Here is a 57,671-nt window from a genome sequence, read left to right on the forward strand (position 1 = left end):
ATCCCGAACAGAGTAGTTAAGCCCGCCTGCGCAGATGGTACTGCAGTTATGTGGGAGAGTATGTCGTCGCCTTTCTTTTGAAAACCCTGTTTCTAATGAAACAGGGTTTTTTATTCTTTATTTACATAATTATGTAAATATAAGGTACCTTAGCTCAGATGGTAGAGCAATGGACTGAAAATCCATGTGTCCCTGGTTCGATCCCTGGAGGTACCACATAATGCTCGGATGGTGAAATTGGTAGACACGCTGGACTTAAAATCCAGTGAACAGCAATGTTCGTGCGGGTTCAAGTCCCGCTCTGAGTACTAAAAACTTCAACTAGTTATGCTAGTTGAAGTTTTTTTTTAAACTATAAATAATTATAGTCGTATATTCTATTATTATAACAATTCGGGATCAGGTATATCGTATGTTTTTTGGTTATTGTTTTTCTTATCAAATATGTATAAGAAAAAACATTGTGTTATTTATAAAAATGAAATAAGGTAAGTAGCTTTAAATTACATATTGATTTCTTAGATTTGTAATGTGCACCATAAAATTTTTTATCATGCCTATAATTGAACGATCAGAATATAATTTCCCTTCTATTATTCATCGAAACAGGCATGTTTCTACTATTTATGCTGCTTTGTTTAAGAAATTTGATGCTCCAGGGTATACAAGGCAAAAACACGAGCTGAGTGATGGAGATTTTATTAATATCGATTTGATTATAAACGATCCTAAAAAAGCAGTGATTTTATGTCATGGTTTAGAAGGAGATTCGCGTAGGACTTATAATAATAGTTGTGCTACTTATTTTCAGCAAAAAGGATTTTCAGTTTTTGCATGGAATAATCGTACTTGCGGAGGAGAAATGAATCGCTTGCCAAGGCTTTATCATCACGGTGCTGTTGATGATCTTGATGAAGTAGTTCAGTTTGTTTTGAAAAAAGGATTTGAAGATGTTTATTTGATCGGATATTCGATGGGTGGCGTTCAGCTGCTTAATTACTTTGGGTGGACAAAAATCGATAAACGCATAAAAGCAGCTGTTTCAATTTCAGTTCCAACTCATATCGCTACAAGTGCAGAAGTTCTTAAACAAGGCTTTAACAAAGTTTATTTAAAGAACTTTACAATCGATATTAAAAGAAAACTAAAATACAAAGCAGCGCAGTTTCCTGATTTTATAAATCGTGATCAAATTGATAAAATTACTTCTTTTGATGAAGTTGATCAGTATTTTACAGCGCCGTTACATGGTTTTGCAAGCCGGGATGAGTATTACCAACGCGTCTCACCGGAATTTTCCCTTAAAAACATTACCACTCCGGTTTTGATTATTAATTCTCTTGATGATCCTTTTTTAAGTGAAAGGTGTTATCCCAGAGCCATAGCGCAAGACAGTGCCTATGTTTATTTGGAAACTCCAAAATATGGAGGACATTGCGCTTTTCCATTGCGTGATTCAGAGTATTCCTATGCGGAAAAAAGAGCTTATGAGTTTTTTAGATCCTTTACATTTGTGGAAAAAAGCATTTAATTGTGGGTACTATTTTAGAATAAAGTGTTTATAAGTTGCGAATTTTAGAACGTACTACTTTAATTGGTAGGTGAAAAATAGATGAATCACTAAATTTAGGTTAAAAAACTAATGATTTTATTATTTTTAAAAAGATCATTAAACTGTTGATAAATAATGATTTATGTTTTATTTTAATGCTTGATTCGTAGTAATTAATATTTATATTTGGAATTAATTAACGGCTTATTAATTTAAAATATTTATTATGGAAAAAGCTATACAATTAAAAGTACGCAAGGATTTAAATGGTCAGCAGCAATTGAACATAATTAGATTGAAGGGGAGCTTAATTTCCAAAGGTTATACAGAAATTATACATATTTTGGATCAGGATGATGAATTCCATATTAATTCATTTGAAACTCCGGTTGAAACTAAGAATGAAGTGCAGGAATATATTAAAGCATTTATAACTAGAGAAAATCTGATGGATACAATCTCACTATATAAATGATGCTAGAATAGTGGAGTACTAAATCTTTAATTCTAATACATCAAATATTATAAAAGCAAAAGCACCTTTAAGAGGTGCTTTTGCTTTTTTATGTCTTATATGTAAGTTTGCATTAAAATGTTTTGATGTAAGTAATTGCAAAACTTTCCCCATCATATGAAGGGGAAATAAAGGAGGTAGAATTAGCCTCTTTTTTGCCAAATAGTTTGCGGGTTAAATAAGGATTCATCCAATATGCTGCTTTAGTACATAAAATGCCAATACCAGCACCAGCGGCAACATCGGTTAGCCAATGTCGGTTATTGTACATTCTGAATATTCCTGTTCCGGTTGCAATGGCATAACCAGCTACACCGTACCATATTGATTTGTCTTTGTATTCCTGATATAAAAATTCGGCGCCTGCAAACGCAATTGCTGTATGTCCTGATGGAAAAGAATCATTTGAAGTTCGATCGGGTCTTTCAACATTCGTGATAGATTTTAATCCGAAAACTGCTCCAACTGTAAGCATAGTGGAAGTGGCTAAAATAACAGAACGATCTCTCATATTATTTTTTCCTTTTACATCAAAAGCGTTAAGAGCATATACAGAAACAGCAGGCATATATCTTGTGAAATCATCTATTGTTACCTTGGTATCTATGTTTTCGGTAATTTCATCACGAATTTGAAAGTTAAAACTTTTTATCTGTCCGCTTTCGATTCCCCAAAACCCATATCCGATTAAAATACCTGGTATTATAAGTTGTTTATAATTGAAACGTATATTTCTAACAGTATCCGTATGAATACTGTCTATTACCTTTGTGTTTTGTGCCAAAGCTTTATAAGATATCAGTAGTAAAAGTATAAGAAGGCTAATTTTTCTCATTTATAAATTAGTACGTTATAATGGAATTGGCTCTAAAATACTTTATAAATAACTGTTTTTGTGCAGAGTAATTTATTTTCTATTAGAATAAAGATAGTAATTTACTGGTAGTTTGTTAGTTGTCTTGGTTTTCGAGCTTCCTTATTTTCTCTTTAAGTTCTAGATTTTCTTTGGTTAAAAAAGCAATTTGATCCAGTAGGCCATTTGGAATTGTGGAAGATCTTTTTGTAAAATTAGTGGGTATAGAATCTTTTTTGAAATTTTCTTCAATGACTTCACTTCTGTCTACATCTAATACTTCCGTAATTCTATTCCATTCATCATTTGTGATTTTAGTTAAACCACGCTCTTTACGACTGTAAGTGGCTTGAGTCATATCGAGTAGATTAGCCATTACATCCTGCGTTATTTCAAGCTTTAAACGCATTTTTTGTAATTTGATCTTTTTCAATTTTTAAATTTAATTATAATTTAGATTTGTAATGTGATCCGTAATTATTGGAAGTTACCTTGCTTTTACGATAGGTATGAGGTTCTTATAAATACTAAAATATATAAAAAGTGTTTAGAAAATATTCTCCCTCTCATATCTTAAGCAAAAATTAATTTTAGTTTGAACCGGAATTAATTGTTTTTAAAAACTTTTTTTGGTAATAAATAAGGAATCTTGTTCGTGCAAGTTGTTTTTTAGGTTTTTAATAGTATCGATTATAGTTGTTTCTGTAATAGTAAATCTTACGTATAAATACGCAATCTTTCATACTAAGTTATCTAAATAAAATTCCTTGAGTCTTGATAAAAAGTACTTAAAATTAATTTCAAAAATGGGTAGAAAGGTGAATAAATTTGCTTGTTTTGCTTTAACAAGTGTTTAAGATTTCGAAATTTTGGAAAGTTTAAGTGTCTAGGTAAAGCTAGTTTGTTTTTTGTAAGAAAGAATTTCTTTATAATCTTGTAATGTACCGTTTTATGAGTAATTTATGTAATATATGAAATATATTTTTAGAAAATAACTTTAAATAAAAAAAAAATATGGCATTAAAATTTAACTAAAAATAGTTCCACAAATTTGATTATAATTGTTAATATTGTCACAAAGAAAAAGCTTGCTTAATGTTTAAGATTATTTTTTTGAGCCTAAATTTGATTTTAATATGTTTTCACAAATTCTCTATATGCCTATGAATTAACCTTAGAGTATTCAAGTTAGTTAAATTGCTAAAGCCCCTCAGATTATGGATTTATTTTTTCAACAAAGTTTGTAAATGTATTTCTATATCTGTTAATCTATTAACAAACCAAAACAATCAACCAAACTAATAATATATGGCAAAACGACTACCCAAACTACCTCCTTTACTACAAAGTAAAATCTACAAAACCGGACAAACCAGAAGTGCAAATGATGATGTGATTTTTCAAAACAGAGCCAATAGAAATGGTACTGTTTTGATACCATTTGAATCAATCCATTTATTCGATATCTCTGTTTTCACTTCTGAAAGATTCGAAAGTGGTTTCATTGTTGTCATCAGCCCTGAAGAGTATTACACAAATCCTGATACATTAGTTGTCATGAAAGCCAGGAAGTTAAAACTTGGTGTAAATGCTATCCTGCTTTACGAGACTAGAGCGCAATGGAATGAATTTAATCCTTATAAAAATAAGCTTGCTATAGCTGAAAAAAGAACATCTCCTATTGATGGTCATTTTGTAGCAAGGATACTATCGTCAACTTCAAAAGACGAAGAGAAAATTATTCTTGGTTTCAATACCAGTAGTTGCAAAGGTGCCGGAATCAGAGTAGCAGAATACGCTTCTCTTTTAACGATAAAATCCTCTCACTTACAATTAGAATATTTATTCTGGCTTTGTTATAATTCCAAAGAAGTAGCTCTTGGTGCCGGAATGACAGAAAGTGAGATAGAAAATCGAATGGAAGCTATAAGTACAGCTTGTAATAATCAAAAATTATCTAATACGGACCGACTTTACAAAACTCGAATTATTGATAATGCTAAAAACACGATTTGTCCACTTTGCTTGAAAAAATTGAGTGCGGAGGCTTTTCTACTTAATTTCTTTGAATCTGCAGAGAAGTTAGAAATCGATAGAGAGATTAGTCCCATAAATCTTTTTTACATTAATCAGCTGAAGACTGGCGAATTCAATCATGTCCCTTATAATCTGGCGTGGGGACATCAGAATTGTAATATGATTTGTAAAGAAACTGGCGTAATCGAAACTATTAAATGGATGAAAGAAGTCGTTGTAAATACTATTATTTTCAACAAGGATTCATCTAATTAATGATTAGGAACATTGGTTTGATATAGACTTCGATGCCTATTTTGAATAATGTACTGATAGAATAAATCCATAAAACAATAAATCAACTAATTAGAGAAAAGCTTTTTGTACTAAAAAGTAATTTTTTGTTATAGACGAAAATTAGTGAGTATGTGGTTTTTCCAGATTATAAGTCATCTTTCAAATCAATTATTCAGGATTATAAAATACATAATCTGAATAAAGATTTAATAAAAAGTTGTCTTTTTGATTTATTTAAAAGTGGAATCAAAAACTAAAAAAAAATCATCAAAAAAAAAAGAAAATGTTTAGCGACTTAAGAAAAAAATATATAGAAAATTATAGTGGTTTTCCAAAGGAAATTTGGATTCTGGCATTAATAACCTTTATAAACAGAACCGGGACAATGGTAATTCCGTTTCTCTCAAAATACATGAGAGAGAACCTGCATTTTGAATACAATCAGATTGGTTGGGTTATGGTTTGTTTTGGTGTTGGTTCTTTTATAGGTACCTGGTTAAGTGGGGTGCTCTCAGATAAAATTGGATTTTATAAAGTAATGATAGGAAGTCTTTTTGGAAGTGGACTAATATTCTTTGCACTACAGTATACAACATCATTTGAAGGATTTTGTATTGCAATTTTGTTTTTAACAACTGTTGCCGATATGTTCAGGCCGGCAATGTTAGTATCTTTAAATACATACACTCGAAAAGAAAACAAAACCAGAGCGCTGGCCTTAGTAAGAGCAGCAACAAGTTTGGGGTTTCTGTTTGGCCCACCTTTGGGTGGTCTTATCATTATACTAATCGGTTATAAGTATCTTTTTTATGTAGATGCGGCCACTTGTATTCTGGCAGTTTTAGTTTTTGTTCTTTTAGTTAAAGAAAGAAAACTACCTTTTAAACTCAAAACACACAATATTGGAGTAGATAAATACGCAATATTAAAAGATAGAACTTTTATAATGCATATGTTCATTTCTCTGATAACAGGAATTATGTATTTTCAGGTATTTACTACATTGACCCTGTATCACAAAGAGCAATTTAATTTGTCAGAAATAAACAGTGGTTTGCTTTTAAGTTTTAGCGGTATCTTAACGTTAGTGTTTGAATTACCCATTGTAAATTATGTAGAAAAGAACAAAATGAATAAGCTGAATGTTATAATGGTTGGTTTGTCATTTATGGTGCTTAGTTATGTCCTTCTTCTTTTGAATGATAAGTGGTATGGTATATTGTATGTCATGATGTTTTTTATGACATTGGGGGTAATGTTAACTTTTCCTTTTTCAAACTCATTTGCTATGACCAGATCACATAACAATCAAGAGGGTAGGTATATGTCAGTTTTTACCATGAGTTTCAGTCTTGCACATATACTAAGTGCTAAAACAGGTATGGAAATTGTCGCTTATGCAAGTTATAGGGCAGATTTCATATTTATGAGTTTAATTGGTCTATTGGCTATTACACTATGTTATTGGCTGGTGAAGACGGTTGAAAAAGAAACAATAGAAACTAAAATAAAAATAGTGCAATCCATTTTTGTCGATAAAAGCAAGAAAAGGTAATCTACTTTTAATGTTTGAATAAAAATGAGCTACTCCTATTATTAAAAACACCCATTTAAAATGAAAAAATATATTGTACTTAAAGTCATAATTATTTTTATTTTTTTAGTTTCTCCGAGTTTATTTTCACAAGAACATTATGCCGGAATTGAAGTTGGAAGTAAAGGAGTAAAAATGTCGGTAATAAATGTCCAAAACATTAAAAAAGGAAAATATGAAGTGGTTGATTTTTGGACCGAAAATGTAGCTATTGCAAAAGGGATATCCATTGATGGAAAATTAGCAGCAAATGATATTGACACTGCTTTTGATGTAGTGGTGAAAAATTATACGAAACTTGTTAAGGAATACAAAATTGATGAAAAAAACATCTTTATTGTGGTGTCTTCCGGAGTTGGAATGGCAGAAAATGTTGATGTTTTACTCCAAAGATTGTATGTTTTTACTAATATAAATGTAGGGATAATTACTTCTGAAACAGAAGCAAAGTTGTTGTTAAAAGGATGTATTCCGCCAAAAGAATATTCTGATTCGTTGATTCTTGATATTGGAGGAGGAAATACTAAAGGCGGATATGTGGAGAAATTTAATGAAGATGATATTTTAATATTTTACCCTGTAACATTAGATTTGGGGACAGTAACTTTTACAGAGAAAATAAACAAAAAAGGAAAAACGAATTCAATTGCTGAATTTAATGAAGTATTGTCTACAGCTTTACCTGAATTAAGAGAACAGACAGATCATTTGTATCAGCAAAATCCAAAAATTTTTAACAAAGATAACATCTACATGTCTGGAGGTGCAGTTTGGGCATTCTATACATTGTATAAAGGAAATAGTGCAGTAGAAAATTTTAGCCCATTTGAGGTGAAAGATGTTGAAGCTTACGATACAATGATAAAAACGGATTATGCAAAATTTGAAGCGTTAGCAACACAAAACAAGGATGTAGAGAAGGTATTAAAAACCTATTCTCAAAAATACTTAATTGCAGCAAATTCGCTATTACTGACTTTATTGCAGAAAATGCCTGATATCAAATCTAAAAAGATCTATTTCACAAAACAGGGACAAATGGCCTGGCTACTTTCTTATATTGCTGATTCTGCAAAAAGAGCAAAAAATATTCATTGAGATTAACTTATTTTTTGAATATACTTTGGTGACAAATAGGTTGAAATAAGTGATTTAAAGTGCTGTAATTGTTGATTTTGAAACTAGTAGGACATTAATGTATCTGGAAAATAAATGAATCTAATAATCAATAAAAAACCAGTAATCGATAAGATTACTGGTTTTTTATTGATTATTTGTAAAGAGCAATCTGGTCAACAACGCTCTCTACTCGCATCAAACGTATAATTCTAGATAGGTAGATAGTTTAGTTTTTAATTCTAAAATCAGGTTTTTTTCTCATAGATGTGCTGGCAAACAGCTGATCATTTTTAAGTTTTATAAAGTCTATTCCGAACTGCTTGTCCTGATACCAATTACTTATAATGGAATTGAAGTCTTTATTTTGAGTTATTCCAATAACCTTGGTATCATTAATGAGCAGATCTTTTAAAATTATCTGATCTAAATATTCATCGGAAATTGAAATTGCATCAGCAAATACAATGAGGTGACTGAATCCTGATATTACTGAATTGGTTAATGTTAAAAAGGTATTTTCCCTAATTAATATTGCTTCGTGTTTCAATCCTTGAATTTCAGCTCCAATATCCTGAGTATGCATCATCGTGAAATTCGTAGCATTTACTCTCGTCATTTCTTTTTTACTGTCTAAAACCTCTCCTTTTCTTGTATCGACAGTTTCCATTTCAAAACATCGGGATCCATAGCTGTCAGATAAGAACGGACTCCTAATTGCAATACTGTTAGAGATATTACACTGAACCCCCTGTGTAAAATCAAAGTCATCATCGGCTGATCGCAGAGACACTAAATGACTGGTATTTATATATCCTCCGTAGAACTGAAAGGAATCTTCATCAGATGAAGTAACCTGTATATACTCTAATTTTGTTTTTGCTCCAACTCCTGCTAATGATAATCCGTTTATAGGTTTATTATGACTGGTTTTTTTTCCTGAAAATTCAATTCGAACATATTTTAAAATACCAGAGTCACTGTCCTTATTATTTCCGCCATAAAGTGCTTTTTGTGGGTCAAGCTCAAAATCCAAAGTACCAATTCCTCCAGATTTGTTTATTGGGGCATCTCCTAAAATAATAATACCTCCCCAGTCCCCAGGATTTCTGTCCCCTGCGTGTTTGTTGGAGGTAAAAACGATCGGGTCAGTTTCAGTACCTTCCGCAATGATTTTCGCCCCTTTTGTAATTACTAATGTGGTCAGAGTATCTGCATCACATCTTACCAATGTACCTGGCTGAATAGTCAAAGTAACATTTGGAGCAACATAAACGGTACCTACTAAAACATAAACATTTTCCTTTTTTAATGTCATGTTTGAAGTTATTGTTCCCGTTATTATTATAGAGGCTTCGTTATAGCTGGTGGTTTTAGGATTGAAATTTGTCCACATGTTCAACCAATTGGTATCACCATTAATGCCTTTAGTATTCTGTGCTTTAATTAATAGCGTGAAAGTAAAAAATACAAGTAACAATTTCTTTTTCATAACTTCTTTTTTTTAAAATTTATTTTAAAAAAAAGGCCAGCCATTAAAAGCCAGCCATTTTACGATTTCAATTCCATTATAATTTAGAAGCAATTTCTTTTTTATACTTGTTAAGAATTGATTTTGTCATTCCCAAGTTAGCTTTAGTAGAGTCAACAGCAAGATAAATCATATACATGTTATTGTCAGAAATATCAATAATATGAATTTGAGATGTTAACGTAATCATGATATCTGACACAATCTGATTTTTTAGTCCTAAGGCACTGATAGCATTCATCTTTGCTTTTACAACTTCAAGGTTGAAAGCTGATGCTAATTCAGGATCAAAATCTGAAACATCAGAAAGTGAAAAGTATGACATTCCACTTTGGATTTCTGCAACTGAAACGGCAATGAATCCTGGTACATTTTTTTGAAGATCTTCTCCGAATTGATTTAAAAAGTCTGACATAGTTTTAGTATTTAATTGTTTTTTTTTATTTTTTTTCATTTTGTTTTCCACTGCAGTTTCGACTTTACAAATATATTTTGAAAAACATTTTGAATTCTTTTATGTTTGAATTGATTTCTTACTTTTTTCTTATTTTTTTTTGAATAATGCCTTTTTTTTATGACTAATTTTTGAAAAATGTTGAGAATGAGGTATTTGCGATTTATTATTTTATAACCATTAAGTGGTTGTTTTTGCGTTTTTTTGAATCAAACTCTTTTTTCGTTTAAATTATTGATAATAAATCACTTATGTTTTATTTTTTTTACCATGCAATGGTGTTATAATTTTGTCTGTTTATCAATTTAGATTTAAGTAAGTTCTTTAGATTATGGAAGTAGTGTTTTGTTGTGATGTTTTTTCACCCTTTAATGGTTTTGTTTTGTTTGAAAAAGAACTTTTTATTCTCACAAAATTTATGATGAAAATAAAAAGGTCATTTTCATAATGATTTTATATAAAAAAACGATTTAAACTTAGGTTTGACTTTGATAAATTAGATGCGCTTGCCGAGTGAAATTTTGATATGATGAGTATGTTGATCAAAAAAAATGAATGTTCTTGTCCTTAAAAAAGATTTTAATTACAAATAAACTTCTTGTATAATAATTTTATCGCGGTGACTTTGTAGTTTGTATAAATAATAAAAAGTGCTCTAAATGAAAAAACTTCGAACCTTTATATTTAAAAGGTTTAAGTGTTTTTTAGTTCTTTAGTGTCATCATTGTTTTTGATCATTGTAATATAAATTCTGCACATTTGTAGATATGTTACTACAAGCTTTTGAATTTAATTTTTACTTTATACGATTATATTTGTAATAGAGAGATTTATTACGGTTTATGGTAGAAACCCAACTTGTCGACGTGACGAGTTGGGTTTTTTTATTTTCTCCTTACAATAAAGATATTAGTTGGCAATTGAGCATAAAAAAAGTCCTAATGAAAATTAGGACTTTTTTTATGCAGAGATCAGGATTACACCGAGAATTTAATTAATTTTAACCAAATGTGCCTCGATAGCTGCTCTGTCTGACTCGTATTGTTCTGGAAGTTTTAAGTTTTTACCTAATTCTTCTAAACTTTCATCAACAGTAAATCCAGGGTTTTCTGTCGCAATTTCAAACAAAACTCCTCCTGGTTCTCTAAAATATAGAGAGTGGAAATAATTTCTATCGATCTGTGGTGTAATAGACAATCCATATTCCTCAATTTTTTCACGGAAGTGCATTAAAATTTCATCATTTTGCACACGGAAAGCTACGTGATGAACAGATCCGTTTGCTACGTGACCGCGTTTTTCTTCATCCAATTCTACTAAGTCAACAATTGCTGCGTTCTCTACTGCATCAGTTGCATAACGGTAACGGTTTACATCTTGTTCAATTAATTTGTAACCAAATATTTCAGTTAAGATGGCAGCAGTAGCTTTGATGCTGTTTAAGGTCAAAGTGATGTTATGAAAACCTCTTGTTGCAACATCGGCTTTTACTTCGTCGGTTTCCCAAGGTTTTCTGTTATCATCTGTTTTAGATTCGATTAATTCTAATTTTAATCCATCAGGATCTAAGAAAGTAAGATATCTTTCGCCGAATTTTTCAGAAGGTTTGTTGTAAATCACATTGTATTTCTCAAAACGTTTCTGCCAGAAATCCAAGCTTCCTTTTGGAACTGAATACCCAATTTCGGTTGCCATTCCAGAACCTTTTCTTCCTTGTTGAATTCCTTCTCCCCAAGGGAAAAAAGTTAAGATCGTTCCGGCGCTTCCAACTTCGTCACCAAAGTAAAAGTGATAGGTTCCCGGATCATCAAAATTCACTGTTTTTTTTATAAAACGTAATCCTAATATGTTAGAGTAAAAGTTGAAATTGCGTTTAGCGTCACCTGCAATTGCAGTAATATGGTGTAAGCCTAAAATTTTATTTTCCATGGTATTTTTATTTATTTAGTTGTTATTGATTTTCTTATACAAATTTACTTCTGTTATGCCTCTGCATCGATTAACCTAGATTAAGAAATAAAAAGCAGGTCAGTTTTGATTTGTCAATTAATAACCAAATAATATTCCAACTGAATTAAGTTATTGTAAATAAGGTGTTTGTGTATTTTTTTAGCTTTTTAATCCCACGATATATCGTAATTTTAAGAATTGCATTTCCTATATTTAGAAAACCTATAGTAATTTAAAAGACCCATCTCTGGTACTACCGTTTCTTTTTCCAATTTTATAATTTTATAAATATTGATTTTCGAAGTTTCGGTTCAATATTTTTCGTTTTGTGTCCTTTTCCTGTGGTATCTTCTACTAATAGAATGGACCCTGTTTCAAATGTCCTTTTTTCTCCAAGTGAAGTTTCGATTTCTACGCCACCTTCTAATAAAACTATATATTGGCGGTCTGGAGCATTATGAAAATCATAATCATAAGATGGACTGACTTCTCTGAAAACAATTGACTTTGCCGGTTCATCATCAGATAAAAAACCGATATCGCCATTGTTTTTCAACGGAACTTCGAAATCTTCAAAATGACTTTCGCCATTTGCATCGCTGTAAACCCGGGTTATCCGAATCATTATTTTTTATTAAAAATCAATGCATTTGCACAATCTACTTCGTCCTGACTTATAGTATGTCCCATATTCGGGTAGATTTTCTTGGTAACATCAGCGCCCATTTTTTGAAGAAGCGCTTCGGTTTCATTTACTCTTTCAACCGGAACATGAAAATCAGGATCACTTGTTCCGATGAAAATAGGAGTGTTTTCAAAATTTCCTGAGTAATGATCTTCATAAACTTTATCGCCGATAAGTCCGCCTGTAAAAGCGATAACTCCACCATATTTTGCAGCATTTCTGGCTGTAAATTCTAAGACAAGACAAGCTCCCTGTGAAAATCCAAGGAAATAGATATTCTCTTTTTCAATTCCGTTTTGCTGAACCGCTACAACAACCTGATGAATTGCTTCTAAGGATTTTGAAAAAGAAGGTTCATTTTCGTCAAGAGGCACTAAAAACGAATACGGATACCAGGTTCTGTTTTCTGCCTGCGGTGCAACCAATGCAAAATCATCAACCTTAAGATGTTTTGCAATAGAAAGAATATCATGCGCACCTGCACCACGTCCGTGAATCATAATCAAAGCCTTTTTAGCTTCATTTAAAGGCACACCGCCTGTTAGGGTTTCTATATTCATAATAGTATATTTTAAGATTATTTTTTCCAGATATCCTGATACTCATCCGGATGTCTTTTGAATTGTGCATGAACGTACGGACAAAGTGGTAAAACCATCATATTATTAGCACGTACATACGTTGTCATTTCTTCCAGAAGTTTCTTAGCATATCCTTTTCCTTCGCCTTCCGGTTCAACTCCAGTATGGTAAACAGTTAATAAATCATCTTTGATGCTGACCGTCATTTCGCCTATTTTTTTATCATCCACATAAAGATTAAAAGCGCCATGTTTTTTCTCGTCTAATTCCAGTTTTATAGTTTCCATATATGTTAAATTATATTTTTGTTTTTAGCAGATAAAAGAGAATCAATATTCTTTTCTTAAAGATACTATGATTATCAGAAATCTGCAATTTAAATCGGTGTCAGCTTAGTTTTGCGATGATGTAGAGATAGAATTATCTCCACAGTTGTTAAATTTCTTTTACAAACTTACTAAAGGTGCAAAAGCCCATTGGTTAATGTAGATTAAGAAAAAAAACAATCTGTTATTATTTTTTTATGAGTGTCGTTTTATGTTGTGCATCTTTTAAATTATAAAGGATGCCAATACAGTTGCCAAATAACATGCCTCAAATTAAAAGCTCAATTAAGTCAGCGGTTTATAGAGAAATGGCGGGGTTTTTATTAACGATATTTCGTGAATTTATTAACGGATTATTATTTAGGAAACAATCCTTGCTATTGAAGCTATGAGTTTAATTTTTTAGTGGTATTGTTTGTAGTATGTTTTTTGTAAAATATTTTTAACACTTCATTTTTTGAAAGTATTAATTTCTATATTAGAAGAACAATTATTATAGCCATAGAGCAAGTCTTGCTTATTTAATTTTTTTAATCTTGTTTACTATATGAAGCGCAGGAATTTTATTCGCCAATCAGGTTTATTTACGGCTGGACTTTTATTGCATCAGCAAATGCTGCAGGCATACTCTTTTACAGAAACAGCAAAAATCATTTCAATTGGAATAATCGGCTGTGGAGACAGGGGCAAAGGTCTGGGGAGTGTAATTAATAATATGCCTGAAGAGTTTCAATTGAAATCGGTTTGCGATGTATTGCCATTTCGTTTGGAACAGGCTAAGATATTGGATAAATATAATAATATCCGTTACGAAAAAGATTACCGCAAATTGCTGGATGATAAAACAATTGATGCCGTAATTATTGCGACGCCTCTTTATAATCATTACGAAATTGCAGTCGCTGCTATCAAAGCAGGAAAGCATGTATATTTAGAAAAAACAATGACGTACAATGCAAAACAAGCCCTTGAGCTTGTTTCGCTGAAAAAGGAAAATCCTAATCTGGTTTTACAGGTCGGCCATCAATATCGCTACACACCACTTTATTTTAAAGTAAAACAAATGATTGATAGCGGTTATCTGGGCAAGGTGACACAGATTGATTGTCGATGGGATCGTAACGCAAACTGGAGAAGAACTGTACCTGCGGGTTATACAGATCAACAAATTAACTGGCGAATGTATAAGGAATATTCAGGTGGTTTGCCGGCTGAATTACTATCGCATCAGGTTGATTTTATTAACTGGGCTTTTAACACCCACCCCGATGAAATATTGGGAACTGGCGGAGTTGATTTTTACAAAGATGGAAGAGAAACTTTTGATAACGTACAAACCATTCTTCGTTACAATAAAGAAGGAATGATCGGGAATTTTGGTGCTACTTGCGCTAATGAAAAAGACGGCTATCTTTTTAAGCTGAAAGGAACCAAAGGAACAATTGAATTGCTGATGGATGAAGGACTATTTTATCCTGAAAAGCAAACGAGGAAAGAACTAGAAACAGTTGATGGCGTTACCGGCGCTTCAAAAATTGAATGGAACAAGGATGGTGGTACTTCTATTCTAAAAGAAAAATCAAAAGATGGAAGCTGGTATGCCCTACAGGAATTTTATAAAAGTATCACAACAAATGCTACGCCTGTTTCTAATGTTATTACTGGTGCTAAAACAGCTTGCTGTGTGCATCTTATGAATAAAGCAATTTATAAGAATGGCCTTGAAAAATGGCAGCCTGAATTTAACCTTGTTTAAGAAGCTACAAAAAAGTGCGTATTTTTTTATTAAGTTTGTAGTACTACCATGCTTTTGAATTGATATTGAGTTTGTTTAATTTTTATATTAAAAAAAAAATCATTTTTATATGTCTGATAATAATTACTCAAGAAGAAAGTTTTTAACGCAAGCTATATTGGCATCAGCAGCAGTTGCAACACCTGGTTTTTTGTTTGCCAATGAGCTAAAATTTTCTGGTTTTGGAAGTGCTGAAAAAGTAAATCTTGCCTGTGTTGGAATTGGAAACAGAGGTGGAGAGATTATTCGTGAACTCTACAAAACAGGATTAGCCAATATTGTAGCACTTTGCGATGTAGATATGGAAGCGCCTCATACTTTAGAAATATTGAAAGAGTTTCCAAATGTACCCCGGTTTAAGGATTTTAGACAAATGTTTGATAAAATGGGTAATCAGATAGAAGCAGTTTCTATTGGAACACCTGATTTTTCTCATTTTCCTATTACTATGATGGCGATTGGGCTTGGTAAACATGTATATGTAGAAAAACCAATGGCCCGCACCTTCAATGAGGTAGAGCTTATGATTAAAGCGGCCAGAAAACACCCAAAAGTGGTTACCCAAATGGGAAATCAGGGACATTCTGAGGCTAATTACTTTCAATTTAAAGCATGGGTTGACGCTGGAATAATAAAAGACGTAACCGCCATAACGGCACACATGAATTCGCCCAGACGCTGGCACAGCTGGAACCCAAAGATTACTTCATTTCCACCAGCTGAACCTATACCAAGTACACTTGATTGGGATATGTGGCAAATGCAAACCCAAGGGCATCAATATAACAAAGACTTTGTAAATGGTCAGTGGCGTTGTTGGTATGACTTTGGAATGGGGGCGTTAGGCGATTGGGGAGCACATATTCTGGATACGGCTCATCAGTTTCTGGACCTTGGTCTTCCTTATGAAGTTGACCCGATTAAATTAGAAGGACATAACGACTTTTTTTATCCTATGTCTACGACCCTTTCATTCAAATTTCCTAAACGCGATAACATGCCGCCGGTCGAAATTAAATGGTATGACGGAGTAGATAATCTTCCGCCAATACCGGCAGGATATGGAGTACAAGGACTCGATCCTAATATTCCGCCACCCAGCAATGGAGCAATTGCCCCTGCAAAATTAAATCCGGGTAAAATTATTTACAGTAAGGATTTGACTTTTAAAGGTGGTTCACACGGGAGTACATTGTCGATTATTCCTGAAGAAAAAGCAAAAGAGATGGCTTCGCGTTTACCTGTTGTTCCGGAAAGTACATCCAATCACTTCGCTAATTTTCTAAAAGCTTGTAAAGGGCAGGAAAAAACACGTTCTCCTTTTGAGATTGCAGGGCCTTTAAGTCAGGTTTTTTGCCTTGGAGTATTAGCACAATGGACGGGTGAAAAAATTGTTTTTGACAGAAGTAAAAAAATAATTACCAGTAGTAAAAATGCAAATGAATTACTAGTAGGGCCGCCACCACGCAAAGGATGGGAGCAATATTATAAAGTATAGTTTTTTATATAATTTAATAAAAACGAAAGCCAACCTGTTTGTTTAGGGTTGGCTTTCGTTTTTTTTTTATTATTTAGTATCAGTCGAAGTATTATTTCAATTCTCTGATTTTAATACTTCTAAAGCTTACTTCGTTACCGTGATCCTGTATCAGAATATGTCCTTTTTCTGCTTCACCAAAATTTGGCCAGACTTTGTATTTACTTTGGGCTACTAAATCGCGGAATGCTTGTGAACCCCTGTCATATTCCAATACTTTTACACCATTTAAATAATGTTCAACATGGTTATTGGGATACACAATAACACGACCCGTGTTCCAGTTTCCAGGTTTACGGAAGAAACGTTCTGTTTTTTGAGCTTTGATTAAATCATAAAGTGAACCAAGCGTACGATTCCCATCCCTGCCTAGTTTTGCATCAGGATGAAGAACATCATCGAGCAATTGGTATTCTAATCCTATCGCAGACCCACTATTTTTTTCGCTCAATGTTACAAAATATTTGATACCGCTATTGGCTCCATCTGTCAATTTAAAATCAAATGACAAATCAAATGCAGCATACTCTTTTTGAGTGACAATATCACCGCCATTTGTCGATTCACTACCGTTTGAAGATAATACTTTTAAAAGCCCATCTTTCAATTGCCATCCTTTATCCGGAAAAGATTTTTTGTAAGCGCCAACCCAGCCAGTAGTAGTTTTTCCATCAAATAATAATTTCCAATCGCTCTTTTCTTCGTAAGGGGTAAGCTTATTTGGAATGAGGTTAGCTACATAAATACCTTCTGGAAAGGCAAGCGGTTTAATATTCTTTGTCTGAACTCTGATATTCTTCCAGAATATTTTAATACCTGCATCTTTAGCTTTGCCAATAGAATGTACTTGTAAGGCAAGGATACCTTCGTTGCTTGTTATAGAATCTGCGAGATAAGAAACCGGAGTTCCGTCTAACCATGTTTTTACCGTATTGCCAATACATTCTACACGAATTTTATGAAAGACATTGGGTGTAAAAAGTATCTGACCTTTTGGATTGTTTGATGCAGGATATAACCATTCTCTTCTTCCCTCATCATAAATTCCGCCGCTCCATTTACGGGCAGAGGGATCTAATTCGTACTGGTAACCGTGTACACGTCCTTTACCATCATTGGCTTTTGCATCAAAATTACTTTTAAATTGTATACCCGAATTGGTGTTTGCATCCGTCATCATGGTTTCCATCTCCAATACAAAATCTCCGGCTAAACGTTTGTCGCTTACAAGAAAAGAGTTAGGAGATTTATCTACCGTTGTGCCAACGATCATCCCGTTTTCTACCGAATAAGTGGCAGAACCTGTAAACTGTTTCCATCCATTAAGCGTTTTTCCATCAAATAAGGATTGCCAGTTATTTGATTGCGCTCCAGAACTAAGTGCGATCAATAAAAAAAAGATTGTTGTGATTTGTTTCATTCTTCTGTGGTTTAATTAATGTAAAAGGTTATGTAAAGCAGTGGTTTAATTTACTATAAATTTTCTGTTTTTTGCAAAAAAAACAAAACGAATAAAACGATTTAGTTTTACTAATATACATCTTTAGTGAATGTTTTTGTTATTCTTTTTTTGACAATAGCCTTCATAATTGTTAAAAAAGTAAAAGATGATATCTGTATTTAGTATTGTGGCTGGTTTTTTCAAGATAAAATGCATCAAAATTTATAGTACTATTTCCAGAAATAATTGAATGTGAAATTATTGATTATTAAATCGATTCTATTTTTTATAAAAAAAACAGAAAAAAAAGATAAAATATTTTTTTTGCTAAAACGTTTTAGTATATTTGCTTCGAAATTACATATTCCTACTATTATTTTGTAATTGATTTGGCGATTGTTATCTATACCGTTAAAATTTTAAATAATAATTTTTTATTAACACAAAAATATTTTAAATGTAATATTAGTGTGTGAATCGTAAACCTATATTTTAATTAACCTTTTTAGTTTTGTAATGAAAATCAAGAAATTCTTTTATTTAGCCTTTCTCCTTTCTTTATGCAGTATATCATACGGTCAGGATTGGCCAAATTTAAATCGGTATAAAGAAGAAAACGCAAAGGTGCAGGCTCTAAATTCTAAAGAGCATAGCCGGGTGGTTTTTATGGGAAATTCAATTACGGAAGGCTGGCTAAGTAAAAGACCTGACTTTTTTTCTGCCAATAAATACATTAACAGAGGTATAAGCGGACAGACAACCCCGCAAATGCTATTACGATTTAGACAAGATGTAATTGCGTTAAAGCCTTCAGTAGTTGTCATTTTAGCAGGAATAAATGATATAGCACAAAATACGGGGCCTTATTCTCTTGAGGCAACATCTGGAAATTTATTTTCTATGTGCGAGCTGGCAAAACAAAATGGTATAAAAGTTATTCTTTGTTCTGTTCTTCCTGCAGCAGATTTTCCGTGGAAACGTGGCTTAGAGCCTGCTCAAAAAGTCATTGAGCTAAACAAAGTTTTAAAAGGGTATGCCGAAAAAAACAAACTTTTTTATGTCGATTATTTTTCAGCTATGGTTAATGAAAAATTTGGTTTAAAAGAAGAATTAGGAACAGATGGTGTTCATCCTAATGAAGCCGGATATGCTATAATGGAGCCCATTTTGCAAAAGGTTATTTCAAAAGCGCTCAAAAAGTAATGTGATATTCCTTCAGGTAGCACATAATCAACTATTTATTTTTAAATAAAATGAGGACTTTATTTGAGAGTCTTGCTGGGAGTTTATAATATAATGGTAAGATTGCTTGGATCAATTAGGATAAAAGTATTGTCTTTTGACAATATAGTATTGGATGTCGAAAATCTTTCTTTTTAGGTTTGAAAATTATTTTAGACCCGAAAAAAGAAGGGCCCATAATCAGAAAAGAGTATAAGTAATAATGAATTTATGAATTGATTATTAAATAAAAAATAATTAAAAGGAATAAAAAATGGCGATAACAATAGGAGTAGATATAGGGGGGAGTCATATTAGTAGTGCTGCGGTAAGTGATGGTAATTTTAAGATCGTTCCGGGAACGTATTTTAGTGGTGCTGTTGACAGTAAAGCTTCTAAAGAAATAATTATTAAAAAGTGGGCTGAAATAATTAATCAAACTATTCAGGCAATAGAGGGAGGTCAGGAATTAAACGGAACAATTGGAATTGCCTTTTCCATGCCTGGACCTTTTCAATACCAAAACGGAATTGCAATGTTTGAAGGAAATGATAAATATGAAGCATTGTACAACGTTTCTGTAGCTGATGAGCTCTCAAAGTATTTAAGTGAAAAAGATGTTAGTTTTAGGTTCCTAAATGATGCCAGCTGCTTTGGTGTAGGCGGAGCGCTTAAACAAGGAGTAAAAGCAGGTACAAACAAAGTGATTGCAATTACTTTGGGAACTGGTTTTGGAGCGGCATTTTTAGATAATAAATTGCCTGTAACACAGGGAAGTAATGTACCTCATAATGGCTGTTTATGGGATAAACCATATAGGGATAATATTGCAGATAATTATTTTTCGACAAGATGGTTTTTAAATCAGTACGAAAAGAGTACAGGTCAAAAACTTACCGATGGCGTAAAAGAGATTGCGAGTATCGAAAATTATGCAACAGCAAAAATATTTGATGATTTTGCAGATAATTTAAGCGAATTTTTAACTCCGTATATTGTTGATTTTGATGCTGATTTGCTAGTAATAGGCGGAAATATTGCAAAATCTAATCGTTTGTTTTTAAATAAATTAGGAGAAAATTTTAAAAAGCAAAACATTAGTTTACCAATAAGTATTATAGAAAATACAGAAGAAACCAGTATTTTGGGGTCAAGCTATCTTTTTAACGAAGCTTTTTGGGAAAAAATAAAAGCAGAATTGCCTTATTTCTAGATTATTGATAATTTATTATTTAAAATATAAAAACAAATGAGTATACAAATATCCGACACAGATAACAAAGCCGTGGTTTTTGAAAAGGTTAGGAATGAAATAGAAAAATACAATTTTACTATTATAAATGAAGACCAAACCAGACCTTGGGGTGGTTTTTTTGTAATTGATGAAGATCAGGCAAATGAGTTTATAAAAACCTTTTTTTCGCATTTGAAACTGGACGAAGTACAGATCACAAATAAGTTAAGTCCAAAAATATTAGTGGTAGCCCCAGAACGTAGGCTTTCCTGGCAGTATCATTTTAGAAGATCTGAAATTTGGAAAGTTGTTAAAGGTCCGGTAGGAGTAAAAATTAGTGATACAGATGTTGAAGGAGAATTAAAAACCCTTCATGATCAGGATTTCATAAAAATGGAAATAGGAGAGCGTCATCGCTTAATTGGTTTAGATTCATGGGGTGTAATTGCTGAAATATGGCAGCATACAGATCAGAATAACCCTTCTGACGAAGATGATATTGTTCGTCTTCAGGATGATTTTGGTCGTTAAAATTGAAGTATATTGTTGTTGAAAATCATTTTATAAAGGTTTAAATCTAAAAAAGGCAACAAGAAGCGCACTTTTACTTTTATAAATCTGATTCAATGAATGTTAAATGTAGAAAACACACTAAAATTTCAAAAGATGAGTGTACTAATTTTAGGCTACAATAATAACTTTACTATATTTGACGAAAATTTGTGAGTGTAAATTAAATTGATTTTCAAATGAAAAAAAAACCTGTTTCGATTAGAAATATTGCTGATGAATTAAAGATATCTGTAACTACAGTATCTTTTGTATTAAATGGCAAAGCAAAAGAAAAACACATTTCTAAAGAGCTTACAAAAAAGGTTTTAGATTATGCAAAATTAATAAATTACAGGCCTAACCAAATTGCACAAAGTCTTCGAACCGGGAAATCAAAAATCCTGGTTTTTATGATGGAAGATATTTCAAATAATTTCTTTTCAAAACTGGCTCGTATCTTTGAAGATATTGCGTACGATAAAGGGTATAAAGTTATTTTTTGCAGTAATGAAAATGACGATGAGAAATCGAATGAACTTATCACCTTGTTTAACTTTCGACAGGTAGACGGTTTTATAATTGTACCTTCTCCTGGGATAAAAGATACTATTGAAAATTTAATAAAAGACAATATTCCAGTAATTTTACTAGATAGATTTTTTGAAGGATTAGATTGTAATAGTGTCGTTATTGATAATGAACAGGCTTCTTTTGATGCAACGCTGCATTTGATCCAAAATAAATTTAAAAACATTGGTTTTATAACTACAGCATCTGATCAAACACAGATGATGGGTCGTCTTTCCGGCTACGATAAGGCAGTTTCTCAAAATAATTTAAAAGCTATTACGCTTCAAATTCCTTATAGTGAAATCAATAAAGGAAAAAGCAAAGAATATATTAAGGAGTTCCTGGATCAGAATCCTGATTTAGACGCCGTCTTTTTTGCCACTAATTATCTTGCTCAGAGCGGACTAGAAGTTTTTAAAGTAAAAAATCCAAAATTAATTAACGAGATCGGTATTATTGCATTTGACGACAATGATATGTTCAAAATCTACGACCCGGCTATTACTTCTGTTCATCAGCCGTTAAATGAAATTAGTACTGCGTTAATGGACGTAATGTTACCTCTTTTAAAGAAAAAAGATGTTGCAGAAACTACGCATCAAATTATGCTAAAAACAGAATTAATAGTAAGGGAATCTTCACTTTCTAAATAATATTATTCTTATAATTTACAAGTAAATACTAAAACGTTTTATCATTTTATAACTAATCTGAATGTCAATACTTTTAATTGATATTCAGATTAGTTTTTTTTTAGACGATTCTTAAATTTATTACACCTATTTTTCTGACAATTTGTTTATTTGTCAATTTTTGATTTCTTTTTATTTAACATCGTTTTATAACGTTTTCGTGAAAATGTATTGAATTATCTTCAAAAAACTACCTCATTTAAATTCATTTCTTATAAAATTAACATTAAAATTATACATAGTAAAAAAAATTTTTTTATACTAAAACGTTTTAGTATGTTTGTTAGGAATTAAATAATATAGCACTGTTTAATTTTTATCAATTAAGATTATCCGGAACATTTTAAGTGATAAAAACTTATTTAATTCATTAACCATAAAAGTTTGAGAAATCTGATTTCAATGACTTTTAAATTTCCTTTTTTTATTTTATTAAGTAGTAACTAACCAAATTTTTTATGATGAAACAATCAAATTTCAGAAAGAAAAAAATGCTCTATACGCATTTCTTTTTCATAATTATTCTCATTTGTTCGGGGCATAATATATACGCCCAGAATCAAAAAATCCAGGTTACTGGAGTGATCATCGGTGTTTCCGATAACTTATCTCTTCCGGGAGCTACTGTAGTCGATGTGAGTAATCCTAAAAGTGCAGTTAGTGCCGATTTTGACGGTCATTATACTATTGCAGTAACAAACCCAAATGCAACTTTAAGATTCTCTATGGTTGGTTATAAGTCAGTCGAGGTTAAAGTAAACAATAGAAGTACTATTAATGTCTCTTTAGACCTGGATGTATCGGCTTTGGACGAAGTTGTCGTTGTGGGTTACGGTACACAAAAGAGAAAAAAAGTTGTTGCCGCTATAGATCAGGTAAGTGATGAGGCTTTTAAAGGAAGACCAAGCGTAAATACAACGCTCGCGCTACAGGGTAAAGCGCCAAGTTTAACGATTCAGCAGACCAACTCTGAGCCGGGCGCCGGTATCAACCTTAATATTAGAGGTATAAGCACTTTAGGAAATAACAGTCCGCTGATTGTTATTGACGGTATCGTTGGTGGTGATATTAATGCCTTGAATCCAGCTGATATAGAAAGTGTTTCTGTTTTAAAAGATGCTGGTAGTGCTGCTATTTATGGATCGAGAGCTAGTAATGGTGTTGTGCTTATTACTACCAAAAAAGGAAGTAAAAGCAAACCAATGTCTATAAATTATAGCAGCCTTACCGGATTTAACAATCCAAATTACTTTACACAACCTGTCCATGGGTATGAAAATGCAATGTTAAGAAATGAGGCTGCATTTAATTCGGGCGAATCTACTGCAGTTTTTACAGCAGAAAAAATTGCTGAACTGAAAGCTAAGGGTGATACAGAATGGTTTGCAGATGAAATTGTAAGACCTGCGCTTCAATTAAATCAAAGTCTTTCGGTTTCAGGAGGTGGTGATAATTCTACTTATTTGGTTTCGTTAGGTTATTTAGATCAGCAAAGTAATTTTGTTGGGCCTACTAAAGGTATGGAGCGTTACAATTTTAGAATTAACCTTACTAATGAATATGGTAAATTTAAATTAACTTCTTCTTTAGCTTATTCTAAACAAAAAATCACAGATCATTCATCTAGTACCGGAACTTTGATGGTTGATGCGTTCAGGGTTCCTTTATACTATACTCAAAAAGATAAAGATGGTAATTATTTGACCAATGATGTGCTGCAGCAATTTAACTCTTTGGGTATATTAGAGCAGGGTGGTTTTAGAAAATATGACAATGATGATATTTTTGGAGCTTTTAATGCCGAATATAAATTAACCGATTTCTTAAAAGTAAAAGGTGTTTTTGGTGGACGTGTTTGGAATGGAAGCATGTACAGCAGAGTAATGCAGGTTGATTTCCTTCCTCAGGGAGTTTATGGTGCTGACAGGGATACCAATGATGAAAGCAGAAAAAGTCTTGATTTGAACACGCAATTCATGGTAGAATTTACAAAGAGTTTTGGCGGAGTTCATAACGTAAGTGGTTTGATAGGGTACTCCAATGAAAATCATTCTGACAGAGGAATCGGAATTTACAAAAAATTCACAGATCCTGACTTAGGTACTCCAACTAGTGAAACTGTTATTGGAGAGAACTCTTATAATTCTAACGGCAGTTCATCTAAAAACAGTCTTAATTCTCTTTTCGGGCGTGCTTCTTACGATTATAATGATAAGTATTTTGCAGAATTTAGTTTTAGATATGACGGCTCATCAAAATTTAAAGAAGATAAAAGATGGGGTTTCTTTCCTTCTGCAACTGTGGGTTACGCATTGACAAAAGAGAATTTTATGGAAAACTATAGAGATAAGGTAGGAAACATTAAATTAAGATCTTCCTATGGAATTCTCGGTAATCAAAATGTTGGAAATTATCAATATCAAACTACATATTTTACTTTTCAAAATGCGTACGGATTTAACAATCAGGGTGTAAGCGGAACAGGATATAACTTCGCGAATGCTGATCTTCAATGGGAGAGAGCTGCGACTTTTAACGCAGGTCTTGATGCAGATTTCTTTAAAGGTGCTTTGAGTTTTTCATTTGATTACTTTGATAAAGTAACATCAGATATTCTTATTCCGCCGCAGGTACCAGGAGTTTATGGTACAGGTCTTCCTGATTTTAACTCAGGTAAAGTTGGAAATAGAGGATGGGAAATTAGTGCTACGTACAGACATAAAGGAAAAGTTTTTAACCAAAGCTTAATGGTAAACATTGGAGATTCAAAAAATAAAGTACTTGAATACAGCGGTGGATCTGAAAGATTAACAGGCGTTGAAGAACTACAAGTTTTGCTTCGTGAAGGATTACCTTTTAATTCCTATGTTGGTTTAAAAAGAGACGGATATTTTCAAAATTGGGAGCAGATACAAGGTGCAGCAGTTCCTGCAGGTTTGAATGTTCAGCCGGGTGATAACCGTTATGTTGATGTTAACAAAGACGGTAAGATTGACGATAATGACAAATTTGTATTTGGAAATCCTTTTCCAAGATATACTTTCGGAGCAACTTACAATTTAGAATATAAAAATTTCGATTTAAGTATTTTTATTCAAGGAGTAGGAAAAAGAACAATGATGATTAGGGGAGAACTTGTAGAGCCGTTCCATTACAATTATGGTATGACGATGTATACACATCAACTAGATTATTGGACACCTCAAAATCCGGATGCAAGATATCCTCGTTTGGCTAATAATGGTACACAATCTAATACAAATAACTTTAGAAACGGATCTGACATGTATTTGTATGATGGTGCATATGCAAGACTTAAAAATGTTCAGTTAGGTTACTCATTGCCAAGTGATGTAGTTAAAAACCTTGGGATAGGTTCGTTCCATATGTATGTTTCAGGACAAAATCTTTTGACATTATCTAAAGTGAAATTTGTTGATCCAGAGCTTTCTGAATTCAATAATAGTATGTCTCCTTCTGGAGCTAATAGTGGAAGAGCATATCCGACACTAGTTTATTATGGATTGGGTATTGATATTGGCTTTTAAAAAAAAATAAGATGAAAAATATACTTAAAAAAATAAAATTCTTGCCAGTAGTCTTCTTACTCTTTGCAAGTTGTGAAGACCTCGACCTGGCACCTGAAAATCAATTTACGGACTCTAACTATTGGACAAGTGTAGACAAGGCGCAGACTTTTTTAAACACCGCTTATTCGCAAATGCAAAATAGTCAGAACTTCTTTTATAATGAAGCATTATCTGATAATGCATACAATGGAAGAGGAGATAATGCAGGAGCAGCCTCTATTGGAGCGGGAATTTACGATCCATCCTCAGCAAGAGTAAAAAAAGAGTGGAACGATCGATATTCTGGAATCAAAACCTGTAATCTGATCCTGGAAAATATTGGACGTGTGCCAAATGCTAATCCGGCAATAATCGCCAGAATGACTGCCGAAGCACGTTTTTTAAGAGCGTTTCAGCATTTTCAGTTAACTACATGGTATGGAGACATTCCGCTTCTTAAAAAAGATCCTTCTCTTGAAGAAGCATCTACAGTAAGCAGAACTCCACATGCAGAAGTGATTCAGTTTGTACTGGACGAATTAAATGCTATAATTCCACAATTGCCAAAAAATACTCAATTAGCTGCTGCTGAAAGAGGTAAAATTACTGTTGGAGCTGCAGCTGCCTTAAAAGCAAGAGTTCTTTTGTATGAAAGCAGATGGGAAGAAGTGGCTCAGGTAACAGAGCAGTTTATTGCAGGTACTTATGGACAATACAGCTTATTTGGTTCATATGAGGGATTGTTTCAAACGCAAAATGAATACAGCAGCGAAGATATCCTGAGCTTGCAATATGTACCAATTGATAGAATGTGGGGAGAATTTTTTGATATGGCACCAATATCTGCGGGAGCAAGATTAAACGCGTTGGCTCCAACTCAGGAATTAGTGGACAGTTATATCATGACAAATGGAAAAAGAATTAATGAAGCAGGTTCTGGCTATGACGAAAACAATCCATATGTAAACAGAGATCCAAGACTTACAGGAACAGTAGTGTATGATCAATACAACTGGAAAGAGGCAGATGGAACTTCTCATATTATTTATATCAAACCAGGCACATCACCAGGAAATGCTACAGATGAATTTGTTCAGGGATCATCTGCAACACCTACTGGTTATTATACACGCAAGTATTATGATGTACAGCATATTACATCTTTAAATTCTGGTTTAAACCTAATGCTTTTCCGTTATGCTGATATTTTACTAATGCATGCAGAAGCTAAAAATGAATTGAATCAAATGAATAGCTCAGTTTGGGATCAAACGATTAAAGCTTTAAGAACCCGCGCAGGATTTACAGATGGTGCAGCATTAGCCTATAACGGTTCATTAGGGCAAACTGGACTTCGCGAAGTGATAAGAAACGAACGTCGTACAGAGTTTGGAATGGAAGGTCTGAGAATATTTGATATTAGAAGATGGAAAACAGCAGAAGTAGTATTAAACGGTTATGCACACGGTGCTAAATTTGGAGTGTCTTCTGTTGATAACGGGTATTTAAGAGTCAACTTAAGAACTTTTGATCCTGATAAACATTATTTATGGCCAATACCAAGAGACGAACGCTTGATTAATCCAAATTTAACCCAAAATCCAAACTGGTAAAATAAAATCAACCTAAAAAAATAATAATATGAAAAATATATATTCAAAACTATTAATAGTTATTTGCGCAGTATTTCTTGTAAGCTGTGACAACGACGAAACAATGAGCCACACAAATGTAAGTGCGGTTAATGCTCTTTATTCACCAGCTGACAATAAATTTTTTGATCTTGGCGCACAAAGTTCTGCTATTTTTGAGTGGGAAGCTGCAAAGGCAGAAGATAACGGAGCAGTACTTTACGATGTAGTTTTTGATCGTGAAAGCGGCGATTTCTCTAAACCGGTTTACACAATTCCATCAGATGGAAAAGGATTTCAAAACAAATTGAACATTTCTTTTACTGAGCTGAACAAAATTGCTGAAATGGCTGGAATTCAATCTGAAAGTATTGGAAAATTAAAATGGACAGTGTATTCTACTAAAGGATTAAATGTTCAAAAATCTACAGTATCAGGTATTATCGAAGTTCAAAGACCAGGCGGTTTCCCAACTCCGGACCAGTTGTTTATTACAGGTACTGCTTCTGAAAACGGAGAAACTGTTGCAGATGCGCAGGCTTTCAAAAAAACTGGCGCTACTTCATTTGAAATTTACACAAAACTAAAAGCAGGTAGCTACAAATTTATAACTAGAAAAAATGGAACACCTGAAGTATTTTATATCAGCGAAGATAAGTTAAAACAAGATGGAGCTACAACGTATGCCGGAGATAGTAAAGTCTATAAAATAAAAGTTGATTTCAGCGATGGTTCTACGACTATGACTGAAATTAAAAAGATTGAATTGTGGTTCCCGCCACTTAGTTCTTATTTATTTGAATATACGTATTCTGGTGGAGGTATTTGGAAAGCGGCTAACAAGCACATTGATTTCAAAGTAGAATCATGGGGTAAAGATGAGCGTTACAAATTTAAATTTACAGTTGTAAACGGTGAAACAACATCTGAAGAATGGTATGGCAGCATAAATGGAGACAACAACAGACCAGATGCAAGCACAGCAGCTTCTTATTGGTATATGGTTCCTGTAACAAACGATTTCTGGAACAACTGTTTCAAATTTGCTACTGCAATAGATAACAGCAATGTAAATGCAGAAATTAATTTTAGCGCAGCTGCAACGGCATATACACACAGTTTTACAATTTTATAAATAACTCCGACGTCTCTCAGGGATTGTCTTTGAGAGACGTTTTTAAATAATAATAGTATGAAAAGATTTTTTTCAAAAAGTTATAGTATCCTGTTTTTAGCGATTGCCGGATTGGGGTTGTTAACTGCATCTTGTGATGATGATCCAATTCCGTTACGTGATCCTAATGGGGTTGTTGCTCCTGAATTTGAATATACCTGGGCAAAAACAGCAGATTCCTTACAGCTTGCTACTACAAATACTTATTTAGGCTCTAACGGAACTTATATACAGAATAATACAGGAAACAGCACTTTCAATTATTGGCCTAATGCTCACGTACTGGATGTTCTTGTTGATGGATATTTAAGAACTGGTAATGAAAGCTATATTCCTAAAATGAAAGCTTTGCTACAAGGAATTAAAGTAAAAAACGGAAACACGTATAATAACGTTTTTAACGACGATATGCTTTGGCTTGCTAACTCAAGTCTTCGTGCCTATGATGCAACAAAAGATGCAGAATATAAAGAAGTTGCTGATTTTTTATGGGAAAGAATAAAATTAAGCTGGAGCGATGTTTTTGGCGGTGGTATCACCTGGAAACAAGATACTCCAATGCAAAAAAATGCAGTTTCTAATGGTCCTGCAGTAATTCTTGCCATGAGATTGTATGAAATTGATAAGGATCCTCAAGATTTAGAATGGGCTAAGAAAATTTATACATGGCAAAAAAATAATCTTGTAGATCCTGTAACAGGACTTGTTTGGGATAACATTTCAGAAACTAATGGTGTAATTACCACTAATAAAGACTGGGTATTTACCTATAATATGGGAACCTGGATTGGTGCTGGATTAAGATTGTATAAAGCAACAAATGATCAGACTTATCTTGATGATGCAGTTAAATCAGGAAGATCCGTTTTAACAAGCCCTAAATTAGTTTCAGAAGGTATTTTAAAAGATGAAGGCCAGGGAGATGGTGGTTTGTTTAAAGGCATCCTGGTAAGATATTTTACTGAGTTGACACAACATCCAACTATCAATGCGACTGATAAAGATAAATTTGCTGATTTTATGAAGTTTAACGCTGAAACGTTCTATAAAAAAGGAATTTTAAGACCAGCTATGCTTTCAGGAAATAATTGGAAAGTGGCTCCTGCCGCTGGTGCAAATGTAGATCTTACCACTCAATTAAGCGGCGTAATGCTTATCGAAGCTGCAGCTAAGCTTGATAAAGATGGATATTTTGATTAAGTAAGTTTGTTTGTTTAGTAATTTTTGTAACACCTGAAGGACGTAAAAATCCTTCAGGTTTTATATTATTTTTTCTGATAGCCCTAATATAACAACAGATTTTTAGGATACTTCTAAGAATTCAAAAAACAAAATTTCATAATGAAGAATAAATTAACCGTTATACTTTTTCTTTTTGTCGGATTTACATGTTTTGCACAATGGAAACCACAGGGAGATAAAATAAAAACCAAATGGGCAGAACAGGTAGACCCAAATCATACGTTACCTGAATATCCAAGACCTATAATGGAGAGGAATCAATGGAAAAATCTTAATGGTCTGTGGAATTATGCAATACAGCCAGTAGGCCAAACAGCACCAAAAGGATACGATGGAAAAATACTCGTTCCGTTTGCTGTTGAATCAAGCCTTTCCGGGGTAATGAAAACTGTCGGATCAGAAAAAGAACTCTGGTATGAAACCAATTTCACAATTGATAGTAATTGGAAAAATCATGATATTTTATTGCATTTTGGTGCAGTAGACTGGAAAACAGAAGTGTGGATCAATAATGTCAAAATTGGTACGCATACGGGTGGTTTTACTCCTTTTAGTTTTAATATAACACCATTTTTAAATGGTAAATCGCAAAAACTGGTTGTAAAAGTATGGGATCCAACAAGTGACGGAACACAGCCGCGAGGCAAACAAGTTAAAAATCCGGAATCGATTTGGTACACACCCGTTACAGGTATCTGGCAAACAGTTTGGTTAGAGCCCGTAAATAAAAAACACATCACCAATTTAAGAACAACACCGGATATTGATCGTAATACCATTAGTATTAATGCAGAATTAGAAGGAAATACAGACGGAGATATCGTTGAGGTTACCGTATTGGATGGAACAAATGTAGTTGCTTCTGAAAAAGCGGTTGCGGGCCAAACTTTGGATATTGTCCTGAACAATCCAAAATTATGGTCGCCGGATAGTCCATTTTTATATGATGTTAAAGTGAAATTTAGCAGCAAAGGAAAAATAGTGGACGAAGTGAAAAGCTATTTTGCTATGCGTAAGATATCTTCTAAACGTGATGCCAATGGAATTGTAAGAATGCAGCTCAACAACAAAGACTGTTTTCAGTTTGGACCTCTCGACCAGGGATGGTGGCCTGATGGCTTATACACTGCACCAACTGATGAAGCTTTAAAATACGACATAGTTCGAACGAAAGAACTAGGTTTTAATATGATTCGTAAACACGTAAAAGTAGAGCCAGCAAGATGGTATACACACTGTGATAAACTTGGAATTATGGTTTGGCAGGATATGCCAAGCGGTGATGAAGGCCCAATTTGGCAAATGCATAAATATTTTGAAGGTACTGAACTAAAAAGAACAGCCCAATCTGAAGAGACATACAAAAAAGAATGGCGCGAGATTATGGATAATTTATATTCTTATCCAAGTATTGTCGTTTGGGTTCCGTTTAATGAAGCCTGGGGACAATTCAAAACGGTTGAAATTACAGAATGGACAAAAAATCACGATCCGAGCAGATTAGTCAATTCTTCAAGTGGAGGAAATCACTTTCAAACCGGAGATATTTTAGACATTCATCATTATCCGGGACCGGAATTAAAATTATACGATGCCCGCAGAATTACTGTTTTAGGAGAATATGGCGGAATAGGTCTTCCGGTAACAGGTCATCTTTGGCAAACAGATAAAAATTGGGGATATACACAGTTTAAAAATACCGACGAAACTACAGCGAAATATAAAGAATATGCTGATCAGTTAATTAAATTGGCTAAAGTAGGATTTTCGGCAGCTGTATATACGCAGACAACTGATGTTGAAGGAGAAGTAAACGGTTTTATGACATACGATCGTAAAGTAGATAAAATGAATTTTTCTGAAGTAAATAAAATAAACCAAGAAGTAATTAATTCTATTAAATAATTAAGTTTTATAATAGTACACCATTGTTGAAAGATTTTGTGTTATTAACCTTTATTGCTCTCTATGTATTGAATATATAGGTAAACTAATCTTTTACAATTTTAAAATACACAAAATGGAAAGAAGAAAATTTATCCAAAACACCGTTTTATTTAGCAGCTTGGCGCTTATAGATCCTATGGAAATAGTTGCTGGTACAAAAGCGATTAAAGAGTTCCCGATTGTGAGGGTTGCTAAAGACAAAAGAAATTTTGAGAGCGATTTTATAGAAAAAACAATCGCTGAGTTTCAAAAAAATGTAAAAGACAAAGAATTAGGATGGTTATTCAACAACTGTTTTCCAAATACCCTTGATACTACCGTAACCTATTCACAAAAAAATGGGCGACCAGACACTTACGTTATAACGGGTGATATTGATGCCATGTGGTTAAGGGATAGTTCTGCTCAGGTTTGGCCTTATATGGCTTTCGCCGGAAAAGATTCAAAGTTAAAAAATCTTATTGCAGGTGTAATAAACAGGCAAACAGAATACATTTTGAAAGATCCGTATGCGAATGCATTTTATAACGATCCAAATAAAAAAGGGGAGTGGACAACAGATCACACCGATATGAAACCAGGTGTTCACGAAAGAAAATACGAAATCGATTCGCTTTGCTACCCAATCAGATTGGCATACAATTATTGGAAAAATACAGGAGATGTTGCTCCTTTTGATGAAAACTGGGTAAAAGCAATTAAAGCAACGCTTAAGGTTTTCAGAGATCAACAACAAAAGAGTGGTAAGAATCCTTATACCTTTCAAAGAACAACACAATTCGCTACAGATACACGACCATTAAAAGGTTATGGATATCCGGTTAAACCGGTTGGTCTTGTTTGTTCGGCTTTCAGGCCGAGTGATGACGCAACTGTTTTTTCTTTCCTGATTCCGTCGAACTTTTTTATTGTAGCCAGTATGAATCAGGCTGCAGAAATGTTGGAAACCATTAAAAAAGACAATGCAACTGCAAAAGAATTAAGAGATTTAGGAGCAGAGGTAGCAAAAGCTATTAAAGAACATGCCGTGGTTAAACACCCTAAATACGGAGATATTTTTGCATTTGAAGTGGATGGTTTTGGAGGTCATTTATTAATGGATGATTCTAATGTGCCGAGTTTGTTAAGTTTACCGTATTTAGATGCGATTGACGTTAATGATCCAACGTATCAAAATACCCGAAAATTTATTCTTTCAGAAGATAATCCGTTTTTCTTTAAAGGAAAAGCAGCCGAGGGAGTTGGCGGACCACACGTTGGTATGGATATGATTTGGCCTATGTCACTTGTCATGAGAGCGTATACCACTTCTGACCAAAATGAAATAAAAGAATGTATCAGAATGCTGAAAGGTTCACATGGCGATACCGGTTTTATGCATGAATCTTTTCACAAAGATGATCCTAAAAATTTCACCAGATCCTGGTTTGCATGGACAAATACCTTGTTTGGAGAATTGTTGTGGGATACCTATAAAAAGAATCCAAAATTACTTGAGTTATAGTTTTTAACCGATTTTAATTTTTTATAAAATGATAAAATTTAACAAGAATATAGTTCTTGCGGCCCTATCTATGTCCATTTTTGGCTTTAATGCGGCAGCTCAGAAATCTGGTGGAGGTCTCTCAAAAGGAAAGTATACGGCATTGGTAAATCCGTTTATTGGAACCGCACCTTTACTGGACACTAAAATAATTGGTTACACACCGCCGGCAAATATGCGTGTCTGGGCAGGTTTGGTTTTTCCGGGATCTTCTGTTCCAAACGCAATGGTACAGTTAAGTCCGATGACAAAATACAGATCCGGTGCGGGCTACGAATATGAAGATACAGAAATTTTAGGTTTTACACATACCAACAAAGGCCATTGGAATTTGTGTCATATTCCGCTTTTACCAGTTTCGGATGGCGCTTCTTTTCCGTACAAATCATCATTTAGCCACGATCAGGAAAAAGCAAGTCCGGCATATTATGAAGTATATTTAAAAGATTATGATGTTCAGGTAAAACTGACTTCAACGCTTCGTTGCGGTGTACACGAATATACTTTTAAAAACAATAAAGGCAGAAAAGTGCTTTTTGATCTTGGTAAAGCAAACAATCGTGTAGACGACTGGCAAATTAAGATGGAAGGCGCCAATGCAGTCAGTGGTTTTCAAAGAACGGGAGGCGAAAAAATATATTTTTATGCGACTTTGAGCAGTCCAATTGAAAAATTAGATACCAAGGATATCGCAAAAAGCGGCGGTTATACTTTAGTAAATATTAAAGACGGCGATACTAAACCCGTTACGGTTAAAATCGCACTGTCCTTTGTAAGCACAGAAAATGCAGCTGAAAATCTAAAAGCTGAGGTAGGAGACAAAACGCTGGCAAAAGTTTTTGATGAGGGAAGTACCAAGTGGGAAAACATGCTTTCTAAAATTCAGGTAAAAGGTGGAACAGAACAACAAAATGTTATGTTTTATAGCATGTTGTACAGATCATTTTTATGGCCTGCTTTACGAAGCGATGTAAACGGGCAATTTATTGATGAAGCCGGTAAAGTACGCAAAGAAAATTACCACTATTACACACTGCCTTCCTTGTGGGATGATTACAGAAATAAACTAGTTCTGCTAAGTATTTTTTCTCCGGATGTTACGGCTGATGTGATCAGTTCTATTATTAACGAAGGAGAAATAAAAGGTTTTATTCCGACATTCTTTCACGGAGATCACGCAGCCTCTTTTATTGCAGGATCTTATATGCGAGGAATCAGGAATTATGATGTTAAAAAAGCATATCAGTTATTATTGAACAACGCTTATAAAGAAGGCGGAACAAGACCTCATATTGCGGAATATATTGCTAAAGGTTATGTTCCGGAACAAGATATTAAAGATCCAAAAGTAGAAACAATAGCAAATGCCGCTGTTACTAAAACCTTAGAATATGCTTATGACGATCACGCACTTTCGTTATTAGCCAAAGAGTTAAATGATACAGAGCATTATAATGATTTGGTAAAACGGTCTAAAAATTATGCAAACGTTTTTGACAAATCAACCACTTTTATGAGAGGAAGATTGGCAGATGGTTCATGGATAACGCCTTTTAATCCTGAGTTTCCTTATTATGAATATATGTACAGAGAAGCAAATGCATGGCAGCTATCCTTTTTTGTTCCTCATGATATGCCGGGCTTAGTGCAGCTTTATGGCGGGGCAAAACCTTTTGAGGCAAAATTAGACGAGTTCTTTACAAAACCCTGGAATCCAAGTTATATCGCGTGGAATATCTCTGGTTTTATTGGACAATATTGCCACGGAAATCAGCCGGATCATGAAGCACCGTTTTCTTATTATTTTGTAAACAAGCCTGAAAAATCGCAAAAAAGAATAGACGAAATTTTAGATACAATGTACGGAATTGGGCCAGAAAAACTGGCTATGAGTGGTATGGATGATGCGGGTGAAATGTCCTCGTGGTATGTGTTTGGTGCATTAGGACTTTACCCGTTATCACCTGCCGATCCCGAGTATATTGTCACTGTTCCTATTTTTAAAGAAGTAGCCTGGACAACTCCGGCAGGAAAAAAAGTAACGATAAAAAATCCTAACGGAAAAAGAGATTTAGAAGCCATTAAAGTAAACAACACTAAAATTGATGGTTATTTCATTTCGCACGATTTGTTTAAAAATGGTGGCGAAATACAAGTCATAACGAAGTAATAGATATAGTAATAAAATAACGTCCCATTTTTCGTGGGACGTTATTTATATAAAAATGTTTTCATGAAAAATTTAAAATTAATTGCTTGTCTCTTATTGCTTTTGGGAATTTCTAATGCCTATTCTCAAAAAACAAATTTTGAAGTAGCATCGCCAAATGGTGAATTAAAAATAGCAATCACTTTAGGCGATAAAATCTATTATTCGATTTTAGCAGGAAATGAAGAATTAGCGGCAAAGAATCATTTGGGCTTGGTGCTTAAAAATGAAATTTTAGGACTAAATCCGAAAGTAACTGGAAGTAAAACCGGAAAAGTAAATGAAGTTATAAAACCGGCCATTCCGCTTAAATTTTCAACGGTAGCAAATATTTATAATTATTTGCTGCTGAATTTTAAAGGTGGATATTCAGTTGAATTCCGTGCTTTTGATGAAGGTGTGGCGTATCGATTTATAACAGCCAAAAAAGGAGAAATTGAAATACTAAACGAAGATTTCTCGGTTAATTTCCCAACGGATTATTTACTTCATTTGCAGCAGGCGGAAAGTTTTAAAACTTCTTATGAAGAAGAATATTCACATTTAAATGCCAGTGACTGGAAATCTTCTGATAAAATGTCAACACTTCCCGTTTTGGCAGATTCAAAAAAACAATACAAAATATTAATCAGTGAGTCGGATTTGTCTGATTATCCGGGAATGTTTTTAAAAGGAACTGGAAGCGGCGTTGTATCAACATTTCCAAAAGCACCTTTAGATTTTGGGCCAGACGGAGACAGAAGCCTTAAAATTTTAAAAGAAGCAGATTATATTGCAAAAACGACCGGAACGCGAAGTTTTCCGTGGCGTTATTTTGTCATTACTAAAAATGACAAACAGCTAATTGAAAACACGATGACTTTAAAATTGGCTCCAAAAAGTCAGGTTCAGGATCCATCCTGGATCAAACCGGGTCAGGCGAGTTGGGAATGGTGGAACGGTGCAACTCCATATGGCCCGGATGTGAATTTTGTGTCGGGTTATAACCTAAATACGTACAAATATTTTATTGATTTCGCTTCAAAATTCGGTATTGAATATATCATTATGGATGAAGGCTGGGCTAAAAGTACAGAAGATCCTTATTCGCCTAATCCAAATGTTGATGTTCAGGAATTGATTCGTTATGGGAAAGAGAAAAACGTTGGCATCGTATTATGGTTAACTTGGTTGACTGTAGAAAAAAACATGGAACTTTTTAAAACTTTTAAAGAATGGGGAGTAGCCGGAGTAAAAATTGACTTCATGGATCGCAGTGATCAGGTGATGGTTAATTATTACGAAAAGGTTGCAAAAGAAGCTGCAAAATATCAAATCTTGGTTGATTTTCATGGTGCTTTTAAACCGTCTGGTTTAGAATATAAATACCCAAACCTGATTTCGTATGAAGGGGTAAGAGGAATGGAGCAAATGGGAGGTTGTAAACCAGATAACAGTGTATATCTTCCTTTTATGCGCAACGCCGTTGGTCCGATGGATTATACGCCAGGAGCAATGATCAGCATGCAGCCTGAAGTTTACAGATCGGAGCGACCTAACTCTGCCAGTATTGGAACCCGTGCTTATCAGCTTGCTCTATTTGTAGTTTTTGAAAGCGGCTTGCAAATGCTTGCTGATAATCCAACAAATTATTACCGCGAAAAAGAATGTACCGAATTTATAACCTCAGTTCCAACAACCTGGGATGAAACGGTAGCGCTGGAAGCGCAAGCCGGGCAATACGCCATTGTAGCCAAAAGAAAAGGTTCAAAATGGTTTATTGGCGGAATAACCAACAACGCTGAAAAAGAGCGAACTTTTAAATTAAATCTAAGCTTCTTAAAAGCGGGAAAATCGTATAAAGTAACTTCATTTGAAGACGGTATCAATGCGGGTTATCAGGCAATGGATTACAGAAAAAAGGACTTTACTATAAAAAGTAATGAAAGTATAGAAGTTAAAATGGTGAAAAATGGCGGTTGGGCCGCTGTTTTAGAAGAAATTTAAAGGGAAATATTGCATTACAATTCAAAAGAAAAATTTAATAATGATACAACAGAAACACACTATATTTTTCCTTTTTCTATTAATGAATTTAGTGGGCTTTTCTCAAACGCCTGTAAATCTCAATTGCGAGCATCTTGTGAATCCGTTGGGAATTGACGTAGCACAGCCGAGATTTTCATGGCTATTAAAAAGCAATAAAGATGACGTAGTGCAAATTGCCTATCAAATACAAATAGCAGCAGATTCGATCGCTTTAGTTAAAGAAAAAGAATTGGTTTGGACTACTGGAAAAGTAGCTTCAGAAGCGATGTTAACTTCGTATAATGGAGCAGCTCTTCAGTCTTTTACTGCTTATTTCTGGAGAGTAAAAGTATGGAGCAATAAAAACAAGATGGAAGTTTCAAAAATAAATCGTTTTGAAACCGCCATGTTGCAAGCTAGTGACTGGAAAGGAAGCTGGATATCAGATTCTCATGATAAGAATTATAAGCCGGCGCCGTATTTTAGAAAGGAAATCACGACAGCAAAAACGATTAAAAACGCTCGTGTGTATGTCACGGCAGGTGGATTATATGAGTTTTATGTCAACGGAAAAAAAGTTGGAAACCGAATGCTGGATCCGATGTTTACAAGATACGATCGACGAAATTTGTATGCTTCTTTAGACATTACAACTTATTTGCAAAAAGGGAAAAATGCTTTTGGATTGTTATTAGGAAACGGCTGGTACAACCATCAATCGACTGCAGTTTGGAATTTTGATAAAACAAATTGGCGAAACCGTCCGCGTTGTCTGGTCAATATCAGAATTACCTATTCGGATAACACTACTGAAACGATAGTAACAGATGAAACATGGAAAACAGCAGATAGTCCTGTAATTTTCAATAGCATTTATACGGGCGAGCATTATGATGCCCGAAAAGAAATAAAGGACTGGAACAAGCCTAATTTTGATGATCAAAATTGGAACAAAGCGATATTGGTGAAAGCACCTTCCTCCAAATTAGTGTCACAACAATTACATCCTATTATGGTTGTGGCGAAGTTAAAACCCATTAAAATCAACGGAATAAACGATACTTTAAGTGTCTTTACATTCCCACGAAATATTGCAGGAACAGTTGAATTTTCCATAAAAAAGGCGCTTCCCGGAACCGTTTTCAGAATAAAACACGCAGAACGTTTGTATAAAAATGGCATGGTAGACCTTTCCAATATTGATTTACATTATCGACCTACGGACAATTCTGATCCTTTTCAAACGGATATTTTTATTGCAAATGGAAACGATAACGAGAGCTTTTCTCCAAAGTTTAATTACAAAGGATTTCAGTTTGTAGAAGTAACGTCAAGCAAGCCTTTTAAATTAGATGAGGATAATCTATTGGCATTAGAAATGCACAGTGACGTTCCGGCTGTAGGGAAAATTAAAACGTCTAACATCGTTTTTAATAAAATTTGGGAAGCGACAAACAGCAGTTACCTTGCCAATTTATTTGGTTATCCTACCGATTGCCCGCAACGCGAAAAAAACGGATGGACAGGAGACGCCCATACGAATGTCGAAACTGGATTGTATAATTTTGACGGAATTACCATTTATGAAAAATGGCTCGCAGATCATCAGGACGAGCAGCAAAGTGATGGTGGAATTTCAAATATTATTCCGAATCCGGGAGCATTTGGTTATGAATTTGCCACAGGTCCGGATTGGACCAGTTCCATTGCTATTATTCCCTGGAAGATATACGAGTTTTATGGAGATGACAGCCTTTTATCTAAAATGTATCCCAATATAAAGCAATATGTAGATTTGATTGATAAACGGTATCCAACCGGAATCACCGACTGGGGATTAGGAGATTGGGTTCCTGTCAAAAGCACAAGTTCTAAACCGCTTACTTCTACCATGTATTATTATATAGATGTAATGATTTTGGCCAAAACCGCAAAACTGTTAGGAAAAACAAGCGATGCAGACCACTATTTTAAACTGGCAGAAAAAATCAAAAACATATTCAACGAGCAGTTTTTGAATAAAGCAACTTATTTGTACTGCAGCGGCACTCAAACAGAATTATCCGGTCCGCTTTATTGGGGATTGGTTCCGGATGAATTCAGGCAAAAAGTAGCCGATAATTTATATAAAAAGGTGCAGGAAACTAATTTTCATCTTGACGTTGGTTTACTCGGAACTAAAGCGATACTGAATGCATTAAGCGAAAACGGTTATGCAGATGCCGCTTATAAAATGGCTTCACAAGAAGATTTTCCGTCCTGGGGTTATTGGATAAAAAATGGAGCTACTACCTTATTTGAAAATTGGCCACTGAATGTGGAGAAAAATGACGCTTCGATGAATCATATCATGTTCGGAGAGATAGGTGCATGGATGTATAAAGGAATCGGAGGTATTTTTCCTGACGAAAATGAACCGGGCTTTAAACACATTATTTTAAAACCAAATTTTGTAAAAGGACTTGATTATTTTGAATCAGAACACACATCTCCTTACGGTAAAATTGTCTCCAACTGGAAACGAGAAAAGAAAAATATAATTTACAAAGTAACGGTTCCGCCAAATGCTACTGCAACGCTGTATTTAGAAAAGAAAAGTACTGTTACTTATAATTTCAATGCTATAAACGGGACTAGCGAAGAAGGATTATATAAAGTTTTTCAACTTACATCAGGTACGTATTCTTTTAACATTGCTACAGAATAATTTCCCTGATTCTGATTCGCTAAATCGTTCTATTACTTAACTTTAAAAAAACGTATTATGAATAAAATATTATTATGGTCTGTAACCGCTGCCTTAGCCGGGTTTTTATTTGGATTTGACACGGTTGTAATTTCCGGTGCCGATAAAAAATTACAGGAAATATGGCATACCTCTGATATTTTTCATGGATCAGTCGTAATGGCAATGGCATTATGGGGAACGGTTGTAGGAGCTATTTTTGGCGGAATTCCAACGAATGCCTTAGGAAGGAAAAAAACGCTTATTTGGATTGGTGTTTTGTTTTTAGGATCTGCTATTGGTTCCGCTTTCGCGGAAGGTCCATTGACGTTTGCCTTTTTTCGTTTTCTCGGCGGACTCGGAATTGGTGCATCCACTATAGCTGCGCCAGCTTATGTCTCTGAAATTGCTCCGGCAAAAGACCGTGGAAGATTGGTTTCTCTGTATCAGTTTAATATTGTCTTAGGAATTTTGATAGCCTTTTTATCTAATTATTTGTTGAGAGATGCAGGTGAAAACGCCTGGAGATGGATGATTGGCATAATGGCTTTTCCGGCCTTTTTTTACACCATTATTGTCTTTACGATTCCCGAAAGTCCAAGATGGCTTTTGTCAAAAGCAAGAATAGCAGAAGCTAAAACGGTTTTAGAAAAAATAGATCCACAGGCAAAAATTGAAGATCTAATGCAGGAAATGCATTTAGGTACAGGTGAAACTGAAGATAAAAAAGGAGAAACCATATTTTTGAAGAAGTATAGATTTCCTTTAATGCTCGCTTTTTTAATTGCGTTATTCAATCAGTTTTCGGGAATCAATGCCTTTTTATATTACGCGCCACGAATTTTTGCTGAAGCCGGATTAGGTGAAAGTGCTGCCTTAATGAGCAGTGTAGGAATTGGAATAACCAATCTGGTATTTACGCTTTTTGGTGTATTTCTAATTGATGTCCTGGGAAGAAAAGTCCTGATGTATATAGGTTCAATTGGCTATATTATTTCATTAGGACTTGTATCAGCAGCTTTTTTTCTAAAGTGGGAAGGAATGCAGGTTCCTATTTTTTTATTCTTGTTTATAGCCTCGCATGCAATAGGGCAGGGCGCCGTGATCTGGGTTTTTATTTCAGAAATTTTCCCAAATCATTTAAGAGCCAGTGGTCAGGCTTTCGGCTCTTCGACACATTGGGTGCTGGCTGCTATTATTCCATCCATGATTCCGTTTCTGTTTTCTACAATTGGTGCCGGGGTTGTGTTTTTGGTTTTTGCTGTAATGATGGTGTTCCAATTACTTTTTGTAATTTTTATAATGCCGGAGACAAAAGGAAAATCTTTAGAAGAACTGCAGGAAACTGTATTTAAAAATAACAATATCAATGGCAATGACAATAACAATGGCAATGACAATGGCAATAGCAAATGAAAATTTCAATGTCAATTTCAATGTCAAATAATAAATAACATTAGCTTATTGTATCTTAAAGTAAAAGCTCCAAAATCAATTGATTTTGGAGCTTTTTTTTTAAAACAGCAGCAATTGCTAGGGCGAGCGTCCCGCTCGTGAACACAATCATGTCTCGTCCTGAAAAAAGTTTACATATTTAGACTTAATCCTAAAATAGATTTACAACTCATTTTTAGTCCTGTTATTGGTTTACAATGATAGGACTTTTTACATAATAATTCTTCCATAATTTTTCTGCTTTTATATTGTTTTGATGTACCTGATTTGGCGTAAGGTTACCTATGCTCATATGAGGCCTTTCGTTGTTATATAGCTTAATAACGGCGTCCAATAATTCCTTGGCCTCTTGTATATCATCGATCTTGTAATCATCCAAATATTCTTCCTTTATAATTCCATTAACGCGTTCTGCTATTGCATTTTCTAAAGGATCTCCATTTTCTGTCATACTGATGCCAATATTATTGGTTTCTAATAACTTTACATATTCATTACTGCAGTATTGGGAACCTCTATCTGAATGATGTATTAATTGTAATTTATTTTCTTCTGAAAGATTAGATATTGCCATTTGTAAAGCCTGAATTGTTTCTGAGGTTTGTAAATTATCGCCTAAATGATACCCAACAATCTTTCTGGAATAAGCATCAGTAACAAAACTTATGTATGCAAAACTATCTTTAATTCTCCAATAAGTTATATCGCTTACCCATAGTTGATTAGAGTGCGTTGGAATAAAATCTCTAATAAGATTGGGATACTTTTTAAACCTATGAAATGAATCAGTAGTAATAGTTGGTTTTTTCTTACGCCTAATTAATAGATAATTAGCAGATAAAACATCAAAAAGTCTATCTCTGCCCATTTTTATTTGATGCTCTAATAAGAAAGGCTGTAAAAGTTCATATAACTTTCTTCCTCCTATATGACGATGATTTTTTCTAATTTTTAATACCTCACAAACAATTAATTCATCTTCAAAAGCAAGTTGTTCCTGATACCAAAAATGTTGATAATATGCTTGTCGGGTTATACCAAGTAATTGGCAAAATTTGCCTAAACCAATTTTAGGATAATTGTGTTTCAACTCCTGAATTACTTGGTATTGGACTTTTTTACGATTTTAATTTTAAATTCCTGTTCAGCTATCTCTATCATTCTACGATAAGCTTCAGCTAAAAGTCGAGCTTCCTGAAGTTCTTTTTTTAGCTGAGATAAAGACTCTTGTCCTTCTTTATCAGATAATTTATTTGTTTGCTCTTTCATCCCAGGTAAAGATACAATACTAGGATTTGAATAATCAAAACCTATTTCTTTTAACCAATAAGTTAATCTTGTATGTCCAATGTTATATTTATTCTCTATTTCTCTTTTTGTCAATGTTCCTGTTAAAAAATCATTACAAACAAACTGTTTAAATTCTTCACTATATTTTGATTGCCATTTTGATGAAGATTCTTTTGAATATCTTTCCATAATTTTACACTTTTGTGTAAACCTATTCTAGGACAAGACATCATGTTTCCTTCTGAAATGATAAGAAAGTTTGAAGAACGAAAAAAAATATAGTATATTTTCCTACATAATAGTGAATAATTTCCTATTTTGGCGGTTAAAACAGATATATGAATTGGGAGGCCAAAATTATCACTCATAAAAAAGAAAAACGTATTGCCGTCTATTTTGAAAAAAATGCCGTATTAATAACTCGAATAAAAAAGCTGGAAGGCTCTCGTTGGAGTCAAACATTGGGAGTTTGGCATCTTCCGGACACAGTTGAAAACAGAGAGCGATTTCATTTGGTTCCGCTGTCTCATTCCCTACCGTCCGAAGAGGGTGTAGAACAGATACAAAAATTCATTAAATGGCTTTCTTCCAAAAGATACAGCCCAAGCACCATCAAAACCTATTCCGAAGCCTTGAAATCTTTTTTGGTATTCTATCGTGAAAAAGCCGTCGCCGAAATTACCAACGAAGATGTCGTTACCTATAACAACGATCATATTCTGAAAAACAATTTGTCGGAATCGTATCAGAACCAAATCGTGAATGCTATCAAATTATTCTTTACAACTATTCGAGAAACTAAGATTGAAATAGCTAAAATTCACAGACCAAAATGCGCCAAAGTTTTACCTAATGTTTTGAGTAAAGAGGAAGTCAAATTGATTTTGAATGCCCATTCAAACATCAAACACAAAACGATGCTTTCGTTGATTTACAGTTGTGGGTTACGCCGAAGCGAATTGATCCATCTAAAAATAACCGATATCGATTCCAATAGAAACATTGTTATCATCAGACAATCCAAAGGCAAAAAAGACAGGATCGCGCCTTTGTCGACAAAAATTTTAGAAATGTTGCGGCAATATTATTCCATTTACAAGCCTAAAATTTGGTTGTTTGAAGGGCAAAACGGAATGGAACAATATTCAGACCATAGTTTGCAGAGCGTACTTAAGCAAGCATTGGTAAAAGCAAAAATTTCAAAACCAGTGACTTTGCATTGGTTACGCCACAGCTATGCAACCCACTTGTTAGAAAGCGGAACAGATTTACGATATATACAGGAATTATTAGGCCACAACAGTAGCAAAACAACTGAAATTTACACGCACGTCAGCACCAAAAGCATCCAACAAATTAAAAGTCCCTTTGACGATTTGTAACTATTTATTAATATATTTGAAATAAATAAAGTATGACGTTTATCACTACAATCTACCCATAATTTGGTGTATAATAGTGATCCAGTCACTACTATATACAAGTTAGCGGTCATACAACACCACCACGAAAGCATGACAGAGATTAAAGTAATTTTCCGTTTTAACATTTCTGAGATTGTATTCAAATCTATTGAACAAACTATTATTTCTGATAAACACCTAAATATCATAACAGGCGACAGAATTAGAGAGGAATTTCTAAAGGGAGAAAGTGCCATTGCAAATGAAATTAATAATTTTATGAATGAAGGAAAATTAATTCCTATTGAATATTGGTATCCCTTTTGGACTGCTCAAATTATTGAAGGACAGGTTAATGTTTTCACTTCAATGATTGGTAATATAGACCAATTTAAAGAATTTGAAAAGTGTCTTAAATTAAAAAATTATAGTTTGACAGAGATTATATATTTGAAAGTAAATAGAATTGATGAATTGACGGAATTAGCAAAACTGAAATACGGGAAAATTTATAATCAATCCGACATACTAAAAAAACATATCATAGATTATCAGATAATGAGAGAAGAAATAATTGAATACAGCAAAAATAAATACGAAATTATCATTAAAGACTTTTTTGAAAGTGAAATTAAAGTATAAATGTACGACCGCTAACAGCCGTTTGGCAAGATTGGGGTTTTTAGGCTTAATGGAAAGTTGGTTTTGTATTTGGAAAATTTGTGTTTAACCGAAAAATCTCGCAATTTTATTCCCCAACCTCGCCAAGCGCCAGAACGTTAGTGGTAACTTTTGAAATCGTGATTAAGACGAATATCTGTGAAATAAAAAAGCCTCATATTTCTATGAAGCTCTTTATTATTGAGACTGACCAGATTTAAACCCTACCTTTTCAGGCTGACCAGATTTTAACCCTATCTCATTTATTTTAAATAATATATTATTATATAATAATTATTAGACAAAGTTAATATAAACATACATTACAACTATTATAAAAACAATACTTTTATCTTATACAGAACCCTCTCTTAATAACTATATTCTATTATCTTTTTTATTATCTTTTTATTCTTCATAATCATCTACTTTAACTACTTGTTTATTAACTAATCTATAAAGAGTAGATTCTTCTTCATTAAATTCAATTGCATATTGGTTATCCCCAAGTTGAAAATCTTCAATGCTCATTGCTGTAACTATAGTAACTTCAAATTTATTTAAACTAACGAAATGATACTCCACAGCAATGTTTAGTGTTATCTTATCAGTATAAGTTTGTCTCAAAACTATCCTAATATTTCTAGTTCTAGGTGGTGGATGATTAACAAATAATAAATCTCTATGTTTAAGAGAATAATACATCAAATGTTTAAATGATTTTATAACTAATGGTTCAACATATTCAAATTCTATACCAACTCTATCTCCATCATCATCACCAAGATGCAAACGATCCCAATAATGCTTATCATACCAAAATTCAATCTGAAAATTCTCTGCAAAAGTTGTGTGATGCCTCACTTTTTTAGAAGCACAATTTTCTAACCAAGCATCAACATCAATAATAACTTCAACATTATTTTCTGAAATTCTCTTCCTTTTCTCTTTACGATTCATTGATATCTTTTATATAAAACAAAAATACTAAATTTAAATTAATAAGTTAAAAGAAAGCTACCACTAACACACGCTACAAGCAATTTGGGTTTTAGGCTAAATTTAAAGTTGGTTTTGTATTTGGAAGATTTGGCAAATCCGAATAATGGGCTTAATTTAGTCCCAAACTGCTTGTAGCGCGGGAACGTTAGTGGTAACCTTCCCCTAAAAAACAACCAAATGAAATCAGATTTAGGAAATTTAATTAGTCAAATGTGTGATAGAACTATTGAAGGGTCAAATAATGAAACTGTAGCCTATAACGCATATCGAAAAATTGATGAAATTAAAGATGAAAATCTATTACCGATACTTTTTGATATTGTAGATAATGAATTAGACGAAAATAAAAGAGATAAAGCATATTATATAATCAGCAAAATTGCATTAATAAAAAGTGATAGTAAATCTCTGAATTTCCTTTTACAAAGACTTAATAAGGAAAAAAATAAGGTCATAATTGAAAATTTACTAAACATAATTTCATCTTTTGAGAAACCGAATGAAACAGATTTGGGAAATATTTTCAGCTTCCTATATAATAAATCTAAAACACTTCGGTATCGTGCTATTCAAGCATTAAAAAACTGTAATAGCAATGAATGTGAAGATAAATTAGTTTATATTTTAGAAAATTCCACTAATCACTACGATTTGCTATATACGCTTCAAACACTTTTTTCATCAGGTTCTCAAAGAAGTTTATCAAAAATTAAGGAATTCATTAATCATTCAAAACAAGAAATCTCAGCTAGTGCTTTGGGAGCTACCTACAATATAGCAGGAGAAAAAGAATTACCTTTATACATAGAACAACTAAAAAAAGGAAAAAATAAATTCACAGCACTTGAAGGAGTAGTTAATTTTGGAAATAATGAAGTAATCCCTAATGTTGTCAAAAGAATTAAAGAATTGATTTCAAAAAAAAGAAATATTGAAGTTGTAGGTTTATATGGTTATACCGAACTTATAATAGCAATGAATTTTCTAATCAAATTTCCCGAAGACAAAGCTATTAGTGAAGTCTATTATCTCTTGGAAGCTAAAAAAGATTTTTTGTGGGAAAGTGAAAAAGAATGGTTAAAAAATAATACGATTAATAAAGGCAACCACTAACACACGCTACAAGCAATTTGGGTATTAGGCTTAATGGAAAAATTGGTTTGTATTAGGAAGATTTGGCAAATCCGAAGATAAGGCTTAATTTAATCCCAAACTGCTTGTAGCGCGAGAACGTTATGGGAAAGCGTCGAACTTCAAGGAGAATTTATGTATTGAAATAAATTATGAAACAGAAATCAAAAATTTTTGGATTATTAATAGTTGCATCCATTGCCATATTTGTTTTATATGGTCAATTTAGAAATTTAAGATTTGAAAAAGATTTAAAGGAACATGGTAAAATAACAATCGGCAAAATTGATAGCATACAAGAATTTCCAAAAAGAAATTACATCCATGTTTCATACTATATAAACGGTAAAAAATATAATTCTTTCGAGAGTGGTCTTCATAAAAATATTTCGAAAGAGAATATTGGAGAGTTTTTTAAATTGAAATATTTAAAAAACTCTCCTGAAATTGTTAGAGGAATTTATTCTCAAAGAATTATCGACACGGCGACAATATTAAAATCAGGTTTCTCTATAACAGAAATTAAATAGAAAACTTAAAATCATAATTTATGGAATTTACAGTCATAAAGCCTTCCCATAACAGCTACTACAACGGATTTGGGCAATTGGCTTAATGGGAAGTTGGTTTTGTATTTGGGATGATTTGGCAAATACGAAAATAGGGTTTAATTTAGTCCCAAACCCGCTGTAGTACCGGAACGTTGTGCGTGATTGCTCCCAAATTGGAAATCAAAAAGCCGAAAACTAATTGGAAGCGGAAAATTGCACGGCGGAAAATTGGAATCTAAAAAGCAGAAACTTGAAAATGGGATTTCGATAAACCGAAACTTGAAAATTTAAAATCTGAAAAGCAGAAACTTGAAAGCTGGATTTTGACAAACTAAAATCGGAAAATCGGAACCTGGAAAATCGAAATCTAAAAGCAGAAAATAATATTGAAACTGCATAACCGAACTGTTGGCGATTTTCAGAACTTGCTCACTTTGCGTGTCGCAACCTCGCACAACACACGTCTCTAGCTATTTGCAAGTTTAGTGGAATTATCGTTTTTAATTCCTATTTTCGTTTAGCCGAAAAGACTCGTTTCCATAAGTTGCAAACAGCTAGAGGCGCAAAAACGTTAGTGGTAACCTTCCCCTAAAAAACAACCAAATGAAATCAGATTTAGGAAATTTAATTAGTCAAATGTGTGATAGAACTATTGAAGGGTCAAATAATGAAACTGTAGCCTATAACGCATATCGAAAAATTGATGAAATTAAAGATGAAAATCTATTACCGATACTTTTTGATATTGCAGATAATGAATTAGACGAAAATAAAAGAGATAAAGCATATTATATAATCAGCAAAATTGCATTAATAAAAAGTGATAGTAAATCTCTGAATTTCCTTTTACAAAGACTTAATAAGGAAAAAAATAAGGTCATAATTGAAAATTTACTAAACATAATTTCATCTTTTGAGAAACCGAATGAAACAGATTTGGGAAATATTTTCAGCTTCCTATATAATAAATCTAAAACACTTCGGTATCGTGCTATTCAAGCATTAAAAAACTGTAATAGCAATGAATGTGAAGATAAATTAGTTTATATTTTAGAAAATTCCACTAATCACTACGATTTGCTATATACGCTTCAAACACTTTTTTCATCAGGTTCTCAAAGAAGTTTATCAAAAATTAAGGAATTCATTAATCATTCAAAACAAGAAATCTCAGCTAGTGCTTTGGGAGCTACGTACAATATAGCAGGAGAAAAAGAATTACCTTTATACATAGAACAACTAAAAAAAGGAAAAAATAAATTCACAGCACTTGAAGGAGTAGTTAATTTTGGAAATAATGAAGTAATCCCTAATGTTGTCAAAAGAATTAAAGAATTGATTTCAAAAAAAAGAAATATTGAAGTTGTAGGTTTATATGGTTATACCGAACTTATAATAGCAATGAATTTTCTAATCAAATTTCCCGAAGACAAAGCTGTTAGTGAAGTCTATTATCTCTTGGAAGCTAAAAAAGATTTTTTGTGGGAAAGTGAAAAAGAATGGTTAAAAAATAATACGATTAATAAAGGCAACCACTAACACACGCTACAAGCAATTTGGGTATTAGGCTTAATGGAAAAATTGGTTTGTATTTGGAAGATTTGGCAAATCCGAAGATAAGGCTTAATTTAATCCCAAACTGCTTGTAGCGCGAGAACGTTAGCACCAATTATCAAACTCGTTATGAGACAACTTATCTTTATTCTAACAACTTGTATGCTTTTGTCCTGCCAACGCAAAGAGCAAATTAAAAAGTCTTTCGTGACGTTTGAATTCGAATCTTGGAACCTTGTCGAAAACTACATTGTAAAATATAGTGGAGGAGATACAATTTATTTAAAACATATTTTTCCCGGAAAAGAAAATTTATTAACTGTTCTTAGTGAAAGTGAGAAAGAAGATTTGCTTGAAAGTTTAAAAGAATCTGATTTTTATTATTCAAAGGATTATTGGAATAGTTCAGTGGACGATGGGCAAACTTATAAGTTTAAGATAGAACATCTAAATAGAAAAAAAGATTCAATTTTGATTCACGAGGGAAAAGGACCGAAAAAATTATATGAGTTAGCCGAAAAATTTAAAAAATTAATAGAAGGAAAGAAATTCGAGAACAAGTAACTGGTGCTAACAGCCACTACAACGGATTTGGGCATTTGACTTAATGGAAAGATGATTTTGTATTTGGGATGATTTTGCAAATCCGAAAATAAGGCTTAATTTAATCCCAAACCCGCTGTAGTGCCAGAACGTTAGGTAGCATAACAAAAACAAAAAACAAAAATATGAAAAGATTAATTTTTATTTTATCAGCTGTATCTTTATTATCAGGATGCAAAAATACTACTGAAAACGAAACGAGTTTAAAACAAATTAAAGTTGAAGATTTGAATAATAAAGAGTCATATACTAATAATGCAAACAACAAGTTTTTCATTAAATTAAATACGATTTACGGCGAAAATGGATTAGAAGATTATTCAAAAGGCTCTGAAGAAGTTTTTGGAGAGATAGTAAAACAATTAAACGGAAGTGATGGAAGTGAATACTATTTGCTAAAATTGGATAAAATTTTAGAATATACTGAACGAGAGAAAAAGATACCTTTGAAAACAAGTTATTTAATTATTGGCGGTCGAACAGTTGAACAACCATTAAGAAAAGGCGCAAATAAAACACTTGTAAATGTAGCAATTGTGAAAGATGAAACAGTTCTAACCGATGAGCTATTAGATTTCTCTAAAGCAATTTTTGCTGGTTATGGTGAAGCGACCGAAGTAACTAAATAAATCTTGTCTATAAAAACAAAACTTGGAAAACCATTGGAAACGGAAAAGGTTTGCGGATAAAGTTACGCTACCTAACAGCCAATACAACGGATTTGGGCAATTGGCTTTCCCGAAATATCGGGAGGAAAGTTGGTTTTGTATTGAATGATTTGGAAAATCCGAAGAATGGGCTTAATTTAGACCCAAACCCGCTGTAGTACAGAATATTGGCAGTAAATATCTCGAATGTCGAATAAGATAAAATATGAATTACATTAGCGAAATAGAAGATATTCTCATGAATAAAGAAAATTTTATGCAAATAGAATATCAGAAAACAGAAAATGGTGATCAAATAATATTCACTCCAAAAAATCATCAAACAGTAGTTCTAATACTTGTTCATATTTTGCCTTTTTTCTTATTGTACTTTTATGTTAAAGACGGATTAAAATCTGAACAAATACTTTATTTCTTCGGCATACTAATTTTTCAATATTTGATTGCCTATAAATATTTCGAAAAATTGAATAAAGTAATTATTGATTTTAAAATTAAAGAAGTTAAGATTGAAAACAATTCTATGCTTAAGAAAATTTATGATAAAAAGTCAATAAATTTCAAAGATATAAATTGCATTGAAGCTAAATATTCAAATAAGCAACAAGATAAATTCATATTGAAAACTACTAAAGAAGTTGAACATTATATGTTTGCAGGAAGTACAATAATGTTTAAAGGTAGAGAATACACAAAAAAAGTTGCTAATAATCTAACATGTTTAATCAAATTACACAAAATATAATAGCTACTGCCAACACACGCTATAAGCAATTTGGGTATTTGGCTTAATGGAAAAATTGGTTTGTATTTGGAAGATTTGGCAAATCCGAAGAATGGTCTTATTTTAGTCCCAAACCCAATGTAGTATCAGAACGTTAGCGTAAATCTTTAAACAACCATTGTCAATGAAACAAATTAGAATTTTTACGATAATATTTTTTGGAATGCAAATATTCTTTTCTTGTTCAAGCACAAAAGAACTCAGAGAAGAAAGAAAAGTATGGAATTATAAAAATTGGGATAAAGAATTTAAAGAAAGAGCATTTTGTTTATGTCAATTGAAAAGCTATGAAAATAAAGGTTTAGAAAATGCTTTATGGGAAAATGACAAAAGTTATTACAATCCACTTGGAATGGCAATTTTTGATGAAGTTTTAGAGCCGAAAATAAAAAAAGAAATGGAAATAATACGTTTAGACTCAATAAACTCCATTGGAAAATACCCAGACGATTTAAAACCTATTTTACAAAAAAGAGCTGTAATAAATCACTGTCTTGAATTTTATAATAGTAAAAGATTAGATAGTTTAGCAAAAACACAACAGAAATATTGGAATAAAATTCCAAACATAATGGATAAAATACATTTAAAAATTCCAACTTATTGAGAAAAGACTTCCGCTAACAGATGCTTGGCAAGATTGGTAGAGTCCAAATAAAAAACAGAAAAAGAGACTGTTTCACAACTCGTGAGACAGTCTCTTCTTTATATCGTTTGAATTGCAGTAACTTTTACCTTTTAAACTAATTGTTTAGAGACAAAATCCCAGCTCGTTTTAATAGATTCCATTGGATTTGGAGAGTAATTTGTTTCTTGCTCTACAAAGAAGTGTTTCATGCCTGAAAGTTTAGCTTCAGCAAAAATAGGTTTGAAATCGATACTTCCTTCACCAATTTCGGTATTCCATTCTGCTTTTGATTTATCCATATCTTTTACATGCCACATCGTGAATCGGCCCGGGTTAGCTTTAAATAAGGCTAAAGGATCGTTCCCTGAGCGAACTGCCCAATATAAATCCAATTCAAAATCGACTAATTTTTTATCTGTTTCCTGTAATAGAATATCATATCCTGTCTGATTTCCAAATTTTTTAAATTCAAAATCATGGTTATGGTAAGCCAATTTCAAACCTGACTTTTGGCATAAAACCGCGGCTTCATTTATTTTTTGAGCGATTCGTTTAAAGGCATCCAAATCACTTCTTAATTTTTCATCCAAATAAGGAACAGTAATATATTCGCTTCCCAATTGATTGGCACATTCAATAGCAGATTTTAGAAAATCAGCATTATTGTCTTTTATAAAAGAATTAAAATCATAATGTCCACTTGAGGCTTTTAGGCCATTATCGCTAAGTATTTTTTTGAAATCTTTTGCTGAGGTGCCAAAAAAGCCTTTTTCGGCTGAGTATCCATACGTTTCAACGTCTTTGTAACCGGTCTTGGCTACATGCTCTAAAACGCCTTTTACGTTTTTAGAAAAATCATCTCTTAACGTATACAATTGAAGGCCAATATTTTTTGGCTTAGCCGAAAAGGCAAGGGAAGGAGCAATTGCCAATGCACCCAACGCCAAACCGCTGCTTATTATAAAATCTCTTCTCTTTATCATAATTTTTATTTTTTATTAAATATCACAAATCTCAATTGCCTTTTTTAAGGATGCTATTTTGTCTTTTTGTTTCGGAATAAATTCCTGACCCACAAAACCAGTAAAACCCGTAGCAGCAATCGCTTTCATTATAGTGCTGTAATTGAGTTCTTGTGTTTCATCAATTTCATTGCGTCCGGGAACTCCGCCAGTATGATAATGTGCAATGTATTTGTGATTTTCCCGAATTGTTCGGATTACATCACCTTCATCAATTTGCATATGGTAGATATCATAAAGCAGTTTAAAATTTTCCGAATTGATTCGTTTTGCCAATTCAACTCCCCAGGATGTTTTATCACATTGATAATCTTTGTGGTCAATCTTGCTGTTTAGTAATTCCATAACTAAGGTTACCTGATGTTTTTCGGCTAACGGAATTAATTTTTGCAAACCAAGTACACAATTGTTCCAGCCTTCTTCATCTGTTTTGCCTCTTTTGTTTCCACTAAAGCAAATCAGGTTTTTGTAGCCTGCTTTTGCAACAAGCGGAATCATTTCTGTATAATTTTTAATTAGCTGCTCATGAAATTTTTGATCATTGAAACCATCCACAAGATTTAATTCGGCACCATTGCACATTGTCGAAACAAGATTGTGTTTTTTTAGTATGGGCCACTCTTTTGGACCCACCAGATCAATGCCGGTAATGCCAATTTTTTTTGCTTCTACACAAAGTGTTTCAACATCAAAATCGCTAAAGCACCAACGGGCTACTGAATGATTAATTTTTCCTTTCAATGTATTCAAATTTAATTTAAGCGCTTCCGGAGAATCGGCGAAAGCCAATAAATCGGATGGAATTCCAAAAGTTACAGTTCCTGCAAGAATACCTTTTATGGCCGTTCTTCTATCAAAAGTTGCACTCATTTTCTTTGTTTTTTAAAGTACTTAAATTTCATTTGCCAGCTTATTTTTATCTTTAAATAAAAGAGCAAAAATTAAGAATACAGCAAAGGCGATTCCCGCTGGAATGATCCAAACCATTAACCAGTTGATTGCGCCTTCTACAGTTTTGTAATTATCGGTAATCCAGCCCGCCACTGCAAAACCAATCAACATTCCGATACCGTAGGTCGCTAATGTTATCAGTCCCTGAGCAGCGCTTTTGTATTTTTCTCCTGCTTTTGAATTCGTATAAATTTGTCCTGAAACAAAGAAAAAATCATAGCATATTCCGTGCAAAGCAATTCCGGTAATAAGCATAAAACTCAAATCGCCGCCATTTCCATAGGCAAATAAAACATAACGAACAGCCCAGGCAATCATTCCGACCAAAATGGTTTTCTTAAACCCAAAGCGGGCAAAAAAGACCGGAATAAATAATAAAAATAAAGCTTCGGATATTTGTCCAATAGCCATTTTTCCTGTCGGATTTTCAACTCCGGCAGCAGTCAGAAAAGGATGTGCATTTTGGTAATAAAAAGCCAATGGAATACATATCAAAATGGAAGAAATGAAAAAGATAAGGAAGTTTTTGTCCTTTAGAAGCTTTAAGGCATCAAGGCCAATAATATCCCCAATTTTAATTTTTTCCTCACTAACTTTTGGTGGTGTTTTCGGTAATGTAAAACTTAAGAGTCCTAAAGCCAAAGCCGCAATTCCAGCCAAAAGAAAAGTGTTTTTAAGTAATCCGGTAGAAACAGCTTCAGCAGAATCCCAATGAAATAAAAAGCTGATTGCTAAACCGGCTAAAATCCAGCCTATTGTTCCCCAAACTCTAATGTTGGCAAACTCTTTTTCCGGATCTTTCATTTGGTTAAAAGCAACTGAATTTACCAAAGCCAGTGTTGGCATATATAATACCATATAACTCAATACATAGATGTAAAACAATCCAATATCAGTTGACTGATACATTTGATACATTAAAAAAGCACCTGCTATATGCAGAATACCTAAAATTTTCTCGGCATTAAAATAACGGTCTGCAATTAAACCAATGATAAAAGGTGCGATGATAGCTCCCCAGGATTGCGTAGAAAAAACGGCAGCAGTTTCAGATCCTGAGGCCTTTAAATTGTTTCCTAAAAAAGTACCCAACGTGACAAACCATGCCCCCCAGATAAAAAATTCGAGAAACATCATTAGAGATAATTTAATGCGGATTGTTGTATTCATAAAGTGTGGTTGGTTTTTTGGTTATTTAGTTTTTAGGAGCAATTATTTACAGCCGGTTGTAGTTTCCATGGTATTCCATTCTTTGATGGAAATATTGCGGTACCATACACTGTTACCGTGATCCTGTAAAGCAATATGACCTTTCTTGAAAGTTCCAAAACCTGGCCATCCGGCAAATTTACTTCCTGCAACTAGTGCTTTAAAGTTATCGTCCCAAAGTACCGTTTCAACAATAATAACACCGTTTAAAACTAAAGTAAGTTTTCCATTTTTACAAACAACTTCAGCTGTATTCCATTCGCCAACAGGCTTAACCGGTTCTGATTTGCTTTGGATTAAATCATATAAATCTCCTGCACGGTGTTTTGTTATTTTTCCATCAGGGTGACCATCATTGTCTAAAACCTGCATTTCAAGACCTGTTTCGTACGTATTTTTATATTTTGCTGGATTGTCATTAACATAAAAAATGATTCCGCTATTGGCATTTGGAGCTACTTTCCAATCTAATTTTAAATGGAAGTTTTCATATTCAGCGTCGGTTACCAAGTCGCCTCCCTGACCATTTTTAGCTGCTTCCGGATCAAAATGCAATACTCCGTCTTCTACCTTCCACGCGGAACTAGCCGTAGTTTTGCCATAAGTATGCCAGCCAGTTGTGGTTTTTCCATCAAAAATAGGTTTGAACCCTTTCTGAGCGTTTATGGTTTGTAAAAATGCGAATACTGCTACTATTGTGATTATTTTTTTCATGATTTTCTGTTTAATTTTATAATTTAAAAAGTTAGGTTTTTCCAGCCTTCTCTGTAATTGCGTTTTACGAATTGATTTACATCATCAACATTGGTTACTTTTTTGGCATCATTATCCCAAAGTAATTTAACCGAACGTCCCGGATATACATCTTCTCCAAGAACTTCTTTATGCAGATCATAACCTCTTACGGCAAGATTAGCCATTAGCAAAGCTTCGGTTAAAGGACCGGCAATTTCAAAAGGAGAACTCAGTTCTTTTTTACCGTAACCGGCAATACAGCCTTCTATCCACTGTTTGTAATGTCCGTTGGCGCCATCTTTTACACGAGGATATTTCTCGGCTATTTTTAGATTTTCATTACGGCTTAAAGGCAATAATCTTGGATTTTCGCTATAGGTATCACATAGCATTTTTCCTTTTGTTCCAATGAATAATGTACCATTTCCTCCATCACCAAAAATTTCGTTGGCACCTAATTCTTCCGGACGATCTGGCTGGATACCACCATCCATCCAATGTACTTTGACATCACCTTTTGTTTTATTCGTTTTTGGGAATGTTAAGGTTACATGGCTTGAAGGAGGGCAGCTATCCGGAAAATATCCTTTTTTGAACTCATCTACATAAACGGAACCAACGCTGCATTGTACATCTTTGGCATATTTTAGATTTAAAACCGAAAATGGAGCTTCCATCAAATGGCATCCCATATCTCCTAAAGCACCAGTTCCATAATCCCACCAGCCGCGCCAGTTGAAGGGCACTAACTTGTCAACATAATTTTTATTAGGAGCTGTTCCGAGCCATAAATCCCAGTCTAATTCTTTAGGAATTTCTGTTTTTGCTGAAGGCCACGGAATTCCCTGTGGCCAAACAGGCCTGTCAGTCCAGGCATATACCGTGTGCACATCACCAATTAAATCGGCATCGTACCATTCTTTTAGAAGTCGGGTACCATCATTAGACGATCCCTGATTTCCCATTTGTGTTACCACTTTATATCTTGCCGCGGCTTGCGTCATCATATGTGCTTCGTAAATATCATGTGCCAAAGGTTTTTGTACATACACATGTTTACCCAACTGCATCGCTGCAAATGCCTGAATAGCATGATTATGATCGGGTGTAGAAACAGAAACAGCATCGAAATTTTTATGCTCTTTGTCCAGCATTTCACGCCAGTCTTTGTAGAATTTTGCTTTAGGATACGCTTTTACACTATTAGCAGCTCTTCTGGTATCAACATCACATAAGTACGCTATATTGGCGATGCCGCTATTGTGAAATGCTGAAAGGTCTGAGCTTCCTTTTCCACCAACTCCAATACCGGCAATTATTAATTTGTCGCTTGGTGCTGTAAAACCTCTTCCCATGACGTGTCTTGGAATAATCATAAAAGCAGCAGTAGCTAATACTCCTTTTTTCAGGAAATCCCTTCGAACATTAGATTCTGGTTCTTTATTTTTATTTAAGTCTTTATCCATA

At 33.5% G+C, this 57,671-nt stretch carries 47 protein-coding genes, 2 tRNA genes and 1 rRNA gene; 33 read left to right on the top strand and 17 right to left on the bottom strand.

Features of this window, described 5'->3' with window-relative positions; translation table 11 throughout:
• The 5 genes from rrf to BUA98_RS13365 all read left to right on the top strand — a co-directional run.
• Positions 1-75, top strand: a 5S ribosomal RNA gene (rrf, locus tag BUA98_RS22675); the annotation flags it as partial.
• Positions 76-143: 68 nt separating this feature from the next.
• Positions 144-216 (top strand) — tRNA-Phe (locus BUA98_RS13350).
• A gap of 6 nt (positions 217-222) precedes the next feature.
• Positions 223-308: transfer RNA gene (locus tag BUA98_RS13355), tRNA-Leu, on the top strand.
• A 245-nt stretch (positions 309-553) separates the two neighbouring features.
• The gene (locus BUA98_RS13360; protein WP_072973321.1) at positions 554-1,531 is read left to right on the top strand and encodes a YheT family hydrolase; all 978 of its coding nucleotides are present in this window, start codon (positions 554-556) and stop codon (positions 1,529-1,531) included.
• 247 nt (positions 1,532-1,778) lie between these two features.
• A complete protein-coding gene (locus tag BUA98_RS13365; RefSeq protein ID WP_072973323.1) occupies positions 1,779-2,027 on the top strand; it encodes a hypothetical protein in 249 nt (82 codons plus the stop codon).
• 112 nt (positions 2,028-2,139) lie between these two features.
• On the opposite strand, the gene BUA98_RS13370 is transcribed toward BUA98_RS13365, so the two are convergent.
• Both BUA98_RS13370 and BUA98_RS13375 read right to left on the bottom strand, forming a co-directional pair.
• Positions 2,140-2,901, bottom strand: coding sequence for a phosphatase PAP2 family protein (locus BUA98_RS13370; protein WP_072973325.1), 762 nt, complete (start codon positions 2,899-2,901; stop codon positions 2,140-2,142).
• 115 nt (positions 2,902-3,016) lie between these two features.
• Entirely contained in the window at positions 3,017-3,352 is a 336-nt protein-coding gene (locus BUA98_RS13375) for a helix-turn-helix domain-containing protein (protein ID WP_139257014.1), read from the bottom strand.
• A gap of 875 nt (positions 3,353-4,227) precedes the next feature.
• Here BUA98_RS13375 and BUA98_RS13380 point away from each other — a divergent pair.
• The 3 genes from BUA98_RS13380 to BUA98_RS13390 all read left to right on the top strand — a co-directional run bounded on the left by BUA98_RS13380 (position 4,228) and on the right by BUA98_RS13390 (position 7,924).
• The gene (locus BUA98_RS13380) at positions 4,228-5,211 is read left to right on the top strand and encodes a BstXI family restriction endonuclease (protein ID WP_072973329.1); all 984 of its coding nucleotides are present in this window, start codon (positions 4,228-4,230) and stop codon (positions 5,209-5,211) included.
• 304 nt (positions 5,212-5,515) lie between these two features.
• Positions 5,516-6,787 (top strand): MFS transporter, encoded by a 1,272-nt coding sequence (locus BUA98_RS13385; protein WP_072973331.1) that lies wholly within the window; start codon positions 5,516-5,518, stop codon positions 6,785-6,787.
• Positions 6,788-6,847: 60 nt separating this feature from the next.
• Positions 6,848-7,924 (top strand): Ppx/GppA phosphatase family protein, encoded by a 1,077-nt coding sequence (locus BUA98_RS13390; RefSeq protein ID WP_072973333.1) that lies wholly within the window; start codon positions 6,848-6,850, stop codon positions 7,922-7,924.
• A gap of 247 nt (positions 7,925-8,171) precedes the next feature.
• Here the strand turns inward: BUA98_RS13390 and BUA98_RS13395 are convergent, their stop codons facing one another.
• The 6 genes from BUA98_RS13395 to BUA98_RS13420 form a co-directional block, all read right to left on the bottom strand.
• Complete coding sequence (locus BUA98_RS13395) at positions 8,172-9,434, bottom strand: hypothetical protein (protein WP_072973335.1); 1,263 nt, start codon at positions 9,432-9,434, stop codon at positions 8,172-8,174.
• A gap of 76 nt (positions 9,435-9,510) precedes the next feature.
• Positions 9,511-9,888, bottom strand: coding sequence for a hypothetical protein (locus tag BUA98_RS13400; RefSeq protein WP_072974074.1), 378 nt, complete (start codon positions 9,886-9,888; stop codon positions 9,511-9,513).
• A 1,029-nt stretch (positions 9,889-10,917) separates the two neighbouring features.
• A complete protein-coding gene (locus BUA98_RS13405; RefSeq protein ID WP_072973337.1) occupies positions 10,918-11,856 on the bottom strand; it encodes a ring-cleaving dioxygenase in 939 nt (312 codons plus the stop codon).
• 295 nt (positions 11,857-12,151) lie between these two features.
• Complete coding sequence (locus tag BUA98_RS13410) at positions 12,152-12,502, bottom strand: cupin domain-containing protein (RefSeq protein ID WP_072973340.1); 351 nt, start codon at positions 12,500-12,502, stop codon at positions 12,152-12,154.
• Complete coding sequence (locus BUA98_RS13415) at positions 12,502-13,122, bottom strand: alpha/beta hydrolase (protein ID WP_072973342.1); 621 nt, start codon at positions 13,120-13,122, stop codon at positions 12,502-12,504. Before BUA98_RS13415 ends, BUA98_RS13410 begins: the two co-directional genes overlap by 1 nt.
• Before the next feature lie 17 nt (positions 13,123-13,139).
• The gene (locus BUA98_RS13420; RefSeq protein WP_072973344.1) at positions 13,140-13,430 is read right to left on the bottom strand and encodes a GNAT family N-acetyltransferase; all 291 of its coding nucleotides are present in this window, start codon (positions 13,428-13,430) and stop codon (positions 13,140-13,142) included.
• A gap of 586 nt (positions 13,431-14,016) precedes the next feature.
• Between BUA98_RS13420 and BUA98_RS13425 the strand changes: the two genes are divergently transcribed.
• Both BUA98_RS13425 and BUA98_RS13430 read left to right on the top strand, forming a co-directional pair.
• The gene (locus tag BUA98_RS13425) at positions 14,017-15,225 is read left to right on the top strand and encodes a Gfo/Idh/MocA family protein (protein WP_072973346.1); all 1,209 of its coding nucleotides are present in this window, start codon (positions 14,017-14,019) and stop codon (positions 15,223-15,225) included.
• Between the two features lie 109 nt (positions 15,226-15,334).
• Positions 15,335-16,762 carry a Gfo/Idh/MocA family protein gene (locus BUA98_RS13430; RefSeq protein WP_072973349.1) on the top strand — a complete coding sequence of 476 codons (1,428 nt, stop codon included), beginning with the start codon at positions 15,335-15,337 and terminating at the stop codon, positions 16,760-16,762.
• A 91-nt stretch (positions 16,763-16,853) separates the two neighbouring features.
• Here the strand turns inward: BUA98_RS13430 and BUA98_RS13435 are convergent, their stop codons facing one another.
• Positions 16,854-18,221, bottom strand: coding sequence for a 3-keto-disaccharide hydrolase (locus BUA98_RS13435; protein WP_072973352.1), 1,368 nt, complete (start codon positions 18,219-18,221; stop codon positions 16,854-16,856).
• A 537-nt stretch (positions 18,222-18,758) separates the two neighbouring features.
• Here BUA98_RS13435 and BUA98_RS13440 point away from each other — a divergent pair.
• The 14 genes from BUA98_RS13440 (at position 18,759) to BUA98_RS13505 (ending at position 41,974) form a co-directional block, all read left to right on the top strand.
• A complete protein-coding gene (locus BUA98_RS13440) occupies positions 18,759-19,445 on the top strand; it encodes an SGNH/GDSL hydrolase family protein (RefSeq protein ID WP_072973355.1) in 687 nt (228 codons plus the stop codon).
• A 292-nt stretch (positions 19,446-19,737) separates the two neighbouring features.
• The gene (locus BUA98_RS13445) at positions 19,738-20,676 is read left to right on the top strand and encodes an ROK family protein (RefSeq protein WP_072973357.1); all 939 of its coding nucleotides are present in this window, start codon (positions 19,738-19,740) and stop codon (positions 20,674-20,676) included.
• Positions 20,677-20,712: 36 nt separating this feature from the next.
• Positions 20,713-21,228, top strand: coding sequence for a cupin domain-containing protein (locus BUA98_RS13450; protein WP_072973359.1), 516 nt, complete (start codon positions 20,713-20,715; stop codon positions 21,226-21,228).
• A 218-nt stretch (positions 21,229-21,446) separates the two neighbouring features.
• The gene (locus BUA98_RS13455) at positions 21,447-22,472 is read left to right on the top strand and encodes a LacI family DNA-binding transcriptional regulator (RefSeq protein ID WP_072973362.1); all 1,026 of its coding nucleotides are present in this window, start codon (positions 21,447-21,449) and stop codon (positions 22,470-22,472) included.
• 497 nt (positions 22,473-22,969) lie between these two features.
• Positions 22,970-26,059, top strand: a complete 3,090-nt coding sequence (locus BUA98_RS13460) for a SusC/RagA family TonB-linked outer membrane protein (protein WP_086065304.1) — start codon at positions 22,970-22,972, stop codon at positions 26,057-26,059.
• Positions 26,060-26,070: 11 nt separating this feature from the next.
• A complete protein-coding gene (locus BUA98_RS13465; protein ID WP_072973364.1) occupies positions 26,071-27,693 on the top strand; it encodes a RagB/SusD family nutrient uptake outer membrane protein in 1,623 nt (540 codons plus the stop codon).
• Between the two features lie 28 nt (positions 27,694-27,721).
• Positions 27,722-28,846, top strand: coding sequence for a SusE domain-containing protein (locus BUA98_RS13470; protein ID WP_072973366.1), 1,125 nt, complete (start codon positions 27,722-27,724; stop codon positions 28,844-28,846).
• Between the two features lie 57 nt (positions 28,847-28,903).
• Positions 28,904-30,085: a glycoside hydrolase family 76 protein gene (locus BUA98_RS13475; protein ID WP_072973367.1), complete on the top strand. Its 1,182-nt coding sequence runs from the start codon at positions 28,904-28,906 to the stop codon at positions 30,083-30,085.
• Between the two features lie 141 nt (positions 30,086-30,226).
• A complete protein-coding gene (locus BUA98_RS13480) occupies positions 30,227-32,032 on the top strand; it encodes a glycoside hydrolase family 2 protein (protein ID WP_086065306.1) in 1,806 nt (601 codons plus the stop codon).
• A gap of 115 nt (positions 32,033-32,147) precedes the next feature.
• Positions 32,148-33,578, top strand: coding sequence for a glycoside hydrolase family 125 protein (locus tag BUA98_RS13485; protein ID WP_072973371.1), 1,431 nt, complete (start codon positions 32,148-32,150; stop codon positions 33,576-33,578).
• Positions 33,579-33,606: 28 nt separating this feature from the next.
• A complete protein-coding gene (locus BUA98_RS13490; RefSeq protein ID WP_072973373.1) occupies positions 33,607-35,787 on the top strand; it encodes a GH92 family glycosyl hydrolase in 2,181 nt (726 codons plus the stop codon).
• Between the two features lie 63 nt (positions 35,788-35,850).
• Complete coding sequence (locus tag BUA98_RS13495; RefSeq protein WP_072973375.1) at positions 35,851-37,812, top strand: glycoside hydrolase family 97 protein; 1,962 nt, start codon at positions 35,851-35,853, stop codon at positions 37,810-37,812.
• A gap of 40 nt (positions 37,813-37,852) precedes the next feature.
• Positions 37,853-40,540, top strand: a complete 2,688-nt coding sequence (locus BUA98_RS13500; protein WP_072973377.1) for a glycoside hydrolase family 78 protein — start codon at positions 37,853-37,855, stop codon at positions 40,538-40,540.
• 57 nt (positions 40,541-40,597) lie between these two features.
• Positions 40,598-41,974: a sugar porter family MFS transporter gene (locus BUA98_RS13505; protein ID WP_072973379.1), complete on the top strand. Its 1,377-nt coding sequence runs from the start codon at positions 40,598-40,600 to the stop codon at positions 41,972-41,974.
• Positions 41,975-42,197: 223 nt separating this feature from the next.
• Here the strand turns inward: BUA98_RS13505 and BUA98_RS13510 are convergent, their stop codons facing one another.
• Positions 42,198-43,103, bottom strand: a complete 906-nt coding sequence (locus BUA98_RS13510) for an IS3 family transposase (protein ID WP_072973381.1) — start codon at positions 43,101-43,103, stop codon at positions 42,198-42,200.
• A gap of 8 nt (positions 43,104-43,111) precedes the next feature.
• A complete protein-coding gene (locus BUA98_RS13515; protein ID WP_072973383.1) occupies positions 43,112-43,492 on the bottom strand; it encodes a hypothetical protein in 381 nt (126 codons plus the stop codon).
• Positions 43,493-43,641: 149 nt separating this feature from the next.
• Between BUA98_RS13515 and xerA the strand changes: the two genes are divergently transcribed.
• Positions 43,642-44,685, top strand: coding sequence for a site-specific tyrosine recombinase/integron integrase (gene xerA, locus BUA98_RS13520; RefSeq protein ID WP_072973385.1), 1,044 nt, complete (start codon positions 43,642-43,644; stop codon positions 44,683-44,685).
• Between the two features lie 132 nt (positions 44,686-44,817).
• Positions 44,818-45,348, top strand: a complete 531-nt coding sequence (locus BUA98_RS13525) for a nucleoside monophosphate kinase (protein WP_072973387.1) — start codon at positions 44,818-44,820, stop codon at positions 45,346-45,348.
• A 426-nt stretch (positions 45,349-45,774) separates the two neighbouring features.
• On the opposite strand, the gene BUA98_RS13530 is transcribed toward BUA98_RS13525, so the two are convergent.
• Positions 45,775-46,326 carry a hypothetical protein gene (locus tag BUA98_RS13530; RefSeq protein WP_072973388.1) on the bottom strand — a complete coding sequence of 184 codons (552 nt, stop codon included), beginning with the start codon at positions 46,324-46,326 and terminating at the stop codon, positions 45,775-45,777.
• A gap of 219 nt (positions 46,327-46,545) precedes the next feature.
• On the opposite strand from BUA98_RS13530, the gene BUA98_RS13535 reads away from it, so the two are divergent.
• From BUA98_RS13535 to BUA98_RS13565, 7 genes are all read left to right on the top strand, one after another.
• Positions 46,546-47,481 carry a hypothetical protein gene (locus BUA98_RS13535; RefSeq protein WP_072973389.1) on the top strand — a complete coding sequence of 312 codons (936 nt, stop codon included), beginning with the start codon at positions 46,546-46,548 and terminating at the stop codon, positions 47,479-47,481.
• 170 nt (positions 47,482-47,651) lie between these two features.
• Positions 47,652-48,029 (top strand): hypothetical protein, encoded by a 378-nt coding sequence (locus BUA98_RS13540; protein ID WP_072973391.1) that lies wholly within the window; start codon positions 47,652-47,654, stop codon positions 48,027-48,029.
• 624 nt (positions 48,030-48,653) lie between these two features.
• Complete coding sequence (locus tag BUA98_RS13545) at positions 48,654-49,589, top strand: hypothetical protein (protein WP_072973392.1); 936 nt, start codon at positions 48,654-48,656, stop codon at positions 49,587-49,589.
• A gap of 144 nt (positions 49,590-49,733) precedes the next feature.
• A complete protein-coding gene (locus BUA98_RS13550; RefSeq protein ID WP_139257016.1) occupies positions 49,734-50,168 on the top strand; it encodes a hypothetical protein in 435 nt (144 codons plus the stop codon).
• Positions 50,169-50,332: 164 nt separating this feature from the next.
• On the top strand, positions 50,333-50,836 hold the full coding sequence (locus BUA98_RS13555) for a membrane lipoprotein lipid attachment site-containing protein (protein WP_072973394.1): 504 nt from the start codon (positions 50,333-50,335) through the stop codon (positions 50,834-50,836).
• 277 nt (positions 50,837-51,113) lie between these two features.
• Positions 51,114-51,620 (top strand): hypothetical protein, encoded by a 507-nt coding sequence (locus BUA98_RS13560; RefSeq protein WP_139257017.1) that lies wholly within the window; start codon positions 51,114-51,116, stop codon positions 51,618-51,620.
• 163 nt (positions 51,621-51,783) lie between these two features.
• Positions 51,784-52,266, top strand: coding sequence for a hypothetical protein (locus tag BUA98_RS13565; protein WP_072973397.1), 483 nt, complete (start codon positions 51,784-51,786; stop codon positions 52,264-52,266).
• Between the two features lie 131 nt (positions 52,267-52,397).
• Here the strand turns inward: BUA98_RS13565 and BUA98_RS13570 are convergent, their stop codons facing one another.
• Genes BUA98_RS13570 through BUA98_RS13590 form a run of 5 tightly spaced genes read right to left on the bottom strand, consistent with a single transcriptional unit; the run spans position 52,398 to position 57,670 of the window.
• Complete coding sequence (locus BUA98_RS13570) at positions 52,398-53,270, bottom strand: sugar phosphate isomerase/epimerase family protein (protein WP_072973399.1); 873 nt, start codon at positions 53,268-53,270, stop codon at positions 52,398-52,400.
• A 15-nt stretch (positions 53,271-53,285) separates the two neighbouring features.
• A complete protein-coding gene (locus BUA98_RS13575; protein WP_072973401.1) occupies positions 53,286-54,179 on the bottom strand; it encodes a hydroxypyruvate isomerase family protein in 894 nt (297 codons plus the stop codon).
• 21 nt (positions 54,180-54,200) lie between these two features.
• Positions 54,201-55,430 (bottom strand): nucleoside permease, encoded by a 1,230-nt coding sequence (locus BUA98_RS13580; RefSeq protein WP_072973402.1) that lies wholly within the window; start codon positions 55,428-55,430, stop codon positions 54,201-54,203.
• A gap of 42 nt (positions 55,431-55,472) precedes the next feature.
• Positions 55,473-56,183, bottom strand: coding sequence for a 3-keto-disaccharide hydrolase (locus tag BUA98_RS13585; RefSeq protein WP_072973404.1), 711 nt, complete (start codon positions 56,181-56,183; stop codon positions 55,473-55,475).
• Positions 56,184-56,206: 23 nt separating this feature from the next.
• Entirely contained in the window at positions 56,207-57,670 is a 1,464-nt protein-coding gene (locus BUA98_RS13590) for a Gfo/Idh/MocA family protein (protein ID WP_072973406.1), read from the bottom strand.
• Position 57,671 lies beyond the last annotated feature (1 nt).

It is taken from the genome of Flavobacterium saccharophilum, assembly GCF_900142735.1.
Taxonomy (GTDB): Bacteria; Bacteroidota; Bacteroidia; order Flavobacteriales; family Flavobacteriaceae; genus Flavobacterium; species Flavobacterium saccharophilum.

What these genes read in the sequence shown, in the direction of transcription:
- BUA98_RS13480 (WP_086065306.1), top strand. Translation starts at nt 30,227, where the DNA reads ATGAAGAATAAATTAACCGTTATACTTTTTCTTTTTGTCGGATTTACA.
- BUA98_RS13410 (WP_072973340.1), bottom strand. Translation starts at nt 12,502, where the DNA reads ATGATTCGGATAACCCGGGTTTACAGCGATGCAAATGGCGAAAGTCAT.
- BUA98_RS13495 (WP_072973375.1), top strand. Translation starts at nt 35,851, where the DNA reads ATGAAAAATTTAAAATTAATTGCTTGTCTCTTATTGCTTTTGGGAATT.
- BUA98_RS13390 (WP_072973333.1), top strand. Translation starts at nt 6,848, where the DNA reads ATGAAAAAATATATTGTACTTAAAGTCATAATTATTTTTATTTTTTTA.
- BUA98_RS13435 (WP_072973352.1), bottom strand. Translation starts at nt 18,221, where the DNA reads ATGAAACAAATCACAACAATCTTTTTTTTATTGATCGCACTTAGTTCT.
- BUA98_RS13585 (WP_072973404.1), bottom strand. Translation starts at nt 56,183, where the DNA reads ATGAAAAAAATAATCACAATAGTAGCAGTATTCGCATTTTTACAAACC.
- BUA98_RS13400 (WP_072974074.1), bottom strand. Translation starts at nt 9,888, where the DNA reads ATGTCAGACTTTTTAAATCAATTCGGAGAAGATCTTCAAAAAAATGTA.
- BUA98_RS13580 (WP_072973402.1), bottom strand. Translation starts at nt 55,430, where the DNA reads ATGAATACAACAATCCGCATTAAATTATCTCTAATGATGTTTCTCGAA.
- BUA98_RS13370 (WP_072973325.1), bottom strand. Translation starts at nt 2,901, where the DNA reads ATGAGAAAAATTAGCCTTCTTATACTTTTACTACTGATATCTTATAAA.
- BUA98_RS13575 (WP_072973401.1), bottom strand. Translation starts at nt 54,179, where the DNA reads ATGAGTGCAACTTTTGATAGAAGAACGGCCATAAAAGGTATTCTTGCA.
- BUA98_RS13535 (WP_072973389.1), top strand. Translation starts at nt 46,546, where the DNA reads ATGAAATCAGATTTAGGAAATTTAATTAGTCAAATGTGTGATAGAACT.
- BUA98_RS13405 (WP_072973337.1), bottom strand. Translation starts at nt 11,856, where the DNA reads ATGGAAAATAAAATTTTAGGCTTACACCATATTACTGCAATTGCAGGT.
- BUA98_RS13385 (WP_072973331.1), top strand. Translation starts at nt 5,516, where the DNA reads ATGTTTAGCGACTTAAGAAAAAAATATATAGAAAATTATAGTGGTTTT.
- BUA98_RS13395 (WP_072973335.1), bottom strand. Translation starts at nt 9,434, where the DNA reads ATGAAAAAGAAATTGTTACTTGTATTTTTTACTTTCACGCTATTAATT.
- BUA98_RS13470 (WP_072973366.1), top strand. Translation starts at nt 27,722, where the DNA reads ATGAAAAATATATATTCAAAACTATTAATAGTTATTTGCGCAGTATTT.
- BUA98_RS13380 (WP_072973329.1), top strand. Translation starts at nt 4,228, where the DNA reads ATGGCAAAACGACTACCCAAACTACCTCCTTTACTACAAAGTAAAATC.
- BUA98_RS13555 (WP_072973394.1), top strand. Translation starts at nt 50,333, where the DNA reads ATGAAAAGATTAATTTTTATTTTATCAGCTGTATCTTTATTATCAGGA.
- BUA98_RS13540 (WP_072973391.1), top strand. Translation starts at nt 47,652, where the DNA reads ATGAAACAGAAATCAAAAATTTTTGGATTATTAATAGTTGCATCCATT.
- BUA98_RS13545 (WP_072973392.1), top strand. Translation starts at nt 48,654, where the DNA reads ATGAAATCAGATTTAGGAAATTTAATTAGTCAAATGTGTGATAGAACT.
- BUA98_RS13505 (WP_072973379.1), top strand. Translation starts at nt 40,598, where the DNA reads ATGAATAAAATATTATTATGGTCTGTAACCGCTGCCTTAGCCGGGTTT.
- BUA98_RS13565 (WP_072973397.1), top strand. Translation starts at nt 51,784, where the DNA reads ATGAAACAAATTAGAATTTTTACGATAATATTTTTTGGAATGCAAATA.
- BUA98_RS13530 (WP_072973388.1), bottom strand. Translation starts at nt 46,326, where the DNA reads ATGAATCGTAAAGAGAAAAGGAAGAGAATTTCAGAAAATAATGTTGAA.
- BUA98_RS13455 (WP_072973362.1), top strand. Translation starts at nt 21,447, where the DNA reads ATGAAAAAAAAACCTGTTTCGATTAGAAATATTGCTGATGAATTAAAG.
- BUA98_RS13485 (WP_072973371.1), top strand. Translation starts at nt 32,148, where the DNA reads ATGGAAAGAAGAAAATTTATCCAAAACACCGTTTTATTTAGCAGCTTG.
- BUA98_RS13450 (WP_072973359.1), top strand. Translation starts at nt 20,713, where the DNA reads ATGAGTATACAAATATCCGACACAGATAACAAAGCCGTGGTTTTTGAA.
- BUA98_RS13415 (WP_072973342.1), bottom strand. Translation starts at nt 13,122, where the DNA reads ATGAATATAGAAACCCTAACAGGCGGTGTGCCTTTAAATGAAGCTAAA.
- BUA98_RS13365 (WP_072973323.1), top strand. Translation starts at nt 1,779, where the DNA reads ATGGAAAAAGCTATACAATTAAAAGTACGCAAGGATTTAAATGGTCAG.
- BUA98_RS13445 (WP_072973357.1), top strand. Translation starts at nt 19,738, where the DNA reads ATGGCGATAACAATAGGAGTAGATATAGGGGGGAGTCATATTAGTAGT.
- BUA98_RS13475 (WP_072973367.1), top strand. Translation starts at nt 28,904, where the DNA reads ATGAAAAGATTTTTTTCAAAAAGTTATAGTATCCTGTTTTTAGCGATT.
- BUA98_RS13515 (WP_072973383.1), bottom strand. Translation starts at nt 43,492, where the DNA reads ATGGAAAGATATTCAAAAGAATCTTCATCAAAATGGCAATCAAAATAT.
- BUA98_RS13560 (WP_139257017.1), top strand. Translation starts at nt 51,114, where the DNA reads ATGAATAAAGAAAATTTTATGCAAATAGAATATCAGAAAACAGAAAAT.
- BUA98_RS13570 (WP_072973399.1), bottom strand. Translation starts at nt 53,270, where the DNA reads ATGATAAAGAGAAGAGATTTTATAATAAGCAGCGGTTTGGCGTTGGGT.
- BUA98_RS13360 (WP_072973321.1), top strand. Translation starts at nt 554, where the DNA reads ATGCCTATAATTGAACGATCAGAATATAATTTCCCTTCTATTATTCAT.
- BUA98_RS13550 (WP_139257016.1), top strand. Translation starts at nt 49,734, where the DNA reads ATGAGACAACTTATCTTTATTCTAACAACTTGTATGCTTTTGTCCTGC.
- BUA98_RS13465 (WP_072973364.1), top strand. Translation starts at nt 26,071, where the DNA reads ATGAAAAATATACTTAAAAAAATAAAATTCTTGCCAGTAGTCTTCTTA.
- BUA98_RS13430 (WP_072973349.1), top strand. Translation starts at nt 15,335, where the DNA reads ATGTCTGATAATAATTACTCAAGAAGAAAGTTTTTAACGCAAGCTATA.
- BUA98_RS13420 (WP_072973344.1), bottom strand. Translation starts at nt 13,430, where the DNA reads ATGGAAACTATAAAACTGGAATTAGACGAGAAAAAACATGGCGCTTTT.
- BUA98_RS13460 (WP_086065304.1), top strand. Translation starts at nt 22,970, where the DNA reads ATGATGAAACAATCAAATTTCAGAAAGAAAAAAATGCTCTATACGCAT.
- BUA98_RS13500 (WP_072973377.1), top strand. Translation starts at nt 37,853, where the DNA reads ATGATACAACAGAAACACACTATATTTTTCCTTTTTCTATTAATGAAT.
- BUA98_RS13440 (WP_072973355.1), top strand. Translation starts at nt 18,759, where the DNA reads ATGAAAATCAAGAAATTCTTTTATTTAGCCTTTCTCCTTTCTTTATGC.
- BUA98_RS13425 (WP_072973346.1), top strand. Translation starts at nt 14,017, where the DNA reads ATGAAGCGCAGGAATTTTATTCGCCAATCAGGTTTATTTACGGCTGGA.
- BUA98_RS13525 (WP_072973387.1), top strand. Translation starts at nt 44,818, where the DNA reads ATGACAGAGATTAAAGTAATTTTCCGTTTTAACATTTCTGAGATTGTA.
- BUA98_RS13590 (WP_072973406.1), bottom strand. Translation starts at nt 57,670, where the DNA reads ATGGATAAAGACTTAAATAAAAATAAAGAACCAGAATCTAATGTTCGA.
- xerA (WP_072973385.1), top strand. Translation starts at nt 43,642, where the DNA reads ATGAATTGGGAGGCCAAAATTATCACTCATAAAAAAGAAAAACGTATT.
- BUA98_RS13490 (WP_072973373.1), top strand. Translation starts at nt 33,607, where the DNA reads ATGATAAAATTTAACAAGAATATAGTTCTTGCGGCCCTATCTATGTCC.